Here is a 57,671-nt window from a genome sequence, read left to right as displayed (position 1 = left end):
GACGGGCTCGACGGGACCTTCGCGGCCCTCTCCGTCTGGGAGCGGGACCTCGGCCGGCTGAAGGTCCTGGTCAACGCCGGGGAGCGGGCCGCGGGCGAGGAGGAGTTCCCGGACTCGGAGACGTATCCGGTGCACCAGTTCCCCGAGATCACCGAGTTCCTGCACGAGCAGTGGGCGGGCGGCGGCGAGCCGGACGCCTGGGTGGAGACCGCCGACGCCCGGGTCCCGACCGGCCGCGTGACGGGCCTGCGCAAGCGCGGACGGGGCTGCTGCGTGGTCGCCCCGATCGTGCTGCACGGGCGGGCCTGGGGTGAGCTGTACGTCGCCCGCCCGCCCGAGGCGAAACCTTTCACCCGGGAGGACGCCGACTTCGCGACCGTCCTCGCGGCGGTCGTCGCGGCCGGCATCGCCCAGGCCGAACGCCTGGAGGAGGTCCGCAAGCTGGCCTTCACCGATCCGCTCACCGGCCTCGCCAACCGCCGGGCCGTCGACACCCGCCTGGACGAGGCCATCGAGCGGTACCGGGTCGACGGCTCCGTCGTGAGCCTCCTGGTCTGCGACCTCAACGGCCTCAAGCGCGTCAACGACACCCACGGCCACGCCGTCGGCGACCGGCTCCTCGAACGCTTCGGCTCCGTGCTCTCCCGCTGCGGTGCCCGGCTCCCCGGCGCGCTCGCGGCCCGCCTCGGCGGCGACGAGTTCTGCCTCCTCACGGTCGGCCCGACGGCGGACGAGGTGGTCGCGGTCGCCGAGGAGCTCTGCGTACGGGCGGCGGAGCTGGAGCTCGGCGAGGGCGTGGCCTGCGGGGTGGCGTCCACGGGCGACCCCATCGGGCCGCTCAGGTCGGCGCGCCGCCTCTTCCGGCTCGCGGACGCCGCCCAGTACCAGGCGAAGGCCGCACGCTCGGCGAAGCCGGTCGTGGCGGGCCGGGACGGCACGGTCATCCGCCTCGCCGACGCCCCGCCCGGCGCCCGCGACCGCCGCCGCTTCCGGGACGCGCCACCGGTGGAGCCGCCGTCGTCGGTGGAGTCGCCGTCCGTGGAGTCGCCGTCGGTCGGGCCGTCGTCGGTGGGCCCCTCACCGGTGGAGCCGCTGCCGGATCCCTTGCCCGGTCCGCTGCCCGAGTCGTCGTCGGGGCCGGTGCCGGAGGGTCCGCCTCGGGAGCCCTGACCAGCTGCCCCCACCGGACCGCCCGACCGGCGTTCAGTCGCCGAGCAGCCGCCACGCGGTGAGGGCGAGTCTGGCCCGGGTCAGGCCGGTGGGGCCGGTGACGTCGATGCCCAGGGTCTTCGAGATCTGTTCCAACCGGCGGGCGATGCTGCTGTGGTGCAGGTGGAGGAGGTCGGCGGCCCGGCGCAGGGAGCCGGTGGCGCAGTAGGTGTCCAGGGTCTCCAGCTCCTCCGGGTTGCCGGCGAGGCGGGCGACGGCTGCCACGTCGGTGTTGTCCCGCGCGATGTCCGGGGGGACGTCGGCCAGGAGGGCCAGCGCGCCCAGGTCCGGGTAGCGGACGACGGGTTCGCGAGCGGTGGTGAAGCGGAGGGCGGTGCGGGCCTGCCGCCAGGACCGGTCGGGGCTTCCCGCGTCGCCGATGCCCGCACGGACGTCCGCCGGAAGCCCGGCCGGGTCGAGGACGGTGGCCAGGATGACGCCCACGTCGGCGAGCGGCGCCGCCTTCACCGGACGGGCCGGGCAGAGCAGGGCGCCGATCCGGTCGAGCGGGAGCCGCGTACGGACGGCGACGACGTGGACCGGCACGCCGGCGGCGAACCCCAGGAGCCGTAACGCCCGGGCTCTGGCCGCCTCGTCGGTGTCGGAGCCGATGGCCAGTTCGACGAGCGCGGGGTCGGCCATGGTGGTGCGCGCCGGGCCGTGCCGCTCGACGACCCCGGCGACGGCGATGGCCAGCCGGTCGAGGAGCACGTCGTCGAGCGGGTTCGGGGGGCCGGGGCGCTCCAGCCACACCGTGCCGATCTCCTCCTCGTCGAGGGTGATCGGCGTCGTGGAGGACGCGGGCGCCGGCGGGCCGGCCGACGGCCTGCCGTCGGGCGCGAGACGGATCACCTGGCCCGTGCCGTGGAGCCGGATCCCGGCCGTGCACTCGGCGAGGCCCGCGGAGGCCCGGGCGAGCGCCGCCAGATCCACGCGCCGGCGCATCAGCGTGTCGTAGAACGCGATGATGCGGATCGCGCCGCCGACGTGCGGATCCAGTCCTGACAGTCGTACGGCCAGTGCCTCCATGCCGGAAGGATAGGCGGGGGCGGGAGGGGAAGTGCCCGCCGATCGAAGCGACTTCGGGCCGGGATGCGCGACGGACGTCGGATGACCTCCCTGGGCGGCGCCGCCCAGGATGGCCGTCATGGATCCCGAACTCGAACCCTTCCTCCCCTTCCTCCCGCTCATGGACATGAGCGACCCGGTCGCCGGGCGCGCGGACTTCGCCGGCCGCGCCGCCGCCGCGCCGGCTCCGGACACCTCGCGGATGGACGTCGAGGACCACACGGTCCCCGGCGCACCGGACGTGCCCGTACGGGTCTACCGCCCGCACCGGGCGCAGGGCGCCGTCGTCTGGCTGCACGGCGGCGGCGGGGTCTTCGGCGACCTCGACACCGAGCACCCGTGGGCCGCCAGGGTCGCCGACCTCTCCGGGGCGGTGGTCGTCTCGGTGGGGTACCGCCTGGCACCCGAGGACCCGTACCCGGCGGCCCTGGACGACGCCTGCGCCGTACTGGCCTGGGCGGCCGAGCACGCGGACGCACTCGGCACCGACCCGGCGCGGATCGCGGTCGGCGGACACAGCGCCGGAGCGAACCTCGCGGCCGCGCTGGCCCTGCGGGCGCGGGACGAGCGGGGTCCCGCGGTCCGGTTCCAGCTGCTCAACCAGCCGAGCCTCGACGACCGTCAGGAGACGTGGTCGTCGGTGCACTTCACCGACACGCCCTGGATCAACAGCGCCACGGTCGCCGCGTCGTGGCGGCACTACCTGGGCGGCCGGCCGGCCGGCCCGTACGCCGCGCCCGCCCGCGCCGACGATCTGTCCGGCCTGCCACCGGCGTACATCGCCACCGCGGAGTTCTGCCCGAACCGCGACGAGGGCATCGCCTACGCGCTGCGCCTGATGCAGGCGGGCGTGCCGGTCGAACTCCATCAGTGGCCCGGCACCTTCCACGGATCACAGGCGATCCTCTCCGCCGAGGTCTCGCAGCGGCAGATCGCCGAGCTCGGGGCGGTCCTGCGCCGCGCGCTGGCGCCCGAGTGAGCCGTGGACGACGCACTTGCCTGCTCATCGACAGCGAAAGGACGTACGTCATGAAGCTCCGAACGGTGTTGTGCTCGACCGTGGCCGCGCTGGTCGCCTGCGCGGCCACGGTCGCGGCGGTCCCCGCGCCCGGCCCCGCCTCCGGCGCCCGCCCCGCCCCCGCCTCCGGCTCCGCCCTCGACCGTGTGGCGCTGGAGTCCGCCCTGGACGGTGTCCACCGTGCCGGAGTTCCGGGGGTGTTCGCCGAGGTGCGCGACAACGGCCGTACATGGCGCGGCGCTTCGGGTGTCGCCGATGTCACGACCGGCCGCCCCGTCACGGCGGACATGCGGCAGCGCGTCGGCAGCATCACCAAGACCTTCACCGCCGCCGCCGTCATGCAGCAGGTCGAGCAGGGCCGGATCCGGCTCGACGCGCCGATCGGCGGCTATCTGCCGCGGCTGGTGCCGGGGGAGCGCGGCAAGAGGATCACGGTCCGGATGCTGCTCGACAACACCAGCGGCATCCCCGACTACCTCCGCTACGCGTTCCCGTCGCTCGCCGCGTTCCCTTCCCTGCCGGACATCTCGACCGAGAGCCTCGACGACAACCGGTTCCGGCGGTTCCGCCCGGAAGAGCTGATCGAGATGGGGCTCGCGGCGCCGCCCGCCGGTGAGCCGGGGGCCCTTCCGGGGGTGTACTCGAACACCAACTGGCTGCTGCTCGGCCAACTCCTGGAGGAGGTGACCGGCACCCCGGCGGAGGAGTACATCACCCGGAACGTCATCGAGCGCGCCGGCCTCCGGCACACCGGCTTCCCGTCCGGCACGCGCATCAAGGGACCGCACTCGCGGATGTACGAGTCGTTCTACGGCCTGATCGACCCGCCGCGCGACTACAGCGTCTACGACATGTCGTGGACGGGCACGGGGGCCGCGCTCGTCTCGACCACGGAGGATCTCCACCGCTTCTACGCCCGGCTCCTGGGCGGCGGAATCGTCAGCAGGGCGTCACTGGCGCAGATGCAGCGCACGGTCCCGGTCATCGCCCTGGACGGATCGATGATCGAGTACGGGCTCGGCCTCCACAAGGTCACCAAGGACTGCGGCACGTTCTGGGGCCACGACGGCTCGGTCTGGGGCGCCGGGACGATCTCCCTGACCCGGGCCGACGGCAAGCGCCAGATGTCCGTCGCGGTCAACCTCCAGAGGTGGAACGAGCCGGACTCCTCCGGCGTACCGCAGCCCCACCCCATCGACGGCGCACTGTCGACGCTGTACGGGGAGGCGCTGTGCGGTGGGGAGACGGCGGGGCTCGCCCCGTAGCCCCGCACCCCGACGGTGAGGGGGGCCTGCCCCTGCCGGAGGGCCCGCCTCAGGAGCCCTGAGACGCGCCTTGCCGGGCCCCCGCGCACTCCGGGCACAGGGTCTGGCCCTCGATGACGGGCCGGAACAGCATGGGCTGGGTGTGTCTGCCCGCGCACTCCTGCGCGCCTTCGAGGCGCGGGGAGAGGCGGGGCGGTCCGGCAGCCGGCGGGGTCGGACGCAGGGGTGGTACGTGGCGGAGCAGCTATCTCACCAGCCCCCCGGGCCGGTGTACGGGCGTCCCGGCGCCGGGCAGACCGCGCAGGACGTGTTCGTGGACGTCGTGTCGTAGCGGCTGGTGATCGTCGCGGTATGCCGACCACGGTGGACATCGCGGTTTTCCGGCCGGGTGTTGCAGGCCGGGGTGACAGGCCGGCGTCAGGAAGTGTGGACCTTGAGACCGTCGAGGACGAGATTGAGGCCGAAGTCGAGGGCAGGTCTGACGTCGCCGTCGTCTTCCATGGCGCCCGAGGCCATCAGGGACGCGAGGGTGGGGAATTGGCCGGGCTGGACGACCTGGGCGAGTAGGTTCCCGTAGTCGGGGCCGGACGCGACGATCTCGGTGGCGATTCGGGCCAGGTCGCGGACGGCACTGGAGATGAACATGGCCGTGGCGACCAGGTTGTCGGTGGCGAGGCCGGACCGGGCCAGGGGCCGCAGAAGAGCCTCGAACCAGGCCAGCTCATTCGGACCGGTCGGGGCCCCGGTGGTCGCCACGCGCAGCATCCAGGGGTGGGCGAGGTAGAAATCCCAGGCCGCATCGGCCCAGTTCAGGATCTCGGTACGCCACTCCTTCCCCGACTCCGCCGGGGGGTTGCCCTGCGCCCGGTCGGCCATCAGGGCCACCAGCTGCTCTTTACCGGGGACGTGCCTGTACAGGGCCATCGCCGTGTAACCGAGTTCGCCGGCGACCCGCTGCATCGACACCGCTGCCAGACCCTCGGCGTCGGCCAGCGCGATGGCGGCCTCGACGATGCCGCCGACGCTGAGAGAGGACCGTGCGCTCTCCTTTGTCTCCCAGAGGAGTCGGAAGGTAGCCGCCGCGCTCTTGTCCGCTGACACTTCTACCGCCGATTCTCCGAGGCCGATCCCGGCTGCCCAGCATAGTGGCGGGGGTTTCGGTGTCGGAGCAGAGCGATGCCGAACGCGAGGACCCAGTAGGCATAGAGGCTGGCGATGATGGCCGTGGTGCCCCAGCCGTTGGCGCTGAAGAACTGTCCGGTGTCGTTGCCGAAATACAGCGACGGGACGAACGCGAGATTGATCAGGGCGATGGCGTATGCCGACCGGGCGGCCCACCGGGACAGCAGTCCGGACCGAACGACGGCATACCCGGCGGCCACCAGGAACACCGCTATGAGGATGCGACCGATCGAGCCGTACAGCAGGTAGGAGCCCTCGGCGGTGATGGTCGGATCGACCGGCTCCTCGGCAGCGATGACCTCCCCGGCCTGGAGGGAGTGTGCAACGAAGGTGACCGCGATGTAAGCCAGTGCCGCGCCGTGGGCGAGATCCGCGACCCAGCCGCAGGCCGGGTCGGCCTGGCGGACGAGCTCGCGAACCCCGGTGACGAAGCCGAGGAGCAGTACGAGGACGACAAGGCTGAGCATGATGCGGGTCAGGACGTTGGAGTCGGGCGGTGCCCCGTCATGGACGAAATAGAGCGGCACTTCGATGACCTGCAGGACCGTGAACGCTACGCCGGTGATTCCGGTGAACCTTCGCAACGGTAGGCCGTCCAGACGTGATGCTGTATATGGCATAAGCAAGAGTGTAGGGCGTATACGTAGGTGGTTCAATCGGAATCCTCGAGGTCGACTTTCAGGCCAACCTCGCCCTCGCTGCGGCCACGTTGCCGGGTACTGACGATCTGCACCGGGTTGCTGCCGGGGGCCGGGTGCCGATCAGGGTGTACGTCCGGGCCGTGGGCGCAGGGTCGCTGTCCGGGGCCGGGCCGGACTGTGTGGCGCTCCGGCGGCGGGCACCCAGGTGGAGGCCGGCGAGCAGGGCCAGGGCGAGCCCTTCCGGGGAGTTCCCCGATCGAGCCGGTGATGACGTCGTACAGGATGTTCGTGTCGGCCGTCAGCCTTCGTGTCGTGGGCTGGCCGTGGGGCGGCAGCCGGGGCCGGACCCGCAGGTGCGGGAGCAGTGCTGGCCTGGCTGGTCCGGCGGAGGATCGACCACTGACCCGCAACTCCTTCGCGATCTCCGTGCCGCCCCGCCCGTCGGCAAGCATCGCCACTGCTTCCATCCGGACCCGCTCACGGAACGCTTGCCTCTCCGCGGTCAGCCCCCACCCTGTGGATATGGGGCAGTCGGGCTTGGCTTGGCGTCGGACGGCGGGTGGGCGGCTGGGATTCAGGCCCGGCTGGTCGCTCCTGGCGGGTGGAGAGCTGACTAACCCGCAGCTACTCCGAGTAACAGCCCCCGGGATAACCCTCAATGGGGGCACATCGCTCTTATCGGGCGGAGGAAGTGCGCCAATGTCTCGCCGTCAGCCCCCAATCGCAACCACGCACCGTCCTCCCCCAGGACTCACCGCCCACCGTCCACGGCCCACCTCCCAGCCCCCACCCACCGGGACAGACCAGCGGGGCCTGAATCCCCACTCCCCACCGGCCGCGACCCGCTGAGTCCAGCCGGGCCGCCCCATTCAACGACCGCGCACCCCGAACCCACCCCAGCGGACCCACCCTGCCCCGCCGCTAACCGAGCCCCACCCCACCGGCCTGCCACCCGCCGTCCGACCCCGGCCGATGCCCGGGCCCCCGCGTGGCCACGCCCCCGGCCGCCCTCCGAGAGGTCTTTCGCTCCTGGAGCCGCCGGGTCAAGGGTGGCCGTAGGCCATCGGCGGAGCCGACTTGCCCTTGACGCGGCGGCGGAAGGTGCGACTCTCGGAAAGAGGGCGGCCGCACCAGAAGCCCACCCGAAACGCCCACCCCCAGCGCCTCCCCGCTGCGCCCGTCGCCGCCTGCCGCCTGCCGCCGGTGCCGCGACGCAGGGCGCGCCCACGCCGTCCTCGATCAGGAAGAGGGCCGCGCGGGCGAGGGGAGCTCACCGCCACGCCCGCCGCCTGGGCCGCGTTCACCGCGTTCACCGCGTTCGCGCGGACGCACGCGATCTGAACCTCTCGGAGGTCTCCCTCTCCAGGGCTTCTTCACTGTCCGTCGAGCGGAGCAGTCCACGTCCCGATCACCGAGACCGGAGCGGGTTGGGGCCGGCCGGATTCGAACCGGCGTCCTCCCACATGCGGTGAAGGCGCGACAACCACTGCGCTACGAGCCCCATCCCGTCGGGGATCATACGAGCCACGTGCGCTCGACCGCGCGTGAATTGTCGACGGTGACGACGGACCGCCTTGGCGAGCGTGGCGGACGCGGAGGCGCACCTTTCGCGATGGGAGCGCACGGCTCGAAGCGGCATCTGACGCATCGACGGATCAAAGCCGATGGTGTCATCTAGCCTGCTTCACAGATGTGTTGGTCAACTCGCTGGCGGGGTGGGTCATGACGGCAGGGCGGATCGTGGCGTGGGCGGCCGGGGTTGTCGCGCTCGGGCTCATCGGGGTTGCCGTCCTCGTTGACCTCGACAGCGGCGACCGGATCGCGAGCGTCGTCGGGGCTGTGGTGAGCCTGGCGGTGGCCGCGTACACCTTCGTGGGCTCGCCCGCCGGTTCCGGGCGCCGTATCCGGGCCGGACGGGGCGCGACTGTCATCGACGGGGACGTGAGCGGCAGTGCCGTCGGGCGCCGCTCGAAGGTCGTCGGGCCACGCACGGCACCCCGGACGGGTCGCGGGCGTTCGCGAGGCGGCGGTGACGTCCAGGCCGGGCCGGACAGCAAGGTGGTCCTCGGGGACGTTCGCGACAGTGCGCTCGGTGACGAGAGCGAGCGTCGGTGACGCTGTGGCGGAAGCGCCGGACGGAGGAGCGAGTCGCCGTCGGCGGGAACGTCGGGTACAGCGCGGTCGGACCGTACAGCTCCGTCGTCGTCCACCAGGCGGCCCCTCCGGGCGCGGACGCCGTGGCCTGGCCGCTGGAGGTGGGCGCCGTGCCCGCGCTCGCCTCCGCGTTCCAGCCCCGGGCGGAGGTGCGGGAGCGGATCGACGCCCTGCGGGAGGAGGGGGAGACGGCTGTCCTCACGCAGGTCCTGTCCGGCGGTGGTGGGGTCGGCAAGTCGCAGCTCGCCGCTTCGTACGCGAGCCAGGCCGTCGCGGAGGGGGTGGACCTCGTCGTGTGGGCGCCGGCGGCCGAGATCCAGCAGGTCGTCACCCGGTTCGCCGAGGCGGGGGTGCGGGTTGCGGCGCCCGGGGTGACCGGGGCGGACCCCGAGGCCGACGCCCGGGCGTTCCTGGCCTGGCTGGCGACCACGTCCCGGCGCTGGCTCGTCGTCCTCGACGACATCGCCGATCCCGGTGCGGTGGAGGGGTGGTGGCCGGGGAGCCGTACGGGCAGCGGATGGGTGCTCGCCACGACACGGCTGCATGACGCGCGGCTGACCGGCGGCGGGCGGCGCCGGGTTTCGGTGGACGTGTACGGGCCGGGCGAGGCCGCCGCGTACCTGCGGGCGCGGCTCGCGGACGACGGACTCGCGGACGGGGCGGTGGGGGAGCTGGCGGCGGAGCTGGGGCACCTGCCGCTGGCCCTCGGTCACGCAGCCGCGTACATGATCAACCACGGGCTGGGGTGTGCGGCGTACCTGGAGCTGTTCCGGGGGAGCCGGTCGATCACGGAGCTGCTCCCGCCGTCCGCCGACGCCGAGGGCTACGGTCGGGCCATCGCGACGACGCTGCTGCTGTCGCTGGACGCGGCGGAGGCGGCGGGCCCCGCGGGTGCCGCACGGCGGGTGCTGGGCCTGGCCGCCCTGCTGGACCCTGCGGGGCATCCGGAGGCCTTGTGGCGTACGGAGGCGGTGCTGGCGTATCTCGGGGGGTGTGGGGCCGACGACGCCCGCGCGGCCCTGCGGGTGCTTCATCGGTACGCGCTGCTGACCTGCGACGGAGACTCGGTCCGTATCCATGCTCTGACGGCCCGGGCGGTCCGCGAGACCATTCCGGAGGAGGGGATGCGGGGGCTCGTCAGGGCTGCCGCCGACGGGTTGCTGCACCTCTGGCCGACCCCCGACCAGCCACACCGGGGTGCGGCCTCGGTTCTGCGGGCCAACACAGAGATCCTCGCCCACGCCGGCGAGCAGTGGCTCGTGCGCCCGACGATCCACGGGGTCCTCTACCGGTGCGGAGCCAGCTTGGGGGACGCGGGCATGGTGTCGTCGGCGATCGACTACTGGGCGGGCCTGCTCGCCGCGAGTGTGCGCCTTCTCCCACCGGGACACCCCGCCATCCTCGTCACGAGGGCCAACTTGGCCATGGCATACGGCAACTCCCACGAAACCGCCAAGGCTGTGGAGCTGGGGGAGCAGGTGGTCGCAGCCCACGAGCGGGAATTCGGCGCCGAGGATCTCGCGACGCTTGTGGCCAAGAGCAACCTGGCGGCCGTCTACATCAGGGTGAGGCGTACGGCCGAAGCCGTGACCCTGGGAGAGAGTGTTCTGGCGGCGCACGAGCGGATCCTCGGAATGGACCACCCCGACACCCTCGTGACGCGCGCGAACCTGGCTGCCTCGTACCTGTACTCGGGGCGCCTGGCCGAGGCTGTTGCTCTGGACGAGCAGGTGCTTGTCGATCGAGAGCGTCGACTCGGTGCTGATCACCCGGACACGCTGCTCGCCAGGGCCAACCTTGCCTATTCGTACAACAGGGCGGGGGCCCTGGCTGAGGCTACCGGGCTCCTCGCGCGGGCGGCCGCGGACGCAGAGCGCGTTCTGGGGCCGGAGCATCCGGACACGCTCACATACGGTGAGGCTCTGCGCAGCCTCCAGGCACAGCCCCGGCCCCTCTGGCGCCGCATCCTGCGCCGTTGACGCCTTCTGGCGGCAGACTGGAAGGCCACCGGTGATCACCGGCCCGACGGTCGTGACCCGGTAAGGGGTCGTCCCGTGTCGAGCCGGTGACAAAATCACCTAGTGACAGGTCGGTCTTCAATCCGTAGGGTGCTGAATATGGATATGCAGACAGTCGTCCTCGGCACGTCCGGCACGACCCCGCAGGACGTCATCGACGTCGCCCGCCACGGCGCCCGCGTCGAGCTGTCGACCGAGGCCGTGCGCGCCCTCGCCGCCGCCCGGGACGTGATCGACGCGCTCGCCGCCAAGCCCGAACCCGTCTACGGCGTCTCCACCGGCTTCGGCGCGCTCGCCACCCGGCACATCAGCCACGAGCTCCGTGCCCAGCTCCAGCGCAACATCGTCCGCTCGCACGCCGCCGGCATGGGCCCGCGCGTCGAGCGCGAGGTCGTGCGCGCGCTGATGTTCCTCCGGCTGAAGACCGTCGCCTCCGGTCACACCGGCGTCCGCCCCCAGGTCGCGCAGACCATGGCCGACGTCCTCAACGCCGGCATCACGCCCGTCGTCCACGAGTACGGCTCCCTCGGCTGCTCCGGTGACCTCGCCCCGCTCTCCCACTGCGCCCTCGCCCTGATGGGCGAAGGGGACGCGGAAGGCCCCGACGGTGAGCTGCGGCCCGCCGGCGAGCTGCTCGCCGCGCACGGCATCGCGCCCGTCGAGCTCAAGGAGAAGGAGGGCCTCGCCCTCCTCAACGGCACCGACGGCATGCTCGGCATGCTGATCATGGCCCTCGCCGACCTCGACACGCTCTACAAGTCGGCCGACATCACCGCCGCGCTCTCCCTCGAAGCCCTCCTCGGCACCGAGAAGGTCCTCGAACCCGAGCTGCACGCCATCCGCCCGCACCCCGGCCAGGCCGCCTCCGCCGCCAACATGCTGGCCGTGCTCAAGGGGTCGGGACTGACCGGGCACGCCCAGGCCGGTGAGGCGCCCCGCGTCCAGGACGCCTACTCGGTGCGCTGCGCGCCGCAGGTCGCCGGCGCCGGCCGCGACACCATGGCCCACGCCCGGCTCGTCGCCGAGCGCGAGCTCGCCGCCGCCGTCGACAACCCCGTCGTCCTCGCCGACGGCCGCGTCGCCTCCAACGGCAACTTCCACGGCGCCCCCGTCGCGTACGTCCTCGACTTCCTCGCGATCGCCGCCGCCGACCTCGGCTCGATCGCCGAGCGCCGCACCGACCGGCTCCTCGACAAGAACCGCTCGCACGGCCTGCCGCCGTTCCTCGCCGAGGACGCCGGCGTCGACTCGGGCCTGATGATCGCCCAGTACACGCAGGCCGCGCTGGTCAGCGAGATGAAGCGGCTCGCCGTCCCGGCCTCCGCCGACTCCATCCCGTCCTCCGCGATGCAGGAGGACCACGTCTCCATGGGCTGGTCCGCCGCCCGCAAGCTGCGCACGGCGATCGGCAACCTCAATCGGATCATCGCGGTCGAGATGTACGCCGCGACCCGGGGCATCGAGCTCCGCGAGGGTCTCACCCCGGCGCCCGCCTCCCGGGCCGCCATCGACGCGCTCCGCGCGGCCGGTGTCGCCGGGCCCGGCCCGGACCGGTTCCTCGCGCCCGACCTGGCCGCCGCCGACGCCTTCGTGAGCGCGGGCAAGCTCGTCGCCGCGGTGGAGCCCGTCACCGGGCCGCTGGCGTAATCGAGGGAGCAGACCAGAGCAGTGCGTAGGGCCCGCCTCGGGAATCCGGGGCGGGCCCTCCGTCGTGTCCGGACCGGGGGCTCAGGAAGCCCTGCCCCGCCGTCTCATCGCCAGCGCCACGAAACCCGCCCCGACCCCCAGGAAGCCCGTCCCGCCGAGCAGGTACGGCGTCGTGTCCAGGCGTCCCGTCTCCGCGAGGCGGGCGTCGCCCGCGGCCGGGTCGTCCTGGACGATGCCGATTCCCACCCGTACACCGCCCTGTTCGTCGGTGGCGTTGGCGGACGGTACGAACCACAGGGCGCACAGCAGCGTTCCCGCCGCGGCGGCGGTCAGAAGTGGGCGTCGGGCGGCGGACACGGAAATTTCGATCCCCCTTGCGGAAACCGCGCATCGGTCGGTGCGGCCGATGCTAATGAACACAGCGGGTCGCGGGAAAGCCGGGAGCCCGCCGCCCCCTACGCTCCGACTCATGAGTACTTCCGAGACAGCACGCTATGTACGCCTTCGTGTCGATGTGGTCCTGGAGATCGACGGTCCCGCCGAGCTGACCGAGGCCGCCGAGGGCCGGATCGACAGCGACGAGTTCATGCCCGAGGACGAGCGCGTCCAGGCCCGCGCCGCCGCCCGCGACGACAGCGCCGAGGCCCTCGCCTACCTCGTCGAGCCCTTCGACCTGATCCGCGGCGTCCCCGGGATCGAGATGGTTCAGGCCTCCTGGAGCACCGAGGAGGTCGTGTACGACCCCGATGCCCTGGAGTGGGACCTCGGAGAGGAAGATGGGGACGCGGAAGACGGGGAAGACGGGGACGACGACCGGGCTTAGGGGCGCGCACCAGCCGTAAGGCCGGAAAGCGACCTGTTCACAGGCCTCGGGACACCGTCCCGGGGCCTTTCGCATGCCCGTGGGAACCGGACGCACCACCCGTGCGTGTCGAACAGTGGTGTTCCCCACAAACCGTCCGGTTCCGGAACCGGACGGGGTGTCATGGGTATTTAGGTAAGCAGCGAAGCAAGCGTTGGCAGGACTCGGCGACGATGGAGATGCGTGTGATGACGGACGGCAAGCGCCGCAAGAGCCTGGCGGTCGCGGCCGCGGTGCTCGGCGGCGTATTGGTGCTCTCGGCGTGCAACGACGGCGACAAGGGCGGCAGCGCCGCCGGCTCCCCGACGCCACCGTCACAGTCCCAGGTCGACGAGGCCGCGGAGGCGGCCAAGACCTCCAAGGCGCAGATCGTCATCGCGCCCAAGACCGGCACGCAGAACGCGTCCATCAACAACGACGCCAAGGTCACCGTCACCGAGGGCAAGCTCACCGACGTCACCATGACGTCCGCCGAGGGCACCGCGGTCAAGGGCGAGATAGCGGCCGACGGACTGAGCTGGAAGCCGAGCGAGCAGCTGGAGCGGGCCACGGTCTACAAGATCGCGGCCACCGCCACGGACGCGGAGGGCCTGGAGGCCCACGAGAACTCGTCCTTCACGACGGTCTCGAAGGCGAACAGCTTCATCGGGAACTTCACCCCCGAGGACGGCTCGACCGTCGGCGTCGGCATGCCCGTCTCGATCAACTTCAACAAGGCGATCACCGACAAGGCGGCCGTCCAGGGCGGCATCACCGTCACCTCCAGCTCCGGCCAGGAGGTCGTCGGGCACTGGTTCAACGCCCAGCGCATCGACTTCCGCCCGGACAAGTACTGGACCGAGGGCTCGACCGTCACGCTGAAGCTGGACCTCGACGGCGTCGAGGGCGCCGACGGCGTCTTCGGCGTCCAGCAGAAGACCGTCACCTTCAAGATCGGCCGCAACCAGGTCTCCACCGTCGACGTCGCCACCAAGACGATGACGGTCACCCAGGACGGCAAGACGATCAAGACGATCCCGATCTCCGCCGGCTCCCCGGAGAACCCGACCTACAACGGTCAGATGGTGATCTCCGAGAAGTTCAAGGAGACCCGGATGAACGGCGCCACGGTCGGCTTCACCGACGACGACGGCAAGGGCGAGTACGACATCAAGGACGTGCCGCACGCCATGCGCCTGTCCACGTCGGGCACCTTCATCCACGGCAACTACTGGGGCCCGGACTCGATCTTCGGCTCGGCCAACACCAGCCACGGCTGCGTCGGCCTCAACGACGCCAAGGGCGCCGGCGACCCGAACCAGCAGGCCGCCTGGCTGTTCGACCACTCGATCGTCGGTGACGTCGTGATCGTCAAGAACTCCAAGGACAGGACGATCGCCCCCGACAACGGCCTCAACGGCTGGAACCTGAGCTGGGCCGACTGGAAGGCCGGCTCGGAGGTCTGATCCCCCCGGCACGTGTACGCGGACGAGGCCCCCTCCTGGTGGAGGGGGCCTCGTCGTTCACTCCCGTACGTCGGCGGGCTCGTCGTTCACTCCCGTACGTCGGCGGGCTCGTCGTTCACTCCCGTACGTCGGCGGGCTCGTCCACGCCCCACTGCGCGAGCAGCCGCAGCGCGTCCGCCGAGGCCGTCCCCGGCTCCGCGTGGTACGTCACGAGCACCAGGTCCGGATCGTCGCCCGCCACCTTCATCGACTCGTACGACAGGGTCATCTCGCCCACCAGCGGATGCCGCAGCCGCTTCGTGCCGTGCCCCTTGTCGGCCACCGTGTGCGCCGCCCACAACGAGCGGAACTCCTCGCTCTTCACCGACAGCTCGCCCACCAGCGCGAGCAGCAGCGGATCGTCCGGGTAGCAGCCCGCGTACAGCCGCAGCGTGCTCACGACCTCGACGGCCTTGCACTCCCAGTCCATGTACAGGTCGCGCGCGTTCGGATCGCGGAAGATCATCCGGGCCATGTTCCGCTCGTCCGGGTCCCAGGCCGTGAAGTCGCCCATCAGCGCCCGCGCCATCCGGTTCCAGGCCAGGATGTCGAGGCGGCGGCCCAGGAGGAGCGCGGGCACCCCGTCCATCGAGTCGAGGAGCTGGACGAGCCCCGGGCGGACCCGCTGCGGACGCGCGATCGCCGCCCGCTGCCGCTTCTTCACCGTCGGCTTCGCCAGATGCGTCAGATGCGCCCGCTCCGTGTCGCTCAGCCGCAGCGCCCGCGCGATCGAGTCCAGGACCTCCATCGACACGTTGCGGCCGTTGCCCTGTTCGAGACGCGTGTAGTACGCCACGGACACCCCGGCCAGCTGCGCGAGCTCCTCCCTGCGCAACCCCGGTACGCGGCGGTGGCGCCCGAACTCCGGCAGCCCCACGTCCTCCGGCTTCAGCCGGGCCCGGCGCGAGCGCAGGAATTCGCTGAGTTCGGCACTGAGATCCATGTGACCCGATTATCCCAGGTCGTACGAGCCGGCGGACGGACGTTCCTGTCCCTGCCAGTGGTAGGCACGCTGGACGTAGGCAGAACAGGTGGCTGGGTGATCCCGGCGTCCTGCCGCAGGCTGGGGCCATGACCACGAACGGCACCACCGTCCCCGCCTACGCCGCACCTGCCGCCAACGCCCCGCTGGAGCGCACCACCGTGCCGCGCCGCCCCGTCGGCGAGCACGACGTCCTCATCGAGATCAAGTACGCCGGCATCTGCCACTCCGACATCCACCAGGCGCGCGACGGCTGGGGCGAGGGCATCTTCCCGATGGTCCCCGGCCACGAGATCGCCGGCATCGTCGCGGAGGTCGGCTCCGGGGTCACGAAGCACCAGGTCGGCGACCGGGTCGGCGTCGGCTGCTTCGTCGACTCCTGCCGCGAGTGCGACTACTGCGAGCAGGGCCTTGAGCAGTACTGCACGCAGGGCGGGACCGGCACGTACAACGCCCTCGACAAGAACGGCGAGCCGACCTACGGCGGCTACTCCACCCACATCGTCGTCGACGAGAACTACACGCTCCGCATCCCCGAGGGCCTCGGCCTCGACGAGGCCGCGCCGCTGCTCTGCGCGGGCATCACCCTCTACTCGCCGCTCGCCCACTGGCAGGCCGGCCCCGGCAAGAAGGTCGCGATCGTCGGCCTCGGCGGCCTCGGCCACATGGGCGTCAAGATCGCCCACGCGCTCGGCGCCGAGGTGACCGTGCTCAGCCAGTCGCTGAAGAAGCGGGAGGACGGCCTCAAGCTGGGCGCCGACCACTACTACGCGACGAGCGACCCGGAGACCTTCACGAAGCTCGCCGGCACCTTCGACCTGATCGTCTCCACCGTCTCCGCGCCGCTGGACTTCGGCGCCTACCTGAGCCTGGTGAAGACGGACGGCGCCCTGGTCAACGTCGGCGCGCCCGAGGAGCCCGTCGCGCTCAACCTCTTCTCCCTCATCGGCGGCCGCAAGACCCTCGCCGGTTCGATGATCGGCGGCATCGCCGAGACGCAGGAGATGCTCGACTTCTGCGCCGCGCACGGTCTCGGCGCCGAGATCGAGGTGATCGGCGCGGAGCGGATCAACGAGGCGTACGAGCGGATCCTCGCGAGCGACGTCCGCTACCGCTTCGTCATCGACACGTCGACGATCTGACCCCGTGGCGTAGAGCTGTAGAGGCGTAGAGGCGTACGAGAGGGCCGGGGCGTGCCGCCGCCCCGGCCCCTTCGTCGTACCCGTGTCCCGTGTCAGCCGACGCGGATCTCCCGTACCGTCAGCCACGTCTCCAGGCCGGTCTGTGCCTCGGTGGTCCGCAGCCTGACGTACCGCGCCCGCGTCCCGGCCGGGGCCGTGAGCACGGTGTCGGGGCCGCCCGACAGCTCGCCGAGCGGCTGCCAGGTCGTGCCGTCGAGGGAGTGTTCCACCACGCCGCGGCGCGGGTAGCCCTGCGGCCGGTCGGGTGCGCCGAGCGCCAGCGTGACCGTGCCGATCTCCCGCTCGGCCCGCAGGTCGAGGCCGACCCAGGCGCCGGGCTTCGGGTCCCAGAGGCCGCGGAAGTGCGTCGCGTCCTCGCCGTCGGCGGCGCGCGGGATCAGGTTCTCCTGGTCCGGTTCGAGGTTGGTGATGCCCTTCGGGCGGGGGGTGACGCCGAGGAAGACGTCGTGTTCGGCGATCGCGTCGAGGACGAAGGCGTCGAGGACACCGTCCGCGACGATCACCGGGATCTTCAGTCCATAGAGGTGGGTGTACGTGAAGGACCGGGCGTGCGCGACCTGGCCGGGGAGGAGTGCGCGGAGCCGCGCGGCCTCACCGGTGTCGCCGTCGCGGACGGCGCCGGTCAGCGCGAGCGCGGTGCGGGCCGCCGTGCCCCAGGCCTCGGCGGAGTTCAGCCAGGGGCCGGTCTGCTCGACGAAGCGGCGGTCGGGCAGGTCGGCGCGGAGGACGGCCGGGGCGCTCTCGAAGACGGCGAGCTTCCCGTCCAGTACGGCCGCGGCGGCGGTGCGGTCGGCGGGCGCCGCGTTCCGGAAGCGGGCGATGGCGGCGGCGAGTTCGGGGGACTGGCGGCCGGTCATCCGGGAGAAGAAGCTGCCGTCGGCGAAGGTCCGCAGCGCCTGCCGCACGCGCCGGTCGCCGCCCGCCCGCTCCGCGAGCGCGGCGGTCCAGGCGGCGGCCGGGTCGTAGGCGCGGTCGTTCCAGAGGTACTCGGCGACCGTGAACAGGCCGATCTTGGAGGCGTCGGCCTGCGGCATCGGGTTCGCGGTGTAGCCGGCGAGGTCCTGGGGGAGGCCCTTCTCGCGGCCCTCCAGCGGGCCGAGCATCAGCCGGCCGGGGACGTAGTCGTTGACCGGGAAGTTGTCCCAGAGCAGGACGTCGTGGCCGAGGAGCCGCTTGGCCTCGGCCGCCTGGGCGCGCGTGATGGCCGGGGCGATGCCCGCGGTGCCGGTCCACTGGACGAGCACGCCGGGCGCCAGCTTCGTCTCGAGCGCCTTCTTGTACGGGGTCGCTTCGAGGTCGTAGTACTCCGTCGGCACCGTCTGGAGCGGGGCGGCGTCCGGATGGGCGGCGCGGAGGCCGTCGTTCACCCGGTTCAGGAACAGGGCCTGGGCCTCGCCGGCGGCGCCGCCGCCCGTGCCGAAGCGTTCCTTGTCGGCGTCGCAGTTCCAGGTGGTGTAGCTGATGTCGTCGAGCGGCACGGAGAACGACCGGACGCCGATGTCCCACACGCTCTCCAGCTTGGCGATCAGCGCCTGGGCCTCCTCGGGCGCGCTGTAGCAGACGGAGAGCCCGGGGGAGACGGCGTAGGTGAGGTCGACGTGCCGCGCGCGGGCCCGGTCGGACAGCTCCCGGATCCGGGTCACCTCGGCGGCCGGGTACGGCTCGCGCCACTTGGCCCGGAGGTACGGGTCGTCCTTAGGCGAGTAGATGTAGGTGTCGAGCTTGTGCTCGCCGTAGTAGTCGAGCTGGTCGAGGCGCGTGGCATGGGTCCACGGGGTGTCGTAGAAGCCCTCGACGACACCGCGCGCCGGGGCGGCCGGCCAGTCCCGTACGGTCACGCCCCGGAGGCGGGCCCCGGACGGGGCGGTGCGCGGCAGGAGTTGGCGCAGGGACTGGGCGGCGTAGTACGTGCCCCGGGCGTCCACGCCGGAGAGCGCGATGTGCTCCGTGCCGTCGGCGGTGCGGCCCGCGGCGAGGACGTGGCCGTCGGCGGGCAGGCCTGCCGGGCCGGGGACGCCGAGGGCGGACAGGGCCCCGGCCGTGGCGGGGTTCTCCCGCGGTCCGCCGATGTGGACGGTCAGTTGGCCGCGGACGGGGGCGGGCGCGCGCTGGAGGGTGCGGGCGCCCGCGTCGCGCAGGGCCTTCTCGACGACCTGGAGGGCGGCCGGGTCGGTCCGCGGGTCGGTCACCAGCGTCACGGTGGAGGTGACGGTGACGGCGTCGGCCCGGTGGGCGAACTGCTGCGGGGTGGGCGTGACGGCGGTTCCCGAGGAGGGCGCCGGGGCCGGGGCCGGTCCCGGATCCGCCGGTTCCGCGCCCGCCGGGTGGGCCGTGGGCAGTCCGAGGGCCAGGGCCAGCGCGGCGGCGGTGACGATCCGGGGCAGGGTGCGGCCGGGTTCGCCGGTGGTGCGGGTGTCGGGCATGTGGGGCGCTCTCCACGGGTCGCGCGCGGCCGGGCCGCGGGGGTCGGTCAGGAGCACAGGGACCTCATCAGCCACACGGTGGGGCGTCAACGCCCCTAGGTAGGGGGGTGGTCGTGTGGTCCCGCGGTTTCCGCTTCGCGCACGTCAATAGGGGGTGGGGCAGGGGGATTCACGGGTCTGTTCAGGGGGCAGGATCACTGGCGGTGTCCGGAGCGGGGCGGTTTCAATGTGATCCGGTTCGACCGTCCGCCGGCCGGTCCGCTTCCGGTCCGTCATATGTAGTCAGCAGCCGCTGCAACCCCAGGGAGCGTTGTGTCCCGTCGTCTGTTCACCTCGGAGTCCGTCACCGAGGGTCACCCGGACAAGATCGCTGACCAGATCAGCGACACCATCCTCGACGCACTGCTGCGGGAGGACCCCACCTCGCGCGTCGCCGTCGAGACGCTGATCACCACCGGCCTGGTGCACGTCGCCGGTGAGGTGACCACCAAGGCGTGGGCGGACATCCCCGCCCTGGTCCGGAGCAGGATCCTGGAGATCGGTTACGACTCCTCGAAGAAGGGCTTCGACGGCGCCTCGTGCGGCGTGTCGGTGTCCATCGGGTCGCAGTCGCCGGACATCGCGCAGGGTGTGGACACCGCGTACGAGAAGCGGGTCGAGGGTGCCTCCCGGAGGGACGAGGAGGACGAGCTGGACAAGCAGGGTGCCGGCGACCAGGGCCTGATGTTCGGCTACGCCTCGGACGAGACGCCCGAGCTGATGCCGCTGCCGATCCACCTCGCGCACCGCCTGTCGCGCCGGCTGACCGAGGTCCGCAAGAACGGCACCGTGCCGTACCTGCGTCCCGACGGCAAGACCCAGGTCACCATCGAGTACGACGGCGACCGGGCGGTCCGCCTCGACACGGTCGTGGTGTCCTCGCAGCACGCCTCCGACATCGACCTGGAGGGGCTGCTCGCCCCCGACGTACGGAAGTTCGTCGTGGAGCACGTGCTCGCGCAGCTCGTCGAGGACGGCATCAAGCTCGACACCGACGGCTACCGCCTCCTGGTGAACCCGACCGGGCGTTTCGAGATCGGCGGCCCGATGGGCGACGCCGGCCTCACCGGCCGCAAGATCATCATCGACACGTACGGTGGCATGGCCCGGCACGGCGGCGGCGCCTTCTCCGGCAAGGACCCGTCGAAGGTCGACCGCTCCGCCGCGTACGCGATGCGCTGGGTCGCGAAGAACGTCGTCGCCGCGGGCCTGGCCTCGCGCTGCGAGGTCCAGGTCGCGTACGCGATCGGCAAGGCCGAGCCCGTCGGCCTCTTCGTCGAGACCTTCGGCACGAACACGGTCGACACCGAGAAGATCGAGAACGCCATCGGCGAGGTCTTCGACCTGCGCCCGGCCGCGATCATCCGCGACCTCGACCTGCTCCGCCCGATCTACTCCCAGACCGCCGCCTACGGCCACTTCGGCCGCGAGCTGCCGGACTTCACCTGGGAGCGCACGGACCGCGTGGACGCCCTGAAGAAGGCCGCAGGGGTCTGACATGCGCATAGCCGTCACCGGGTCGATCGCCACCGACCACCTCATGACCTTCCCGGGCCGCTTCGCCGAGCAGATCCTGCCGGACCAGCTCGCCCACGTGTCCCTGTCCTTCCTCGTCGATACCCTCGACATCCGGCACGGAGGCGTCGCGGCCAACATCGCGTACGGCCTCGGCCTGCTCGGCCGCCGCCCCGTCCTCGTCGGCGCCGTCGGCAAGGACTTCGACGCGTACGGTCAGCTGCTCCGCGAAGCGGGCGTCGACACCGACGCCGTACGGGTGTCGGACCGGCACCACACCGCCCGCTTCATGTGCACCACCGACGAGGACGGCAACCAGCTCGCCTCGTTCTACGCGGGCGCGATGGCCGAGGCGCGCGACATCGACCTCGGCGAGACGGCCCGGCGGCCCGGCGGGCTCGACCTCGTCCTCGTCGGCGCGGACGACCCCGAGGCGATGGTGCGCCACACCCGGGTCTGCCGCGAGTTGGGCCTGCGCCGCGCCGCGGACCCCTCGCAGCAGCTCGCCCGGCTGGAGGGCGACAGCGTCCGGGAGCTCGTCGACGGAGCCGAGCTGCTGTTCACGAACGCGTACGAGCGGGCGCTGCTGCTCAGCAAGACCGGCTGGACCGAGGCGGAGGTGCTCGCCCGGGTCGGGACCTGGATCACCACGCTCGGCCCCAAGGGGTGCCGCATCGACACGGCCGACGGGCCGGGGATCGAGAGCGCGGCCGTGCCCGCGACGGACGCCGCGGACCCCACCGGCGGCGGCGACGCCTTCCGTGCGGGCTTCCTGGCGGCCCTGGCCTCCGGCCTGGAGATCGTCGACGCCGCCCGGGCGGGTGCCGCCATGGCCACCTTCGCCCTGGAGTCGGTCGGCCCGCAGACGTATGAGGTCACGCGGGTGGGACTCCACGAGCGACTCGTCGCCACGTACGGCCCCGAGGCCGCGGTGATCGCCCCCGCCCTCTTCAGCGGGGCCCTGTGACGGAGCCGACGGAGGCGGGCCGGACGACGGAGTCCGGCCCGCCCGTCGCCCATGCCGGGTCCGGCCCGCCCGTCGCGTACGCCGGATCCGGCCCGCCCGTCGCGTACGCCGGGGCCGGGACCGCAAGGGAGTCCAACGCCCGCTTCAAGCGCCTGATCGCCGACGGCACGACGGGCCTCTCTGTCGCCTTCGACCTGCCGACCCGGATGGGCTGCGACTCGGACACGCCGCTCGCCTCGGGCGAGGTCGGCAGGGCGGGCGTCGCGATCGACTCGATCGACGACATGCGGGTGCTGTTCGCGGGGATCCCGCTGGACACCGTGACGACGTCGATGGCGATCAACGCCCCGGCCGCGCTGCTGCTCCTGCTCTACCGACTCGTCGCGGAGGAGCAGGGGATCCCCGCGACCGCGCTGACCGGCACGATCCGCAACGACGTGCCGGAGGAGCACGACGCGCGGGGGAGGTACGTCTTCCCGCCGAAGCCCTCGCTGCGCCTGATGGCCGACATGTTCCGGTACTGCCGGGCCGAGCTGCCGCGGTGGACCACCGTCTCGGTCGAGGGACCGGAGCCGTACGAGCCGCTGCGGGCCGCTCCGGGCATCGAGGAGCGCCAGGCCGAACGCCTGGCGAAGCTACGGGCCTGGCGCTGCGGGGACCGCGTCCGGCGGACGCTCGCGGCCGTGACGGCGGCGGCGGGCGGCGACGACGACCTGATGCCGCCGATGAAGGAGGCCCTGGCCGCGGGGGCCACCGTCGGGGAGGTCTGCGACGCGCTCCGCGAGGCGTGGGGTTCGTCCACGCCGGTCGACGCGCAGAGCGACTGGCAGAGCGACAGGCGGAGCGACACGTCGCTCGACTCGCCGATCGGCACCCCGCTCCGCACCACCGTGTGATCCCGGCGTCCCGGGAGGCCCGACGGCCTCCCGGGACGCCTCACGCGGTGACGGACTTGTCCTGCGCCAGGCTCACCGGGAGATCGGCCCGGCGGGTCACGTTCAGCTTGCGGTAGACGCGCGTCAGATGCTGCTCGACCGTGCTCGCGGTGACACAGAGCCGGCGCGCTATCTGGCGGTTCGTCAATCCCCGTGCGGCGAGGGCCGCGACCCTGCGCTCGGCCTCCGACAGCAGGCCGACGTCCGGGCCGCCCGGCAGTTCGAGGTCGGGGCTCACGGCCTTCGCCCGGCGACCGCCGCGGCCCGGCACGATCTCCTCGGCCAGCGGATACGCACCGCAGGCCCACGCCATGTCACCGGCGAGGCGCGCGGTCATCCGGGCCCGGTAGTTGTCGCCCTGGGCCTGCTGGTGACGGCTCATCCCGGCCAGCGCACGGGCGTGTTCCAGCCGGTCGCCGCTGTCGTGCAGCATGTCGACCGCCTCCGCGTGCAGCCGCTCCGCCTGCTGGCCGTCCGCGGCCGCCGCGAGGACCCGCAGGGTGAGGCCCCGCGTGCGGGAGCGCCCGGGCCGCACCAGGGCGAGCTGGGCCTCGGCCAGCGCCCTGGCCTTCTGGCGGTTGCCGAGCCGCAGGTACACCTCGGCGGCCGAGGTCCGCCAGGGCACGATCGAGGGCTGGTCCAGGTTCCAGCTGCCCAGGATCTCCCCGCACAGCATGAACTCGCCGAGCGCCGCGTGCAGCCGCCCCGTCGCCAGCCAGTAACGGCCCCGGGCGTGCATGTACTCCATGCCGTGCCGCGAGTCGAACATCGCGTCCGGCACCGGCTGCCGCAGGACCCGTTCCGCCTGCTCGTACTCGCCGGCCTCCGTGCACGCGAGGAGCAGCGCGGAGAGGGGCACGCCCACGGCGAGCCCCCAGCTCTCCGGCGCCGCGTGGGAGAGCGCCAGCTCGGCCCGCTCCCGCGCCGTCGGGAGGTCCCCGCAGCGGATCGCGATCATCGCCCGGGTCGCGGCGAAGACCGCCTCCCAGCCCTGCGACCGCCGCTCCGAGGCCTCGGCGAGCAGCGCGTCCGACCAGAACAGCGCCCGGTCGAGCCGGTCGGCGTGGACGAGGACCAGGAGGGCCGTCTCCAGGGCCTCGTACGTCTCCTCCGAAAGACGGCAGCCCTGCAGTATCTGCTCGGCCTGCGCGACGGACGCGTTCTCCGGGCCCCGCTGGAAGACGCCCGCCTGGGCCTGGAGCGCGGTCGTCCGGGGCGCGAGCCGCACCGGCACGGGCCCCCGCTCCGGCTCGGGCGACGGCGGCAGGGACTCCAGGAGCGGAGGGCACAGCGCCGCCAGCCACATCCGGGTGAGCGACAGTTCCAGGGCGTCGGCGTCCGTGGCGGGCCGCAGCCGGGACAGCGCGTCGGCGGCCTCGGGCAGCCGCCCGTACCAGACGAGACAGCGGATCAGCGCCATGACCGGGTGGCTGGGGGGCAGTTCGCCGCCCAGGAGCCGGTCGAAGAGCGCGAGGGCCCGGGTCGTCATGTGCGGGTTCATCCGCCAGGAGGCCGCGACCAGGTGCGGGGCGAGGCGGGCCAGCTGGGTGTTGTCGGTGCTGGAGCGCACGGCGAACTCGAGGATCCGGAAGGCGTCGTCGAGGCGGTCGTCGAACAGGGCCTGCTGCGCGCCCCGTTCGAGCAGGGGCAGCGCCCAGGGGGCGTCGGGGGCGCCGCCGACGAGCAGATGACGGGCGACGGTGTCCTCGTCGGCGCCGTCGCGGTGCAGCTGCTCCGCGGCGCGCCGGTGCAGCTCGGTGCGGTCCGCGGCCGGCAGGTCCTGGAGGGCGGCCTCGCGTATCGCGGGATGCCGCAGGGTGCCGTCCTCGTCGAGGAGGCCGATGGCGGCGAGCTCCTGGAGGTGGCGCTCGACGGCGGTGGCCGTCGCACCGGTGAGCCGCTCCACGAGCAGCGGGTCGGACTGTTCGAGGACGGCGAGCCAGCGGGCGGTGTCCAGGGTGCCGTCGGCGCTGCGGTGCAGGCAGTCGAGGACGGCCTGGGCGAACGAGTCGCCGTACACGGGATCGTCGTCGCCGGCGGTGCCGAGGGTGGTGCGGGCCGCCTGCCGGTCCTGGGTCAGCGCCCGGAGGAGCAGCGGGTTCCCGCCGGTCGTCGCGTGGTAGGCGGGAGCGCGCCGTTCGGCGGCCTCGGGGCCGTAGTGGTGGGCGAGGAACCGGCGTACCCCGCTGGGGGGAAGGCCGGAGAGCCACATGTTGCGGCAGTGCGGCTGGCGGAGCAGCTCCGCGCGGAACACCCGGTAGCCGGCGCGCTGCGACGCGCGTTCGGTCATGACGAAGCCGATGCCGCCCTGCTCGTGGTGGGCGGCGCAGTGGAGAAGGAACCTCAGGGACGCGGTGTCGGCGTGGGTCAGGTCGTCGACGGCGACGAGGAACGGGGTGCGGCGGGCGACGGAGCGCAGCCAGTCGTGCAGCTGGTGCGTCTCGTCGACGCGGAGTGGGGCGTCGGCCGGGGACGTGCGGTTCCCGGCCCGCCGCGAGGCGGCGTCCACCAGGTCGCGGACGGCGGACGTGTCGGCGCCGTGTTGTTCGGCGCTGCGGAGTAACTGGCAGAGCACGCCCAGTGGGACGCCGCGGTCGCCCGGCAGCGCACGGACCGACCACACGGGCGTGCCCCGTTCGGCCGCCAGACGCCGGAGCGACCGCAGCAGCTCAGTCTTCCCGCTGCCGGCCGGTCCGGAGACGAGTAACAGTGTCCCGTCACCGGCGGCGGATGCGTCAAGAACGGCCCTGAGATGGGCTATCTCCCCGTCGCGTTCCACCAGATTCATCGCGGAAGTCCCCCTCGTCCGGGCGCCGAACCCTTCGGCCGTCCGACGATCACTCTAACCAGCTCTTGTTACGGCGAAAGGGGACCGATCCGGGCGACCGTACGTGACGGGCCGGCCACGCGGGCGCACCGGATTCAGCCGGTGCGCCCGCCCGCTTCCCGGCTTCGCCGCCAGCGGATCGGCAGGGCTTTGAGGCCGCGGATCATCGGGTTCGGGTACCAGACCAGTTCGCCGGGGGAGACGTCCAGGGCCAGGTCGGGGCAGCGTTCGAGCAGGGCGCGGACCGCGATCCGGGCCTCCATCCGGGCCAGTGGGGCGCCTAGGCAGAAGTGGATGCCGTGGCCGAAGGCGAGATGGCCGCGGGTGTCCCGGCGGATGTCGAAGCGGTGCGGGTCGGGGAAGCGCTCGGGAGTGCGGTGGGCGTCGGCCAGGACGACGAGGACCGTGTCGCCGGCCGGGATGACCGTGCCGTCCAGGTCGACGGGCTCGACCGGGAAGCGGTAGGTAGCGGACTCCACCGGGCCCTCGTAGCGCAGCATCTCCTCCACCGCGCCGTCCAAGAGCGTCATGTCGGCGCGCAGGGCGGCCAGCTGGTCCGGGTGCGAGAGGAGCGCGTACATGCCGTTGGAGATCAGGTTGACCGTGGTCTCGTGGCCCGCGACCAGCAGGATGTGGGCCATGCCGAGGAGCTCCTCGGGGGTCAGCCGGGAGCCGTCCTCGTCGCTGGTCCGCACGAGCGCGGCGAGCAGGTCCTCGCCGGGCCGCCCGCGCTTGGATTCGATGAGCCGGGAGAGGTAGCGGCTCATCTCGGTCATGGCGGTCTGGGCCTCGGCGGGGTCGTCCGGGAAGACGAAGGCGTCGGTCCAGCCGCGGAAGGCGGCGCGCTCCGGCTCGGGCACGCCGAGGAGTTCGGAGATCACGGTGACCGGCAGCGGCCAGGCCAGGGCCTCCATCAGATCGGCGCGTCCGTCGGGCGCCGCCAGCATGGCGTCCATGAGGCCGTCGACGATCTCCTCGACGCGGGGGCGGAGCAACTCGACGCGGCGCATGGTGAACTCACGGGCCACCAGCTTGCGCAGCCGGGTGTGCCGCGGCGGGTCGGACTCCAGCATGTTGTGGTTGAGCTGGGCCTCGGCCTCGGTCAGCGGAGTCGTGGAGTGTCGCCAGTCCTTGCTGAACCGCGGGTCGGCGAGGACCGCCCGCGCCCGGTCGTAGCCGACGACCAGCCACACCTCGTCCCCGTCCGGGGTGCGCACCCGGTGGGCCGGGCCCTCGGCGCGCAGTCTCGCGTACGTCGGGTAGGGGTCGGCCGCGAAGTCCTGCCCGAGGGCGGCCAGGTCGAGTACCGGGGGCGAGACGGTCGTTCCCTCGTGGGGGCGGCGCACTGAGAACTCCTGACTGGGAACCGGAAGCGGAACGGAAACGGGAAGAGGAACGGGACTTCTCGCACGTGCTCTTCCGCGGAGCGCGCCCCGGCCCTCCCGGCGGCTCCGCTGATTCCCGGATCTTGACAAGCATCACCACATTCGGGCCGCCGATGGAATACCTCGGGAGCGGATGTGATCCGAAGCACATCCGAAGAGCACAGTGTGCTCTTGTCGGTCCGTTGCGCGCGGATTAGAGTCCCCCCGAAATCGACCACCACAATCGACCATCGCGTCGTACGTCACGGTGGAGCGCGGCGACCTCGTTCGGGATTCCCGGATCGGCGAATCATTTCGTGACGGTGGCCCGGAGGGAACATCCGTGAAAAGCGCCTTATCCGACCTCGCATTCTTCGGCGGCCCCGCCGCTTTCGACCAGCCGCTCCTCGTGGGGCGGCCCAACCGCATCGACCGCGCCAAGCTCTACGAGCGGCTCGACCGGGCCCTCGACGGCCAGTGGCTGTCCAACGGCGGCCCGCTCGTCCGCGAGTTCGAGCAGCGCGTCGCCGGCCTCGCCGGGGTCCGGCACGCCGTGGCCACCTGCAACGCCACGGCGGGACTCCAGCTCCTCGCGCACGCCGCCGGCCTGACCGGCGAAGTGATCATGCCGTCGATGACGTTCGCCGCCACCCCGCACGCGATGCGCTGGATCGGCCTCACCCCGGTCTTCGCCGACATCGACCCGGACACCGGCAACCTCGACCCCGAGCAGGTCGCCGCCGCGGTCACCCCCCGCACCTCGGCCGTCCTCGGCGTCCACCTCTGGGGCCGCCCCTGCGCCGCCGACCAGCTGCGGAAGGTCGCCGACGAGCACGGCCTGAGGCTGTTCTTCGACGCCGCGCACGCCCTCGGCTGCGCGGTCGACGGCCGGCCCGCCGGCAGCCTCGGCGACGCCGAGGTCTTCAGCTTCCACGCCACCAAGGCCGTCAACGCCTTCGAGGGCGGCGCCGTCGTCACCGACGACGCCGACCTCGCCGCCCGGATCCGCGCCCTCCACAACTTCGGCTTCGACCTGCCCGGCGGCAGCCCGGCCGGCGGGACCAACGCCAAGATGAGCGAGGCCGCCGCCGCGATGGGACTCACCTCGCTGGACGCGTTCCCCGAGGTCGTCGCCCGCAACCGCGGCAACCACGCCGCCTACCGCGCGCAGCTGGCGGACGTCCCCGGCGTCCTGGTCGCCGACCACGACCGGCACGGCGTCAACAACCACCAGTACGTGATCGTCGAGATCGACGAGGACACCACCGGCATCCACCGCGACCTCGTCATGGACGTCCTGCGGGCCGAGGGGATCCACACCCGCGCCTACTTCTCCCCGGGCTGCCACCAGCTGGAGCCGTACCGCGGCCGGCCGCACGCCCCGCTGCCGCACACCGAACGCCTCGCCGAACGCGTCCTCTCCCTGCCGACCGGCACCGCCGTCGGCGACGACGACATCCGCCGCGTCGGCGACGTCCTGCGGTTCTGCGCGGCCCGGGGCCACGAACTGACCGCGCGCCACCGCGACACGACCCCCCTGACCTCCACGCCCACGATTGGACGCTCCTGATGACCGCCCCTGCCCCCGCCGCCACCGCCCCGGCCGAACGCTGCGCGCACCCCGGAGCCGATCCCGGGGCCGCGGCCCACGCCGTCGGCCAGGCCCTCGTCGCCGGCGGCCTCGTACCGTCCGACGAGGCCGGGACCACCGCCGAGCAGCTGGTCCGGCTCGCCGTGCGCTACGGCAACAGCCCCTTCACCCCGCTGGAGGAGGCCCGCCAGGACCTGGGCGTCGACCGGGACGCCTTCCGGCGCCTCCTCGCCCTGTTCGGGCAGGTCCCGGAGCTCCGCGTCGCCGTCGAGACCGGCCCCGCGGGGGCGTACTGGAAGAACACCCTGCTGCCCCTCGAACAGCGCGGCGTCTTCGACGCGGCCCTCGCCAGGAAGCCCGTCTTCCCGTACAGCGTCGGCCTCTACCCCGGCCCGACCTGCATGTTCCGCTGCCACTTCTGCGTCCGCGTGACCGGCGCCCGCTACGACCCGTCGGCCCTCGACGCCGGCAACGCCATGTTCCGGTCGGTCATCGACGAGATACCCACGGGCAACCCCTTCGCCCTGTACTTCTCCGGCGGCCTGGAGCCGCTCACCAACCCCGGCCTCGGCACCCTGGCCACCCACGCCACCGAGCACGGCATGCGGCCCACCGTCTACACGAACTCCTTCGCGCTCACCGAGCGCACCCTGGAGCGCCAGCCCGGCCTGTGGGGCCTGCACGCCATCCGCACCTCGCTCTACGGCCTCGACGACGAGGAGTACGAGCAGACCACCGGCAAGAAGGCCGCCTTCCGCCGCGTCCGCGAGAACCTCCGCCGCTTCCAGCAGCTGCGCGCCGAACGCGAGTCGCCGATCAACCTCGGCTTCGCCTACATCGTGCTCCCGGGCCGCGCCCGGCGCCTGCTCGACCTGGTCGACTTCATCGCCGACCTCAACGAGGCCGGCCAGGGCAGGACGATCGACTTCGTCAACATCCGCGAGGACTACAGCGGCCGTGACGACGGCAAGCTGCCCCAGGAGGAGCGGGACGAGCTCCAGGAGGCCCTCGCCGCCTTCGAGGAGCGGGTCAACGAACGCACCCCCGGCCTCCACATCGACTACGGCTACGCCCTGAACAGCCTGCGGGCGGGGGCCGACGCCGAACTGCTGCGGATCAAGCCCGCCACCATGCGGCCCACCGCGCACCCGCAGGTGTCGGTGCAGGTCGACCTCCTCGGCGACGTGTACCTGTACCGCGAGGCCGGCTTCCCCGACCTGGACGGCGCGACCCGGTACATCGCGGGCCGCGTGGACCCCGACACCTCCCTCACCGAGGTGGTCCGCGACTTCGTCGAGCGCGGCGGCCAGGTGGCGCCCCACGACGGCGACGAGTACTTCATGGACGGCTTCGACCAGGTCGTCACCGCCCGCCTGAACCAGCTGGAGCGGGACACCGCGGACGGCTGGGAGGACGCCCGCGGCTTCCTGCGCTGACCCGCCCCCGCACGCTCTCCCCTTCCGAGGGCCCGGCCGTCCGGCCGGGCCCTCGGTGTTTTCCCACCCCCCCAAAGGCGCGGCGGTACTCCCCCTGCACATCCCCTAGCGCCCCCCTATCTCCGCCACGCCAACCGTTAATACCGGCCTTCTCCTGCTAGCTTCCGGGAATGAAGGGAATAGTCCTGGCCGGCGGGAGCGGAACTCGACTGCATCCGGCGACCTCGGTGATTTCGAAACAGATTCTTCCGGTCTACAACAAACCGATGATCTACTATCCGCTGTCGGTTCTCATGCTCGGCGGTATTCGCGAGATACAAATCATCTCCACCCCCCAGCACATCGAACTCTTCGAGTCGCTGCTCGGAAACGGCAGCCACCTCGGAATCGCACTCGACTATGCGGTCCAGAAAGAGCCCGCGGGAATCGCGGACGCGCTGCTCGTCGGCGCCGGCCACATCGGCGACGACACCTGCGCCCTGATCCTGGGCGACAACATCTTCCACGGGCCCGGCCTGTACACGCTCCTGCGGGACAGCATCGCGCGGCTCGACGGCTGCGTGCTCTTCGGCTACCCGGTCAAGGACCCCGAGCGGTACGGCGTCGCCGAGGTGGACGCCGAGGGCCGGCTGACCGGCCTCGTCGAGAAGCCGGTCAAGCCACGGTCCAACCTCGCCGTCACCGGCCTCTACCTCTACGACAACGACGTCGTGGACATCGCCAAGAACATCCGGCCCTCGGCGCGCGGCGAGCTGGAGATCACCGACGTCAACCGCGTCTACCTGGAGCGCGGCCGGGCCGAACTCGTCGACCTGGGCCGCGGCTTCGCCTGGCTGGACACCGGCACCCACGACTCGCTCCTCCGGGCCGCGCAGTACGTCCAGGTCCTGGAGGAGCGGCAGGGCGTCTGGATCGCCGGCCTCGAGGAGATCGCCTTCCGGATGGGCTTCATCGACGCCGAGGCCTGTCACCGCCTGGGAGAACGCCTCTCCCGCACCGAGTACGGCACGTACCTGATGGAGATCGCCGGCCGCGAGGGAGCCCCGTGAGGGCCACGACGCCTCGCGACCGCCGCGTACGCGCCACCGACAGCGCCACCGACAGCGCCACCGACAGCGCGCCCGGCCGTGTGACCGACAGCGCGACCCACCACGCCACCGAAAGGAAACAGCAGTGCGGCTTCTGGTGACCGGAGGTGCGGGCTTCATCGGCTCGCACTTCGTGCGGCAGCTCCTCGCCGGGGCGTACCCCGACGTGCCCGCCGACGAGGTGATCGTCCTCGACAGCCTCACCTACGCGGGCAACATCGCCAACCTGGCCCTCGTCGCCGGCGACCCGCGGCTGCGCTTCGTCCACGGCGACATCCGCGACGCCGAGCTCCTCGCCCGGGAGCTCGACGGCGTCGACGCCGTCGTCCACTTCGCGGCCGAGAGCCACGTGGACCGCTCCATCGCGGGCGCGTCCGTGTTCACCGAGACCAACGTGCAGGGCACGCAGACCCTCCTCCAGTGCGCCCTCGACGCCGGCGTGGACCGGGTCGTGCACGTCTCCACCGACGAGGTGTACGGGTCGATCGACTCCGGTTCCTGGACCGAGAGCAGCCCGCTGGAGCCCAACTCCCCCTACGCCGCCTCGAAGGCCGGCTCCGACCTCGTCGCCCGCGCCTACCACCGGACGTACGGCCTCGACGTGCGGATCACCCGCTGCTGCAACAACTACGGGCCGTACCAGCACCCCGAGAAGCTGATCCCGCTCTTCGTGACGAACCTCCTCGACGGCGGGACGCTGCCCCTGTACGGCGACGGCGCCAACGTCCGCGAGTGGGTCCACACCGACGACCACTGCCGGGGCATCGCGCTCGTCCTCGCGGGCGGCCGGGCCGGCGAGGTCTACCACATCGGCGGCGGCCTGGAGCTGACCAACCGCGAACTCACCGGCATGCTCCTGGAGTCGCTCGGCGCCGACTGGTCGTCCGTCCGGAAGGTCGCCGACCGCATGGGCCACGACCTGCGCTACTCCCTCGACGGCGGGAAGATCGAGCGCGAGCTCGGCTACCGGCCGCAGGTCGCCTTCGCGGACGGCCTCGCACGCACCGTGCGCTGGTACCGGGAGAACCGCGACTGGTGGGAGCCGCTCAAGGCACCCGCGCCGGAGCTCACCGCGGGGGTGGCCTCGTGACCCCCCGCGTCCCCTTCCTCGACCTCAAGGCCGCCTACGAGGAGCTGCGCGCCGAGACCGACGCCGCCATCGCCCGCGTCCTCGACTCCGGGCGCTACCTCCTCGGGCCCGAACTCGAAGGCTTCGAGGCCGAGTTCGCCGCATACTGCGAGACCGGCCATGCCGTCGGCGTGAACAGCGGCATGGACGCCCTCCAGCTGGCGCTCCGCGGCCTCGGCATCGGACCCGGCGACGAGGTGATCGTCCCCTCGCACACGTACATCGCCAGCTGGCTCGCGGTGTCCGCCACCGGCGCGACCCCCGTGCCCGTGGAGCCCCACGAGGACCACCCCACCCTGGACCCGCTGCTCGTCGAGAAGGCGATCACCCCCCGCACCCGGGCGCTCCTCCCCGTCCACCTCTACGGGCACCCGGCCGACCTGGACGCCCTCCGCGACCTGGCGGCCCGGCACGGCCTGCACATCGTGGAGGACGCCGCGCAGGCGCACGGCGCCCGCTACCGGGGCCGGCGGATCGGCGCCGGGTCGTCGGTGGCCGCGTTCAGCTTCTACCCGGGCAAGAACCTCGGCTGCTTCGGCGACGGCGGCGCCGTCGTCACCGGCGACCCCGAGCTCGCCGAACGGCTGCGGATGCTCCGCAACTACGGCTCCCGGCAGAAGTACAGCCACGAGATGAAGGGCACCAACTCCCGCCTGGACGAGATGCAGGCGGCCGTCCTGCGGATCCGCCTCGCCCACCTGGACGGCTGGAACGGCCGCAGGTCGGCGCTGGCCGCGGAGTACCTGTCCGGGCTCGGCGGGCTCCCCGGCATCGCCCTGCCGGTGACCGCACCCGACACCGACCCGGTCTGGCACCTCTTCACCGTGCGCACGGACCGCCGCGACGACCTGCGGGACCACCTGGACGCCCGCGGCATCGACACGCTCACGCACTACCCGGTGCCGGTGCACCTCTCTCCCGCCTACGCGGGCGACGCCCCGGCGGAGGGCTCGCTGCCGCGCGCCGAGAGCTTCGCGCGGCAGGTCCTCAGCCTGCCGATCGGCCCGCACCTGCAGCGCGAGCAGGCGCTGCGGGTGATCGACGCCGTACGCGAGTGGGCCCTCCGCTAGGAAGGCCCGAGAAAAGGCGGTGCCCGCCACCCTTCCGGGTGGCGGGCACCGCCGTCTTCGTGTGCGTCACGTCACCAGACGTTGACCGTGGTGCTTCCGCGCAGGTCCGCGGAGGACGAACCGGTCTGCAGGAGCCGGTTGCCCGTTCCCGTCTTCCAACAGTCCGCTGCGGCGTCCCAGAACTGCAGCTGACGGCGGTCGACGTTCACCGTCACCGTCTTCGACTCGCCCGCGGCGAGCGCGACCTTCGTGTAGCCCACGAGCTTCTTCTTCGCCTGCGGGGCGGTCACGTTCGGGCTGGCACCGAGGTACGCCTGGACGACCTCCTGGCCCGCGCGCTGCCCGCTGTTGCGGACCGTGACCGTGACCTTCAGACCGCCCGTGGACGTCCGCACGACGGTCGGGGCGCTCTGCGTGAACGAGGTGTACGACAGGCCGTGCCCGAACGGGAACAGCGGCTTGACGTTCTCCTTGTCGAACCAGCGGTACCCGACGTGGATGCCCTCGGTGTACTGCTGCTGGTTGTCGACGCCCGGGTAGCGGTTCGGGTCGCCGGCGACAGCGTGCTGGTTCTCGGCGGCCGGGAAGCTCTGGGTGAGCTTGCCGCTCGGGTTGACGTCACCGTAGAGCAGCGCGGCGGTGGCCTCTGCGCCCGCCTGGCCCGGGTACCACATGTCCAGGACCGCGCGGGTCTTGGACAGCCACGGCATCAGCACCGACGAACCGGTGTTGAGGACCACGATCGTGTTCGGGTTGGCGTCGGCGACCGCCGAGATCAGCTTGTCCTGCGTGCCCGGCAGCGACAGGTTCGGACGGTCGACGCCCTCGGTGCCGTCGTCGTAGGCGAAGACGACGGCCGTACGGGCCTTCTTCGCCGCCTCCACGGCCTTCGCGATCGTCGCGTCGGCCGCCTGCGGCGTCACCCAGCCCAGCTCCAGGGAGAGCGGGGTGGCGCTCATCGCGAAGCCCGAGACGGTGAGCTTGTGCGTGCCCTTGGTGAGCTTGAGGAGCGGGCTGCTCACCTTGCCGTAGACCTGGCCGGCCTCGATGGTGTGGCTGCCGAGCTGCACCGTGGCGTATCCGCCGGTGGCACGGACCGCGATGCGGTACTCGCCGTCGGCGGGCACGGTCAGCGTGCCGTCGTACAGAGCTCCGGCCTGACCCGGCTGGAGCTGGACGCCGTGGTTGAACGCCGGGCTGAGGTTCCCCGCCGGGATCTGCGACCCGAAGATCTCCTCACCCGTCTCGTACGACACCGTCGCACCCGCGCCGGCGCGGGCCTTGATGGTGTCGAGCGGGGCGGCCGCCGAGTCCGGGACGACGTGGGCGCTGCCCAGGCCGGTGACCTTGGGGTCGACGGCCGTGGGGCCGATGACCGCGATGCTCTTGCCGGCGTCACCGGCGAGCGGCAGGGCCTGGCCCTCGTTGCGCAGGAGCACCGCGCCGTTCTCGGCGACCTTGCGGGACACCGCCTGGGCACCCGCCTTGTCACGCTCGGGCCGCGGCGCCGGGGTGGCCGACAGCAGACCGAACTTGTCCATCTGGCCGACGATGCGCTCCGCCGACGTGGTCACGGCCGACTCGGGGATCGTGCCGTTCAGGACGGCCTGCTTCAGCGCGTCACCGAAGAACTTGGCCGGCGGCGAGGGCTCGCCCGGCGGGATGTCGCCGGGAAGCTCGACGCCCATCTCCTGGTCGAGGCCCTTGGTGATGGCGTCGGTGCCCGGGGTGGCGAGCCAGTCGGACATCACCCAGCCCTGGAAGCCCCACTGCGTGCGCAGCACGTTGTTGAGGAGCTCGTCGTTGCCACAGGACGGCTTCCCGTTGAGGCCGTTGTAGGCACACATGAAGGAGGCCGCGCCGGCCTTGGAGGACGCCTCGAACGCCGGGAACTCGATCTCGCGGAGCGTCTGCTCGTCGACCGTGGCGTTCACGCTGAAGCGGTTGTTCTCCTGGTTGTTGGCCGCGAAGTGCTTGGCCGTGGTCATCAGACCCGCACCCTGGATGCCCTTGATCTGGGCGACCGCGGTGCGCGAGGAGACCAGGGGGTCCTCGCTGAAGGTCTCGTAGTTCCGGCCGCCGTGCGGCACCCGGATGTTGTTCATCATCGGTCCCAGGACCATGTCCTGGTTCAGCGCGCGTCCGTCGCGGCCCATGACCTTGCCGTAGCTGTCGGCCATGGTGTCGTCGAAGGTGCTGGCCAGGGCGACCGGCGCGGGCAGCGCGGTGGCGGTCCTGCCCACCAGCCGGATGCCGTTCGGGCCGTCGGCGGCACGCAGCTCCGGGATGCCGAGACGCGGCACGCCGGGGAGGTAGCCGACGTTCTGCCGGTCGGGGTCCAGCGCCCAGTGGACGAAGCTGATCTTCTCGTCGAGCGTCATCTGGGCGACGAGCTCCGCCGCCCGGCTCGTGTACTGGACGTTGGCGGTGTCGGCGGCGCCGGGAGCGGCCGCCGCCACGGTGGTGCCCGCAAGGAGGGTGCCGACGACGGCCAGGGTGAAGGCCCTGGGGGTCGTACGGCCGCGGCGGACGCGCGGTATTCGGGTCTTACCTGTCACGGTTCGTTTCTCTCTCTGTGCTTGGTGCGCCCGGGACGTTGCCCCGGGGGGTCTGTGTGTGTGGGCGGAGTACTAGGCGGGGACGCCGACGAAGAGGCCGCGGCCCGAAGGCCCGCCCTCCAGGTACTCGACGCGCAGCCCCGCGGCCGTGAAGGCGGCCTCGTACTCCGCCTGGTGGAAGAGGGTGATGAGGTGGACGTCGGAGAAGTGCCGTACGCCCTTGCCCGGGTCGGCCACCGTGAAGTGCACCTCCATGCGCGTCGCGTTCCCCTCGCGCACCGAGTGCGAGACGCGGGCCACGGTGCGCCCGTCCCGGCGGACGACGTCGGCGCTGACCCAGCCGTCGGCGAAGGTCTCCGGGAACCACCACGGCTCCACCACGACGACGCCGCCGGGCTCCAGGTGCTGCGCGAACGAGTCGACGGCGGCGTCGAGTTCACCGGTCGTACGGAGATAGCCGACGGAGCTGAACATGCTGACCACGGCGGAGAACCTGCGGCCGAGCCGGAAGTCCCGCATGTCGCCCTGGTGGAGCGTCGCGTCGGGCAGCCGCGTGCGGGCGTGGGTGAGCATGTCCTCGGACAGCTCCAGGCCCGCGGTGTCGGCGAACTCCTTGGTGAAGTGCTCCAGATGGGTGCCCGTGCCGCAGGCCACGTCCAGGAGCGAGGACGCCTCGGGGGCACGGGAGCGCACCAGGTCGGCGATGTCGGAGGCCTCGGCGGCGTAGTCCTTGCCGCGGCCGAGGTAGAAGAGGTCGTAGACGTCGGCGTGGTCGACTTCGTACACGGAACTCCTGCTTTCGGGCTGAGGGTTGGGGGCTTTCCGGGTCCCCCGGGGTCCACCGTCCACCGCGGTCCACCGGGGTCTTCCGGGGGTTTCCGACGGGGGTCAGGGACGGTCGGAGGCCGGCGGGCGGCGGTGCTGTGCGGCGAGCCGCTCCAGCTCGGGGACGACCCCGGCCGGGGTGGGGTCGCCGAAGGTCTCGTCGCGCAGCCGGTGCGCGGCGGCGGTGACCGAGGGGTCGTCGAGGATGCGGACGACGGCGTCCCGGACGGCCTGCGGGGTGAGGTCGGCCGGCGGCAGGAAGAACCCGGCCCCCTGGTCCGCGACGGCCCGCGCCTTCACCGGCGCGTCCCACAGCTCGGCGAGCATCACCTGCGGCACCGCGTTGATCACGGCGGTCGCGTACGTGCCGGCCCCGCCGTGGTGGATGATCGCCGAGCAACTCGGCAGCAGCGCGTGCATCGGCACGAAGTCCGTGAACCGGGTGTGCTTCGGGTAGCTGCGCACCTCGGCGCGCTGGCTCGCGTCGAGCGTCGCGATCAGCTCGATGTCGAGGTCGGCGAGCGCCTCCAGGATGTCGCCCTGCGAGACGCCGTCGCCGCCGAGGACCTCCCGCGCGGAGACGCCGAGGGTGAGACAGACCCGGGGCCGCGCGGGCGGCTCGCTCAGCCAGTCGGGCACGACCGACGTGCCGTTGTACGGGACGTAGCGCATGCCGACGGTGGGCAGGCCGGTGTCGAGACGCAGGCTGGGCGGGGTCGGGTCGACCGTGAACTGGCCGGTGACCAGCTCCTCCTCGAAGGAGGCGCCGTACCGGTCGAGCGTCCACGTCAGCCACTCGGCCGTGGGGTCCTCGCGGTGCTCCGGCGGCTGCCGGTCCCGCAGCGCGACGAACTTGCGGCGGGCGCTGCCCATCACGTCGGGCCCCCACAGGACCCGGGCGTGCGCGGCGCCGGTGACCTGCGCGGCGACGGCGCCCGCGTAGGTCGTCGGCTCCCACAGCACCAGGTCCGGCTGCCAGGAACGGGCGAAGTCGACCAGGTCGTCGACCATCGAGTCGTTGTTGGCGAGCAGATAGAAGTACGGGGCGAGGATCGCCTCGATGCCGAGGGCGTGGTCCCAGTCCAGCGGCTCGGGACGGGCCTCGTCGAAGGCGATCGCCGGGTGGTTGGGGCGCGGCTCGCCCGCCATCCGCACCCGGTACTCGTGGATGAGGTGGTCGGTGCCGACGGGCACCGCGGCGAGCCCGGACCCGGTGATGGTGTCCGTGAGCGCGGGCTGGCTGGCGACCCGCACCTCGTGCCCGGCGGCGAGCAGCGCCCAGGCCAGGGGCACCAGGCCGTAGTAGTGCGTGTGGTGTGCGAACGAGGTCAGCAGGACGCGCATGGCGTCGTTGTCCTTCCTGCCGGTGGAGGGGCGGGGGCGGGGCGGGGCGGCGGCCCGGGAGGGCCGCGTCCCGGTGTCTCAGGCGCTCACCGGGACGCTCAGCAGCCCGCGGCCGACGGGCGCCCGGCGGGGGCGGAGCACGGGCCCGGCCTGTCGCAGCCCGGGGAAACGCCCGGCCAGGGTCCGCAGCGCGACCTCCGCCTGGAGCCGGACCGAGGCCGCCACCGGGCCGTACGGGCCGGCGGGGTGCAGCGCGAGGTGCGCGGCGGCGTCGGGGCGCGCGAGGTCGAAGCGCTCCGGGTCCGTGAAGACCTCCGGGTCCCGGCCGGCGGCGGCGGTGAGGACGACGACATGCGCGCCGGCCGGAAGACGCCGGCCCGCCAGCTCCGTCTCCGCGCGGACCACCCGGGCGTCCAGCTGCACCGGCGGGTCGTAGCGGAGGGTCTCCTCCACCGCGGCCGCGGCGAGCCCGGGCCGGTCGCACAGCTCCCGCCACTGCTCGGGGTGGGCGAGGAGGGCGAGCACGGCGTTGCCGGTGAGCTGGACGGCGGCGGTGACACCGAGCGCCGACAGCAGGCCACCGCCGGAGGAGTCGGCGAGCAGCGCCGCGAGCGCGGCCAGCGCGTCGTCGGCCGCCCGTACCGTCCGCAGGGACTGCGGGGCCAGCAGACTGTCGGACAGCGGCCGGAGCCGCTCCACCAGGTCGGCGAACTCCCCGCGCCGGTCCTCGGGAACACCGAGCACGGCAGCGGCCGCGGCCGTCACCGCCGGGCGGACGTAACCGCCCACCAGCTCGAACGCGTACGACGCCGACGCGTCCGGGGCGAGACCCTCCAGGGTCTCCCGGTGGATCCGCTCGACCACGGCACGGTGCCCGGCCTCCGCCGCGTCGCGCGCCGACGGCAGCGCCCGCTCGCGCTCCAGCGGGCAGCCCTCCCCGTACGAGAGGACCTGCTGCGGCACGGGCGCGCCGTCGGCGCCGGACACACCGAAGTCCGCCGAGGAGAGGACGCGGGCCGCCAGGGCGTGATCGCCGGTGACCCAGCTGCCCGTCGGGCTGAAGGAGAGCGGGCCGCGGGCGCGCAGCCGCTCGTACGCGGGATACGGGTCGTCCGACTGGCCGCGCAGCACGGTGGCGTACGGGTCGCCGTTCGCGGCGTGGATCCAGTGGATGCCGCGGGTCTCCAGGAGGTGGGTGCCGAGTTCACGGTCGGCCACCGCGCGGACGACGCGGCCCAGCGGGGGCTGCGTGAGGGCCCCCGTCAGGTCGTCGGTCACCGTGGGTTCTGCCATCTCTTCGCGGCTCCTTCGATAAGACGGGTCGGAGGCTGCACGACGCGGGGATCGGGTGCGCAGCGGGTGACGAGCAGGTGGTCGGAGATGTCGTTGCAGATCTCGTGCCACTGGTCGTTGAGGTAGAAGTGGCCGCCGGAGTAGGCCCGCAGGCAGAACGGACCGCTGGTGTGCCGGCGCCACTCGGCCACCTCGTTCAGCGGCGCCTTCGGGTCGCGGTCGCCGGCCAGCGCCATCACCGGGCAGGTGAGCTTGGCGGAGGGCCGGTGCTCGTACGTCTCCGCGGCCTTGTAGTCGCTGCGCAGCGCGGGCAGCACCAGCCGCAGCAGTTCGTCGTCCTGGAGGAACCGGTCGTCGGTGCCGTTGAGCCGCCGGATCTCGGCCAGGAACGCCCGGTCGTCCAGCTGGTGGACGAGCTTGTCCGACGCCAGGGACGGGGCGCGCCGGCCGGAGACGTACAGGCCCTCGGGCCGTACTCCGTGCCGCTGTTCGAGGATGCGGGCCGTCTCGTAGGCGACGGAGGCACCGAGACTGTGCCCGAAGAAGGCCAGCCGGCCTTCCCGCCACCAGCGTTCGGTGGCCGCGACCACGTGCTCGGCGAGCTCCTCGACGCTCTCCAGGCACGGTTCGTCGCGCCGGTCCTGGCGTCCGGGGTACTGCACCGACAAGGCCTCGACGGAGGGGTGGAGCTCCTCGGAGAAACGGAAGAAGTAGCTGGCGGAGCCGCCGGCGTGGGGCAGGCAGACCAGCCGCACCGTGCTGTTCGGCGACGGGTGGAAGCGCCGGATCCACAGTCCGCTGTCCACGTTCAGGGGTCTGTCGTTCACTGGTTCGCTCCCTGCGCGGTGTCCCGAGCCGCGTCGGTGCTCCGGTCCGCTGCGGTGTTCCGCTCGATGCCGTCGAGCCAGGCGAGCACGGCGTCGGCGACGGCCGGAGCGTGGTCCCGCATCATCGTGAAGTGGTCGCCGGGCACGTCCGCGACGGTGTGCGGAAGGTCCCAGTGGGCGCGCCAGTCGCCGCGCTCGTCCTGCCAGTCGCCCAGCCGTTCGGACGCCCGGACGAGGAGCACGGGCGCGCTGCTGCGGCCAGGCCGCGGTCCGGCGAGGAACCGGGCGTACCGGCCCATGGCGAGCAGCCGCGCATCGGACATCGGCTCGAGCTCGCCCGCGAACAGGCCCTCGCCGAGCTGCCTGCTCCACACCTCGATGGGCTCCTGATGGCCCGGCGGATAGGGGTCGACCAGGACGATTCCGGCAGGCGGCGCGCCGTGGGCCCGCTCCAGGCGGAAGGCCAGCTCGTGGGCGAGCAGGGCGCCGCCGGAGTGCCCGAGCAGGACGACCGGGGCGTCCCCGGCGGCCCGGAGGACCGCCAGGGCCTGGGCGTCGAGCGCGGCGTCGAGGTCGGCCGGGAGGAGGGCGGTGCCTGTGCCCGTGCCGGCGCCGTAGCCGGGCAGGGGCACGGCGAGGAAGTCCCGCTCCTCCTGGAAGGCGGCGCTGAGCCGCAGGAACTCGTGCGGGCCGCCGTTCGCCGCGGTGCCGGTGCAGCCGACGAGGACGGCACGGCCTTCCGCCCGGTCCGTCGGTCCGCCGGCGAGCAGCACCGGGTCGAGCCGCTCCGAGCAGTCCTTGGGCGAGGCGAACTGCGGTCGGAACGCGGAGGCTTCGGCGAGGACGTCGAGGAACTCGCCGTACCGGTCGTCCTCCACGGCCTGCCGGAACAGGGCGCGGAACATTCCGCCGTCGGTGCCGGCCTCGGAGTGGGCCACGGCCGGAGCGGTGACCTTCTCCTCCTCCGTCCGGTCGTGGTCGGACGGTTCGGCCACGGCCCAGTTCCGCTCGGCCAGCTCGTCGCTGATGCGCTCGGCGAGCGCGACGGGCGTGGGGTGCTCGAACACGACGGTGGGGGGCAGGTGGAGACCGGTCAGCCGGTTGACGCGGTTGCGGAACTCGACGGCGGTCAGCGAGTCGAAGCCGATCTCCCGCAGCGGGCGGTCGACGGGGACCTCTTCGGGCGAGTCGCACCGGAGCACGGAGGCCGCCTGCCGCATCACCATCGCGAGTACGGCGCCGCGCCGGCCCTCCTCGTCGAGGTCGTCCGCGCCCGGGCCCCACGCGAGCCCCGTCTCGGCCACGGCCCCGGGCTCGGGAGCGCTGTGAGCGGGCACTTCGCCGGGACCCGCGGGGCTGATCCAGTACGAGCGGTGCTGGAAGGCGTACGTAGGGAGGTCGGAGACCGCGGTGCCGAGGGCGCCGCCGGCGGGGAGGAGGGAGTGCCAGTCGACGGGCAGGCCGTTGGCCCAGGCCTCGGCGAGGGAGGTGACGAGGCGGTGCTGTCCACCGTCCTCGCGGCGCAGGGTCGCCAGACCGGTGACGGTCCCGGGGAGGGCCATGGTGAGGACGGGGTGGGCGCTGACCTCGACGAAGTGGGTGAAGCCCTCGTCGGTGGCGAGGGTTTCGACGGCGGGGGCGAAGCCGACGCGGTGGCGGAGGTTGCGGTACCAGTAGGCGGCGTCGAGGGCGGGCTCGGTGATCCAGCCGCCTTCGAGCGTGGAGAAGAACGGAATCCGGGGAGCCTGGGGAGTCAACCCGGCGAGGACCTCGGCGAGTTCGCTCTCGATGGTCTCGACGTGGGCGCTGTGGGAGGCGTAGTCGACGGGGATGATCCGCGTGCGGACCCCGTCGGCCTCACATGCCCGGGCGAGTTCCTCGATCCGGGCGGGGTCGCCCGACACCACGGTGGCGCCGGGCCCGTTGACGGCGGCGATCGACAGTCCGTCGAGGTTCTCGATCCGCTGTCGGGTGGCGGTCTCGCCGAGGGCGAGGGAGATCATGCCGCCCTTGCCCGCGAGGTGCCTGGCGATGGACTGGCTGCGCAGGGTCACGACCCGTGCGGCGTCGTCGAGGGTGAGTGCCCCGGCGACGTACGCGGCGGCGATCTCGCCCTGCGAGTGGCCGATGACGGCCTGGGGGGTGATGCCGTGGTGCTGCCAGACCTGCGCGAGGGAGACCATGACGGCGAAGGTCACGGGCTGGACGACGTCGACGCGGTCGAGCGTGGGCGCGCCGGACGCCTGCCGGACGACGGCTTCGAGGGACCAGTCCACGTAGCGGGAGAGCGCGGTCTCGCACTCGGCCATGGCGGCGGCGAACTCAGGTGATGTGTCGAGGAGTTCGGCGCCCATTCCGGCCCACTGCGAGCCCTGGCCGGGGAACACGAACGCCACCCGGCCCGGGTCGCCCGCCGTGCCCCGCACCAGCCCTTCCGGCATCCGCAGGGCGTCCCACAGGGACTCGCGGCTGCCGCCGACCGCGACCGCGCGGTGCTCCATGGCCGTGCGGCCGCCGACCAGGGCGCGGGCCGCCGCGGCCGGATCCAGATCCGTACGGGCTTCCGCGTACGCGGCGAGCCGCCCGATCTGCGCGTCCAGCGCGGCCGGGGTCTTCGCGGACACCAGCCACGGCACCACGCCACCGGCGGGCGACGGCTCGACGTCCTCCGCCTTCTCGACGGCCGGAGCCTCTTCGAGGACGACGTGCGCGTTCGTCCCGCCCACACCGAACGCGGAGACGCCCGCCCGCCGGGGCCGGCCCGGCTGCTCCGGCCAGTCCATGGCCTCGGTGAGCAGCTCGACCGAGCCGGCCGTCCAGTCGACCTGGTCCGTCGGCTCGTCCACGTGCAGGGTCTTCGGCAGCACCCCGTGGCGCAGCGCCTGCACCATCTTGATGACGCCGGCGACACCGGAAGCGGCCTGCGTGTGCCCGATGTTCGACTTCACCGTGCCCAGTCGCAGCGGCTGCCCCGGGGCACGCCCCTGCCCGTACGTGGCGAGCAGCGCCTGCGCCTCGATCGGGTCGCCGAGGCGGGTCCCCGTGCCGTGGCCCTCCACGACGTCCACGTCGGCCGACGTGAGCCGCGCGTCGGCCAGCGCCTGCCGGATCAGCCGCTGCTGGGACGGGCCGTGCGGCGCCGTGAGGCCGTTGCTCGCACCGTCCTGGTTGATGGCGCTGCCGCGCACGACGGCCAGGACCCGGTGTCCCTTGCGCCGCGCGTCGGAGAGCCGTTCGAGGAGGAGCACGGCGACGCCCTCGCCCCAGGCGAGGCCGTCCGCCGCCGAGGCGAACCCCTTGGTCCGGCCGTCCGCGGCCATCGCCTGCTGACGGCTGAACTCGATGAACGCCCCCGGCGTCGCGAGGACGGCCACGCCGCCGACGAGGGCGGTCGAGCAGTCGCCGTTCCGCAGGGCCTTCAGGGCGAGGTGCAGGGCCACGAGCGACGAGGAGCACGCCGTGTCCACGGTCACGGCGGGTCCCTCCAGGCCGAGGGAGTACGCGATGCGCCCGGAGGCGACGGCGGAGGAGTTGCCGGTGACGACGTATCCGCCGGTTCCTTCGGGAGCAACGCGGATGTCCGGCGCGTAGTCCTGGTAACCACAGCCCACGTACACGCCGACGTCGGTGCCGCGGACCGACGCGGGGTCGATGCCGGCCCGCTCGAAGACCTCCCAGGAGGCTTCGAGGAGCTGCCGCTGCTGCGGGTCCATGGCGAGGGCCTCGCGCGGCGAGATCCCGAAGAACCCGGCGTCGAAGCCGGCGGCGTCGTCGAGGAACGCGGCGTTGCGGACGTACGTCGTGCCCTTCCGCCCGGGCTCCGGGTCGTAGAGGGAGTCGATGTCCCAGCCGCGCTCCTCCGGCACGTCGGAGACGAGGTCCTTGCCCGCGGCGACGGCGTCCCAGAGGTCCTCGGGAGACCGGATACCGCCCGCGAAACGGCAGCTCATGCCGACGATGGCCATGGGCTCCTGCCGACGGTCAGCAAGGCGGCGGCTCTCTTCACGGAGTTCTTGGTTCTCCTTGAGAGAGGCGCGCAGAGCGTCCACCAACTGCTCGTTGGAACTCGTCATCTGGGTGTGGTCTTCCGCTCGTGGATGGGGTTGTGGGCGTGTGGGGGGCGCAGGTGTGGGTGGGGGCGACCGGCGTCAGGTGGTGCGGGGGCCGAGGGCCAGGCGGATCAGGGCCTCGGCGTCGAGGTCGTCGATCGCCACCGCCGGCTCCTGCTCCGTGTCGGGGCCCGCGGCGGCGGTGTCCGGGCCGCCCGGTACCGGCTCGGGCTCGATGCCGGTGAGGCGCAGGACGGTGTCGAGGACCCCCGCGTCCCGCAGCCGGTCGAGGGGCAGTTCGGCCAGGGCCCGCCGCACCCGCCCCTCCCAGTCCGTCGGGGCCGGCTCGGCCGGTGCGAGGTACGTCCCGTGGAGGTGCGCGGCGAGCGCGGCGGGCGTCGGGTGGTCGAAGACCGCGGTCGCGGGGAGCCTGCCGCCGACCACCGCGGAGAGCTGGTTACGGAGCTGCACGGCCGTCAGCGAGTCGAAGCCGAGCTCGGTGAACGCGCGGCCGGGAGCGACCCGGTCGGGGGAGGAGTGGCCCAGTACGGCCGCCGCGTGCGTACGGACGAGGGTGAGCAGCGCGGCCCGGCGCTCGGGCTCGGGGAGCGCGGCGATCGCCGCCAGCGCCGACGACTGCCCGGAGCGCGCCGACGCGGCGTCGCCGGGAGCCGGGGCGCCCACGGGGGCGACGGGCGCGGCCAGCGCCTGCCGGGCCTCCGGGACGCCGTCGATCAGGAGGCTGGGCCGGGAGACCGTGAACGCCGGCGCGAACCTCTCCCAGTCCACGTCGGCCACGGCGACGAAGGTCTCGTCGTGGCACAGGGCCTTGGCCAGCTCGTCCAGGGCGCGGTCGGGGCTCATCGGACGGATGCCGCGCCGCTGCCAGTACGCGTCGTCGGCGCCCCGGCCCATGCCGTCGCCCGCCCAGAGTCCCCAGGCGACCGAGGTCGCGGTCTCGCCGCGGGCACGGCGCCGGGCGGCGAGGGCGTCGAGGTGGGCGTTGGCCGCCGCGTACACACCCTGACCGCCGCTGCCCCAGACCCCGGCATTGGAGGAGTACAGGACGAAGGCGTCCAGCGGAGTGCCGCGGAGCAGGTCGTCGAGCACCTCCGCGCCGCTGGTCTTCGCGCCCAGGATGCGGGCGATGTCCTCGGGGCCGGTGGCGTCCAGCGGGTCGCCGCCCGGCGCGCCGGCGGTGTGGAGGACGGCGGTGAGGGGGGTGTCGGCGGGGATGTCGGCGAGGAGGGTGCGCATGGCGTCGGGGTCGGCGACGTCGCAGGCGGCGAGGGTGACGCGGGCGCCGAGTTCGCGGAGTTCGTCGGCGAGTTCGGTGGCTCCGGCAGCCTGCGCGCCGCTACGGCTGACGAGGAGGAGGTGTTCGGCGCCGTGGTGGGCCATCCAGCGGGCGGCGTGGCCGCCGAGGGCTCCGGTGCCGCCGGTGATGAGGACGGTGCCGTGGGGCTGCCAGTCGCGGGTGGGCCGGCGTCCGTGGAGAGGAGCGCGGGCGAGACGGCGGGCGTGGAGCCCGGTGGCGCGGATGGCGATCTGGTCCTCGCCGGTGCTGCCGGTGAGGGCGGTGGCGAGGTGGGCGAGGGCGGGCGCGTCGGGCTGGGCGGGGAGGTCGACGAGACCGGCCCAGCGTTCGGGGTGTTCGAGGGCGACGACGCGGCCGAGGCCCCAGAGCATGGCCTGGTCGGGGTCGGCGGGGGTGTCGTGGCGCCCGAGGGAGACCGCACCGCGGGTGACGCACCACAGAGGCGCCTCGACTCCGGCGTCGCCCAGCGCCTGCACCCAGGCGACGAGGGGCGTGAGCCCGTCGAGGAGCGAGACCACGCCGGTGAATCCGTCCCCGGCCGTCAGCCCGGCGAGCCGGGCGGCGAGGGCCTCGCGGTCGTCGTCCGACCCGAACGACAGCACCTCTACGTCCGCCCCGGCGGCCTTCAGCGCGCCCAGGAGCTCGGCGTCGGGCCGGCCCTCGGCGGCGACGAGCCACCGGCCGGACAGGTCCGCCTGGCCCGCGGTCGTCAGCGGCTTCCACTCGACGCGGTAGCGCCAGTCGTCGGCGGCACTGGTGGGAGCGGAGTGCTGGAGCCAGAAGCGCTCGGTCTGGAAGGCGTAGGTGGGGAGGTGGTCGGGGTGGCGGCCGGTCGTGGTGGGGAGGAGGGAAGCCCACTCGACGGGGAGGCCGTTGGCCCACGCTTCGGCGAGGGAGGTGACGAGGCGGTCCCGGCCGCCCTGCTCGCGGCGGAGGGTGCCGAGGCCGGTGACGGTGTCGGGGAGGGTCATGGTGAGGACGGGGTGGGCGCTGACCTCGACGAAGTGGGTGAAGCCTTCGTCGGTGGCGAGGGTTTCGACGGCGGGGGCGAAGCCGACGCGGTGGCGGAGGTTGCGGTACCAGTAGGCGGCGTCGAGGGCGGGTTCGGTGATCCAGCCGCCTTCGAGGGTGGAGTAGAACGGCACGCGGGGAGCCTGGGGAGTCAGACCCGCGAGGACCTCGGCGAGCTCCTTCTCGATGATCTCGACGTGCGCGCTGTGGGAGGCGTAGTCGACGGGGATGATCCGCGCGCGGATCCCGTCGGCCTCGCAGACGCGGGCGAGCTCCTCGATCTGGGCCGGGTCACCGGAGACGACGGTGGCGGTCGGTCCGTTGACCGCTGCCACCGACAACCCGTCGAACGTGACGAGCCGTTCGAGGACTGCGGTCTCGCCGAGGGCGAGGGAGAGCATGCCGCCCTTGCCCGCGAGGTGTGCGGCGATGGACTTGCTGCGCAGGGTGACGACGCGGGCGGCGTCGTCGAGGGTGAGGGCTCCGGCGACGTACGCGGCGGCGATCTCGCCCTGGGAGTGGCCGATGACGGCCTGCGGCGTCACGCCGTGGTGCTGCCAGACCTTGGCCAGGGAGACCATGACGGCGAAGGTGACGGGCTGGACGACGTCGACCCGCTCCAGGGTGGGCGCGCCGGGCGCCTGCCGGACGACGGCTTCGAGGGACCAGTCGACGTACGGGGCGAGCGCGGCCTCGCACTCGGCCATCGCTGTGGCGAACTCAGGTGATGTGTCGAGGAGTTCGGCGCCCATTCCGGCCCACTGGGTGCCTTGGCCGGGGAAGACGAACGCCACGCGGCCGAGGTCGGTGGCCGTGCCGCGTATCAGCCCTTCCGGCATCTGCAGGGAGTCCCGCAGGGCCTTCGGGCTGTCGCCGATCGCGACCGCGCGGTGGTCCATGGCCGTGCGGCCGTCGATCAGCGTGCGGGCGACCGCAGCAGGGTCCAGGTCCGTACGGCTGTCCGCGTACGCGGCGAGCCGCCCGATCTGCGCGTCCAGCGCGGCCGGGGTCTTCGCCGAGACCGGCCACGGGAGCACACCCGCCGACGGCTGGACGGCCTGAGTCTCCTCGGCGGCCGGAGCCTCCTCCAGTACGACGTGCGCGTTCGTGCCGCTGATGCCGAAGGACGAGACCGCTGCTCGGCGCAGGCCGCCGTCGTTCTTCTCCGGCCAGTCCATGGCCTCGGTGAGGAGTTCGACCGTGCCCGCCGACCAGTCGATCTGGTCCGACGGCTCGTCCACGTGCAGCGTCTTCGGCAGCAGCCCGTGGCGCATCGCCTGCACCATCTTGATCACACCGGCGACACCGGCGGCCGCCTGCGTGTGCCCGATGTTCGACTTCAACGCGCCCAGCCTCAAAGGCTGTTCGTCGCCGCGTTCCCGGCCGTACGTGGCGATGAGGGCCTGGGCCTCGATCGGGTCGCCGAGTCGTGTGCCCGTGCCGTGGGCCTCGACGACGTCCACGTCACCCGGTGTGAGCCGGGCGTCCGCCAGCGCGCGCCGGATCACGCGCTGCTGCGAGGGCCCGTTCGGAGCCGTAAGACCGTTGCTCGCGCCGTCCTGGTTGACCGCGCTGCCGCGCACGACCGCCAACACCCGGTGGCCGTTGCGGCGCGCGTCCGACAGGCGCTCCACCAGCAGGACGCCGGCGCCCTCCGCCGGGCCGAACCCGTCCGCCGAGGTGGCGAAGGCCTTCGAGCGGCCGTCCGAGGCCAGGCCGCGCTGTCGGCTGAACTGTACGAAGAGGTCCGCGTTGGGCATGACCGTGACGCCGCCGGCGAGGGCCATGTCGCACTCGCCCTTGCGCAGGGCCTGCACGGCGAGGTGCAGGGCGACCAGCGACGACGAGCAGGCCGTGTCCACGGTCAGGGCGGGGCCGTCCGTACCGAGGACGTACGCGATACGGCCGGACAGGAAGCCCAGCGCCGCGCCGCTGACCAGGTGGCCTTCCAGCTCGGGCGACTGGACGGCCGTCGTCTGTCCCGAGGTGTAGCCGGTGTGCCAGCCGCCGACGAAGACGCCGAGGCCGCTGCCTTTCAGGGTCGTCGGGTCGATGCCCGCGTGCTCGATCGCCTCCCACGCGGTGGTGAGGGACAGGCGCTGCTGCGGGTCCATGGCGAGGGCCTCGCGCGGCGAGATCCCGAAGAAGTCGGCGTCGAACTCGCCCGCGTCGTGCAGGAATCCGCCGGACCGGCAGTACGTCCTGCCGGACGCGTCCGGGTCCGGGTCGTACAGGCCCTCGACGTCCCAGCCGCGGTCCTGCGGGAACTCCGAGATCGCGTCCTCGCCACCCGCCACCAGCCGCCAGAGGTCCTCCGGCGAGGCGACACCGCCCGGCAGACGGCAGGCCATGCCCACGATCGCCACCGGCTCGTGCGTGCGTCCCTCGATCTCGCGCAGACGCCTGGTGTTCTGCTGCAGCTCGGCGGTGACGCGCTTGAGATAGTCGCGGAGCTTGTCTTCGTTGTTCGCCATGGCTCCCGTTCTCGCCTGTCCGTTCCGTGTGTGAGGGCTGGTGGTGCTGGTGGTGCCGGTGGTGCCGGTGGTGTCAGTGGTGTGGGTCAGGCCAGGTCAGGAGTCGGAGTCGCCCAGCTCCCTGTCGATGAAGGAGAAGAGGTCGTCGTCGGACGCCTCGTCCAGGTCGGGGGCGTCGCCGTCGCCGTCGTCCCCCAGTGCCGCGGCAAGCGCCCTGAGCCGGGCGGCGAGTTCCGGGCGGCCGCCGGCGGCGGGCGCGAGGGAGGCGAGTACCCCTTCCAGCCGGTCGAGTTCGGCGAGGGCCGCCGTCGTCTGCCGGTCCGTCGCGGGCGTGCTCCCCTCGGATCCGCTGCCGGTTCCGTCCGTCCAGGACCCGCCCGCGACCGCGGCGAGTTCGTCGAGCAGGTGCCCGGCCAGTTCCCCGGGGGTGGGGTGGTCGAAGACGAGGGTGGCCGGGAGCCGCAGTCCGGTGGCGGCGTTGAGGCGGTTGCGGAGTTCGACGGCGGTGAGCGAGTCGAAGCCGGTGTCGCGGAACGCGCGCTCGGTGTCGACCCGGCCCGGGGTGCCGTGTCCCAGGACGGTCGCCACGTGCGTACGGACGAGGTCCCGCAGGTGCGCGGCCCGGTCGTCCGGCGTCATCGCGGCGAGCCGCCCGCCGAGGTCCGTGTCCCCCTCGGCGGGGCGGCCGGCGGCGGTCCTGCGCCGGGCGGCCGGCGTGGCGCCGGGCCGCGACCCGCGGGTGAGCCCGCTGAGCAGCGGCGCCAGCATGCCGTCCCTCTCCTGGGCGCGGAGCGCGGCGACGTCCAGGGCGATCGGGACGAGCGCCGGGTCGTCGCGGCGCATCGCCGCGTCCAGGAGGGACAGGGTCAGCTCGCTGTCCATGGGTGTCGCCCCGGAACGGGCGAGCCGCGAGCGGTCGGTGTCGCTGAGTCCGCCGGTCATGCCGCTGTTCTCGGCCCAGAGTCCCCAGCCGAGGGAGAGGGCGGGGAGTCCGGCCGCCCGGCGGCGTGAGGCGAGGGCGTCGAGGGTGGCGTTGGCGGCCGCGTACGCGCCCTGCCCCGCGCCACCGAAGACGGCGGCGGCTGAGGAGAACATGACGAACGCGGCGAGGTCGTACGCGGACGTCGAGGTCAGTTCGTCGAGGAGGAACGCGGCGTCGACCTTCGGACGAAGCACATGCTCCACGTCCTGCGTCGTCATCGACGGAAGCGTTCCGTCGGACAGGACTCCCGCGGTGTGGACGACCGCGGTCAACGGGTGCTCGGCCGGAATCCCGGCCAGTACGCCGGTCAGGGCTTCCCGGTCCGCGACATCGCACGCCACCACCGACACCACGGCCCCGAGACCCTCCAGCTCGGTGACCAACTCCGTCGCCCCGGGGGCGTCCGGGCCGCGACGGCTGACGAGCAGCAGACGCCGCACACCCCACTCGCTCACCACATGGCGCGCCACGATGCCGCCCAGCGCGCCGGTGCCGCCGGTCAGCAGGACCGTTCCGTCCGGGTCGAGGCCCGACGGCATCGTGAGGACGACCTTGCCCGTGTGACGGGCCTGGCTGACGTGCCGGAAGGCGTCGCGGGCGCGGCGGACGTCCCAGGTGGTGACGGGCAGGTGCCGGAGCACCCCGCGCTCGAAGAGGGCGAGGACCTCGGCGAGCATCTCGCCGATCCGCTCCGGCCCGGCCTCGCCGAGGTCGAAGGCGCGGTAGCCGACACCGGGATGGTCGGCGGCGACCTTCTCCGGGTCGCGTACGTCGGTCTTGCCCATCTCCACGAAACGGCCGCCCGGTCCGAGCAGGCTCAGCGAGGCGTCGACGAACTCACGGGCGAGCGAGTTCAGGACGACGTCCATGCCGGCTCCGCCGGACGTCGTGCGGAACGCGTCCTCGAAGTCGAGGGTGCGGGAGGAGGCGATGTGCGCGTCGTCCAGGCCGAGGCGGCGCAGGGCCTCCCACTTCCCGGGGCTCGCCGTGCCGTGGACCTCCACGCCCCAGTGCCGGGCGAGCTGCACGGCGGCCATGCCCACGCCGCCGGCGGCGGAGTGGACGAGCAGGCGCTCGCCGGGCTTGACGTCCGCCAGGTCGCGCAGGGCGTAGACGGCCGTCAGGAACACCACCGGTACGGAGGCGGCCTGGGCGTACGTCCACCCCTCGGGCATCCGCGCGACGGTCCGCGCGTCGGCGACGACGACCGGGGCGTACGCGCCGGACAGCAGGCCCATGACACGGTCGCCGGGCGCGAGGTGCGTGACGCCGGGGCCGGTCGCGGTGACCACGCCGGCGCCCTCGGTGCCCATCAGCGCCGGATCGGGGTACATGCCGAGGGCGATCAGGACGTCGCGGAAGTTGAGACCGGTGGCCCGTACGGCGATGCGGACCTGGCCCGGGCCGAGCGGCTCCGGGGCGAGCGCATCGGCGTCGCCGGGCGCCGCCGTGAGGCTCTCCAGGCTGCCGTCCGCACCGGGCTCCAGGCGCCAGAGGGCCGGAGCGGCGGGAAGCGGCAGAGCGGCGAGACCGGCGGCCGCGGCGGGCGCGGAGGCCCGTGCCAGACGGGGTACGAGGAGCGCGCCGTCCCGCACGGCGAGCTGCGGCTCGTCCGAGCCGAGGGCGGTCGCGAGGACGTCGCCGAGCGCGACCGGATCTCCGAGGTCGCCGTCGACGTCGAGCAGCACGAACCGGCCGGGGCTCTCCGTCTGCGCGGACCGGCCCAGGCCCCATACGGCGGCCTGTCCCGTCGACCGCACGCCGTCGCCGGAGCGGGCGGCGACCGCGTCGCGGGTCACGAGCACCAGACGCGCGTCGGTGAACCGGTCGTCGGCGAGCCAGGCCTGCATCAGCGCGAGCGATCCGTGCAGGGCCTCGCGGACGTGCTCCAGCCCACCGGGGCCGGGAGCGGGGCAGGCCACGAGGACGGTCGTGGGGGCCGGGGTCTCGCCCCGGTCCACCGCCTGCGCCAGGTCGGCGAGGTTCGGGAAGGAAAGGCCGTCGCTGCCACCGGCGCGCAGCGCCGCGACCAGGCCGTCGGCATCGCCGCCGCCGCCCAGCACGACCGTGCCGGGCAGGAGCGCCTGCGCGACGCCGTTCGCGTCGCCGTCCCACGCGGTCCACTCCAGGACGTGCAGCGCGTCCGGCGTCGGGTCGCTGATCGCCGCCAGCTGCGCCGGGTCGACGGGAAGCACCGTGAGGGAGTCCGCGGCGAACACCGGCTGCCCGGTGGCGTCGGCCGCGCTCACGGACACCGTGTCCGGGCCGACCGGGGCAAGCCGCACCCGGAGGGCGGTGGCGCCGACCGCGTACAGGGAGAGCCCGCTCCAGGCGAACGGCAGACGCGTGCCCTCGCCGAACGCCCCGCCCGCGCCGGCCGCCTGCACGGCGGCGTCGAGCAGCGCCGGATGGAGACCGAACCGCGCGCCCTCGGCGCCGGCGACCTCGGCCGGCAGGGCCACGTCGGCGAACACCTCGTCGCCGCGCCGCCACACGCCGCGGACTCCCCGGAAGAGGGGGCCGTAGCCGTAACCGCTCGCCGCGAAGCGCTCGTACAGACCGTCCACGTCCACCGGTTCGGCGCCCGACGGCGGCCAGGCCTCCGGGTCGGCGACGGGGACGGTCCGCTGCGAACGGGCCGCCAGCACACCGGTCGCGTGGCGCGTCCACTCCGCCTCGCCCGGCGCGTCCTCGGGGTGCGCGTAGAGGCCGAAGGTACGGCGGCCGGATTCGTCGCTCGCGCCGACGGACACCTGCACGCGGACCGCGCCGCGACGGGGCAGGACGAGCGGGGCGTCGAGGGTGAGCTCCTCGACCAGATCGCAGCCGACCTGATCCCCGGCCCGGAACGCCAGCTCCACGAACGCCGTTCCCGGCAGCAGCACGGTGCCGGACACCGCGTGGTCGGCCAGCCAGGGATGCGTACGGAGGGACAGGCTCCCCGTGAGCAGGCAGCCGTCGGAGTCCGCGAGCGGGACGGCCGCGCCGAGCAGCGGGTGCTCGGCCGCCCCGAGACCGGCGGAGGTGATGTCACCGGTGGCGGAGAGGTCCGGCTGCGGCCAGTAGCGCTCGGTCTGGAAGGCGTACGTGGGGACGTCGGGGTGCCGGCCGGTCGAGGCGGGGAGGAGAGAACTCCAGTCGACGGGGAGGCCGTTGGCCCACGCCTCGGCGAGGGAGGTGACCAGACGCTCCTGCCCTCCTTGCTCGCGGCGGAGGGTGCCGAGGCCGGTGACGGTGTCGGGGAGGGCCATGGTGAGGACGGGGTGGGCGCTGACTTCGACGAAGTGGGTGAAGCCTTCGTCGGTGGCGAGGGTTTCGACGGCGGGGGCGAAGCCGACGCGGTGGCGGAGGTTGCGGTACCAGTAGGCGGCGTCGAGGGCGGGTTCGGTGATCCAGGCGCCTTCGAGGGTGGAGTAGAACGGCACGCGGGGAGCCTGGGGAGTCAGACCCGCGAGGACCTCGGCGAGCTCTTTCTCGATGATCTCGACGTGTGCGCTGTGGGAGGCGTAGTCGACGGGGATGATCCGCGCACGGACCCCGTCGGCCTCGCAGGCGCGGGCAAGCTCTTCGATCTGGGTCGGGTCACCCGACACCACCGTGGCGGCGGGCCCGTTCACGGCGGCGACCGACAGCCCGTCGTGTCCGGCCAGTCGCTCCAGGACGACGGCCTCGCTCAGCGCGAGGGAGAGCATGCCGCCCTTGCCCGCGAGGTGTGCGGCGATGGACTTGCTGCGCAGGGTGACAACGCGGGCGGCATCGTCGAGGCTCAGGGCTCCGGCGACGTATGCGGCGGCGATCTCGCCCTGGGAGTGGCCGATGACGGCCTGGGGTGTCACGCCGTGGTGCTGCCAGACCTTGGCCAGGGAGACCATGACGGCGAAGGTGACGGGCTGGACGACGTCGACCCGCTCCAGGGTGGGCGCGCCGGGCGCCTGCCGGACGACGGCTTCGAGGGACCAGTCGACGTACGGGGCGAGCGCGGTCTCGCACTCGGCCATGGCGGCAGCGAACTCCTCCGACGCATCAAGGAGTTCGGCACCCATTCCGGCCCACTGAGTGCCCTGGCCGGGGAACACGAACGCCACCCGACCCACACCCGACGTCACACCCCGGATCAGCCCCTCGGGCGCGCCCAGCGCACCCGCCAAGGCCTCGCGTCCGGCTCCGATCGCGACCGCGCGGTGCTCGAACTCAGCACGCCCACCGGCCAGTACGCGTGCGACCGCACCCGCATCCAGATCCGTACGGCTGTCCGCGTACGAGGCAAGGCGCCCGATCTGCGCGTCCAGCGCGGCCGGGGTCTTCGCCGAGACCGGCCACGGCACCACACCCGCCGACGGCTCGACGGCCTGAGTCTCCTCGGCGGCCGGAGCCTCCTCCAGCACCACGTGCGCGTTCGTCCCGCTGATGCCGAAGGAAGAGACCGCCGCCCGCCGCAGGCCGCCGTCGTTCTTCTCCGGCCAGTCCATGGCCTCGGTGAGGAGTTCGACCGTGCCCGCCGACCAGTCGATCTGGTCCGAGGGCCTGTCCACGTGCAGCGTCTTCGGCAGGACGCCGTGGCGCATCGCCTGGACCATCTTGATGATGCCGGAGACACCGGCGGCTGCTTGGGTGTGTCCGATGTTGGACTTCAACGACCCGAGCCGCAGCGGCTGTTCGCCGTCCCGGCCCTGCCCGTACGTGGCGATCAGGGCCTGCGCCTCGATCGGGTCGCCGAGCCGCGTGCCCGTGCCGTGGGCCTCGACGACGTCCACGTCACCGGTCGTGAGGCGGGCGTCCGCCAGCGCGCGCCGGATCACGCGCTGCTGCGAGGGCCCGTTGGGAGCAGTGAGACCGTTGCTCGCGCCGTCCTGGTTGACCGCGCTGCCGCGCACGACCGCAAGCACGCGGTGGCCGTTGCGGCGCGCGTCCGAGAGGCGCTCGACGAGGAGCATGCCGACGCCCTCCGACGGTCCGAACCCGTCCGCCGACGCGGCGAACGCCTTCGACCGGCCGTCCTCCGCGAGCCCGCGCTGTCGGCTGAACTCCACGAACGTCGTGGGCGTCGACATCACCGTCACGCCACCCGCGAGCGCCAGCCCGCACTCGCCCTTGCGCAGGGCCTGCACGGCGAGGTGCAGGGCGACCAGCGACGACGAGCACGCCGTGTCGACCGTGACCGCCGGGCCCTCCAGGCCGAGCGTGTACGACACGCGGCCCGACATGATGCTGGCGGCGTTGCCCGTACCGACGTAGCCCTCCAGGTCCTCGGCGGTGTTGCGGAGCAGCGGCTCGTAGTGGGGGCCGTTGGTGCCCGCGAAGACGCCGACCTGCTGTCCCTGAAGGGAGGTCGGGTCGATCCCGGCGTCCTCGACGGCCTCCCAGGAGGTTTCGAGGAGGAGCCGCTGCTGCGGGTCCATGGCCAGGGCCTCGCGGGGCGAGATCCCGAAGAAGTCGGCGTCGAACTCGCCCGCGTCGTCGAGGAATCCGCCGGCGCGGCAGTACGTCCGCCCGGACGCGTCCGGGTCCGGGTCGTACAGACCTTCCACGTCCCAGCCGCGGTCCTGCGGGAACCCGGAGATCGCGTCCCCGCCGCCCGCCACCAGCTGCCACAGGTCCTCCGGCGAGGCGACACCGCCCGGCAGGCGGCAGGCCATGCCCACGATCGCGATCGGCTCGTCGACGGCGCCGCTGTCCACGGGCGCCGGCTCGGCGCCACCGGCCTGCTCACCGAGGATCTCCGTGAGGAGGAACTCCGCGAGTGTCCGGGGGGTCGGGTAGTCGAAGACGAGGGTGGCCGGGAGGGCCAGGCCGGTGGCGTTCTTGAGGCGGTTGCGGAGCTCGACGGCCGTGAGCGAGTCGAAGCCGAGGTCACGGAAGGCCCGCCCGGTGTCGACGGACTCCGGGGAGGGGTGGTTGAGGACCACGGCGAGGTGCTCGCGCACCAACTCCTGGACGCGCCGCTGCTGTTCGGCGCCGGTGAGGCCGCCGAGCTCGCGGCTCAGCTGACTGTCGTCGGTGGTCGTCGTCTGCTGCTCGTCGAGTGCGCGGCGCGCCTCGGGCAGGTCGGCGAGGAGAGTGCTCGGCCGGGCCGTGGTGAAACCGGGCGCGAAGCTCGACCAGTCGACGTCGGCGATCGTCACGGCGGTGTCGCCGTGGCCGAGCGCGGTGTCCAGGGCGGTGAGCGCCGTCGCGGGGGCGAGGGGCCGCAGGCCGAGGCGGCGCAGCCGCTCGCCGGTCGTCCCCTCGGTGACGCGGCTGCCCTCCCAGGGGCTCCAGGCCACGGACGTCACGGTGGGGCCGTCGGCCCGGTGCCGGCCGGCGAGGGCGTCGAGGAACGCGGTACCGGCCGCGTACGCGCCCTGACCGGCTCCGCCCCAGATCGCGGCGACGGAGGAGAAGAGGACGAGGGTGGGCGTACGGTCCCCGGGCGCCGCGGCTGCCACGACATCCCGCAGCAGGTCGTCCAGGTGCAGCGCGGCGGTGGCCTTCGCGGTCACGACGCGGGCGAGGGCGTCCGGGTCGGTCGCGGCCAGCGGGTCGGAGACGACCGTGGGCGGCAGGTGGAGCACGGCGCTGAGCGGGTACTCCTCGGGGACGGCGGCCAGCAGTCGGGCCGTCGCGTCCGCGTCCGTGAGGTCGCAGGCCACGACGGTGGCCGCCGCGCCCAGGTCCGCGAGTTCGGCGACGAGCCCGGCGAGGTCCGCGTCGGCGGTGTCGGCGGGGCCGGTGTGGAGGAGGAGGTGTCCCGCTCCGTCACGGGCCAGCCGGCGCGCGGCCTCGGCGGCCGCCGACTCCTCGGCGCCCGTGACCAGCACGGTGCCGTCGGCCTGCCACCACGGCGAGGTCGTGCCGTGGGCGGCGAGGGGGGCGCGGACCAGACGGCGGGCGAGCAGCCCGGAGGCGCGTACGGCGACCTGGTCCTCGCCCGTACCGCCGGCGAGGACCGTCACCATCCGGTCCAGGGCCGCCCGGTCGGCGTCCGAGGGCAGGTCGACCAGGCCGCCCCACCGCTCGGGGTGCTCCAGGGCGGCGACCCGGCCCATGCCCCACACCATGGCCTGGGCGGGGGAGGTGACGTGGTCGGCCCGGCCGACGGACACCGCACCGCGCGTGACGCACCACAGCGGGGCGCCGACGCCGGCGTCCTCCAGCGCCTGCAGCAGAGTGAGGGTGGCGCCGGTGCCCCGGGTGAAGGGGGCGGGGTGGCCGGGGTGCGCGCGCTCGTCCCACGCCAGCAGCGAGAGGACGCCGTCGACGGCTCCACCGGCCGCCGCCAGGACCTCGTCCAGCGCCTCCGCGAACCGCTGCCGGTCGGCCAGTGCGGACACGTCCAGCCGTACGGGGTCGGCGCCGGCGCCGGACAGCGCGGCGAGCACCGGGGCCGCCTCGGCGGAGCGGTCCTCGGGGGCGACGACGAGCCAGCGCCCGGACAGCGCGGTCGGCTCACCGGTCGTGAGGCGCTTCCAGTCGATGCGGTAGCGCCAGGAGTCCTGCACGGAGCCCTGGACGGCGGGGGAGTCGTGGAGCCAGTAGTGACGGCGCTGGAAGGCGTACGTCGGCAGGTCGGGGTGGGAGGCGGCGGAGGGAAGGAAGGCCTCCCAGCCGACGGGGAGGCCGTTGGCCCACGCCTCGGCGAGGGACGCGACCAGGCGGTCCCGGCCGCCCTGGTCGCGGCGGAGGGTGCCGAGGCCGGTGACGGTGTCGGGGAGGGCCATGGTGAGGACGGGGTGGGCGCTGACCTCGACGAAGTGGGTGAAGCCTTCGTCCGTGGCGAGCGTCTCGACGGCGGGGGCGAATCCGACGCGGTGGCGGAGGTTGCGGTACCAGTACGAGCCGTCCAGAGCGGGCTCGGTGATCCAGGCGCCTTCGAGCGTGGAGAAGAACGGCACCTG

General features: G+C 73.2%; 34 protein-coding genes, 1 tRNA gene and 1 pseudogene (1 of these 36 running past the window's edge). 19 read left to right on the top strand and 17 right to left on the bottom strand.

Going from position 1 to position 57,671, the window contains the following annotated elements; all coding sequences use genetic code 11:
* Nucleotides 1-1,170: the 3' portion of a diguanylate cyclase domain-containing protein gene (locus tag ACIBG6_RS37540; protein WP_399227257.1), read on the top strand. Its footprint begins 105 nt before the window's first position; the window shows 1,170 of its 1,275 coding nt (coding positions 106-1,275); the start codon falls outside the window, past its left edge; the stop codon is at nt 1,168-1,170.
* Between the two features lie 33 nt (nt 1,171-1,203).
* Here ACIBG6_RS37540 and ACIBG6_RS37535 read toward each other — a convergent pair whose 3' ends face one another.
* Nucleotides 1,204-2,238: a PucR family transcriptional regulator gene (locus tag ACIBG6_RS37535; RefSeq protein WP_399227256.1), complete on the bottom strand. Its 1,035-nt coding sequence runs from the start codon at nt 2,236-2,238 to the stop codon at nt 1,204-1,206.
* A gap of 118 nt (nt 2,239-2,356) precedes the next feature.
* Between ACIBG6_RS37535 and ACIBG6_RS37530 the strand changes: the two genes are divergently transcribed.
* Nucleotides 2,357-3,256 (top strand): alpha/beta hydrolase, encoded by a 900-nt coding sequence (locus ACIBG6_RS37530; RefSeq protein WP_399227255.1) that lies wholly within the window; start codon nt 2,357-2,359, stop codon nt 3,254-3,256.
* A 50-nt stretch (nt 3,257-3,306) separates the two neighbouring features.
* Entirely contained in the window at nt 3,307-4,560 is a 1,254-nt protein-coding gene (locus tag ACIBG6_RS37525) for a serine hydrolase domain-containing protein (RefSeq protein WP_399227254.1), read from the top strand.
* A gap of 417 nt (nt 4,561-4,977) precedes the next feature.
* Here the strand turns inward: ACIBG6_RS37525 and ACIBG6_RS37520 are convergent, their stop codons facing one another.
* The 3 genes from ACIBG6_RS37520 to ACIBG6_RS37510 all read right to left on the bottom strand — a co-directional run bounded on the left by ACIBG6_RS37520 (nt 4,978) and on the right by ACIBG6_RS37510 (nt 7,885).
* Nucleotides 4,978-5,661: a TetR/AcrR family transcriptional regulator gene (locus ACIBG6_RS37520; RefSeq protein ID WP_399227253.1), complete on the bottom strand. Its 684-nt coding sequence runs from the start codon at nt 5,659-5,661 to the stop codon at nt 4,978-4,980.
* 2 nt (nt 5,662-5,663) lie between these two features.
* On the bottom strand, nt 5,664-6,362 hold the full coding sequence (locus ACIBG6_RS37515) for a hypothetical protein (RefSeq protein ID WP_399227252.1): 699 nt from the start codon (nt 6,360-6,362) through the stop codon (nt 5,664-5,666).
* Nucleotides 6,363-7,811: 1,449 nt separating this feature from the next.
* A tRNA-Ala gene (locus tag ACIBG6_RS37510) sits at nt 7,812-7,885 on the bottom strand.
* 220 nt (nt 7,886-8,105) lie between these two features.
* On the opposite strand from ACIBG6_RS37510, the gene ACIBG6_RS37505 reads away from it, so the two are divergent.
* The 3 genes from ACIBG6_RS37505 (at nt 8,106) to hutH (ending at nt 12,202) form a co-directional block, all read left to right on the top strand.
* Nucleotides 8,106-8,498 carry a hypothetical protein gene (locus ACIBG6_RS37505; RefSeq protein WP_399227251.1) on the top strand — a complete coding sequence of 131 codons (393 nt, stop codon included), beginning with the start codon at nt 8,106-8,108 and terminating at the stop codon, nt 8,496-8,498.
* Nucleotides 8,495-10,516, top strand: coding sequence for a tetratricopeptide repeat protein (locus tag ACIBG6_RS37500; RefSeq protein WP_399227250.1), 2,022 nt, complete (start codon nt 8,495-8,497; stop codon nt 10,514-10,516). Before ACIBG6_RS37505 ends, ACIBG6_RS37500 begins: the two co-directional genes overlap by 4 nt.
* A 144-nt stretch (nt 10,517-10,660) precedes the next feature.
* Entirely contained in the window at nt 10,661-12,202 is a 1,542-nt protein-coding gene (gene hutH / locus ACIBG6_RS37495; protein ID WP_399227297.1) for a histidine ammonia-lyase, read from the top strand.
* Between the two features lie 81 nt (nt 12,203-12,283).
* Here hutH and ACIBG6_RS37490 read toward each other — a convergent pair whose 3' ends face one another.
* Nucleotides 12,284-12,559, bottom strand: a complete 276-nt coding sequence (locus ACIBG6_RS37490; RefSeq protein WP_399227249.1) for a hypothetical protein — start codon at nt 12,557-12,559, stop codon at nt 12,284-12,286.
* Nucleotides 12,560-12,671: 112 nt separating this feature from the next.
* On the opposite strand from ACIBG6_RS37490, the gene ACIBG6_RS37485 reads away from it, so the two are divergent.
* On the top strand, nt 12,672-13,025 hold the full coding sequence (locus ACIBG6_RS37485; RefSeq protein ID WP_399227248.1) for a hypothetical protein: 354 nt from the start codon (nt 12,672-12,674) through the stop codon (nt 13,023-13,025).
* Nucleotides 13,026-13,237: 212 nt separating this feature from the next.
* The gene (locus ACIBG6_RS37480; RefSeq protein WP_399227247.1) at nt 13,238-14,509 is read left to right on the top strand and encodes an Ig-like domain-containing protein; all 1,272 of its coding nucleotides are present in this window, start codon (nt 13,238-13,240) and stop codon (nt 14,507-14,509) included.
* A 115-nt stretch (nt 14,510-14,624) separates the two neighbouring features.
* Here the strand turns inward: ACIBG6_RS37480 and ACIBG6_RS37475 are convergent, their stop codons facing one another.
* Complete coding sequence (locus ACIBG6_RS37475; protein ID WP_399227246.1) at nt 14,625-15,491, bottom strand: helix-turn-helix domain-containing protein; 867 nt, start codon at nt 15,489-15,491, stop codon at nt 14,625-14,627.
* Nucleotides 15,492-15,619: 128 nt separating this feature from the next.
* On the opposite strand from ACIBG6_RS37475, the gene ACIBG6_RS37470 reads away from it, so the two are divergent.
* Entirely contained in the window at nt 15,620-16,672 is a 1,053-nt protein-coding gene (locus ACIBG6_RS37470) for an NAD(P)-dependent alcohol dehydrogenase (RefSeq protein ID WP_399227245.1), read from the top strand.
* A gap of 92 nt (nt 16,673-16,764) precedes the next feature.
* Here ACIBG6_RS37470 and ACIBG6_RS37465 read toward each other — a convergent pair whose 3' ends face one another.
* Nucleotides 16,765-19,155, bottom strand: coding sequence for a beta-N-acetylglucosaminidase domain-containing protein (locus ACIBG6_RS37465; protein ID WP_399227244.1), 2,391 nt, complete (start codon nt 19,153-19,155; stop codon nt 16,765-16,767).
* A gap of 312 nt (nt 19,156-19,467) precedes the next feature.
* Between ACIBG6_RS37465 and metK the strand changes: the two genes are divergently transcribed.
* The 4 genes and pseudogenes from metK (at nt 19,468) to ACIBG6_RS37445 (ending at nt 22,572) form a co-directional block, all read left to right on the top strand.
* Complete coding sequence (metK, locus tag ACIBG6_RS37460; RefSeq protein ID WP_399227243.1) at nt 19,468-20,691, top strand: methionine adenosyltransferase; 1,224 nt, start codon at nt 19,468-19,470, stop codon at nt 20,689-20,691.
* 1 nt (nt 20,692) lies between these two features.
* Nucleotides 20,693-21,676 carry a carbohydrate kinase family protein gene (locus tag ACIBG6_RS37455; protein ID WP_399227296.1) on the top strand — a complete coding sequence of 328 codons (984 nt, stop codon included), beginning with the start codon at nt 20,693-20,695 and terminating at the stop codon, nt 21,674-21,676.
* Nucleotides 21,673-22,237: pseudogene (locus ACIBG6_RS37450) on the top strand (methylmalonyl-CoA mutase family protein); the annotation flags it as partial. The gene ACIBG6_RS37455 and the pseudogene ACIBG6_RS37450, both read left to right, overlap by 4 nt.
* Nucleotides 22,210-22,572, top strand: a complete 363-nt coding sequence (locus ACIBG6_RS37445) for a methylmalonyl-CoA mutase family protein (RefSeq protein WP_399227295.1) — start codon at nt 22,210-22,212, stop codon at nt 22,570-22,572. The pseudogene ACIBG6_RS37450 and the gene ACIBG6_RS37445, both read left to right, overlap by 28 nt.
* Nucleotides 22,573-22,612: 40 nt before the next feature.
* Here ACIBG6_RS37445 and ACIBG6_RS37440 read toward each other — a convergent pair whose 3' ends face one another.
* Both ACIBG6_RS37440 and ACIBG6_RS37435 read right to left on the bottom strand, forming a co-directional pair.
* Nucleotides 22,613-25,399, bottom strand: coding sequence for an ATP-binding protein (locus ACIBG6_RS37440; RefSeq protein ID WP_399227242.1), 2,787 nt, complete (start codon nt 25,397-25,399; stop codon nt 22,613-22,615).
* Nucleotides 25,400-25,533: 134 nt separating this feature from the next.
* A complete protein-coding gene (locus tag ACIBG6_RS37435; protein ID WP_399227241.1) occupies nt 25,534-26,784 on the bottom strand; it encodes a cytochrome P450 in 1,251 nt (416 codons plus the stop codon).
* 361 nt (nt 26,785-27,145) lie between these two features.
* On the opposite strand from ACIBG6_RS37435, the gene ACIBG6_RS37430 reads away from it, so the two are divergent.
* The 6 genes from ACIBG6_RS37430 to ACIBG6_RS37405 all read left to right on the top strand — a co-directional run bounded on the left by ACIBG6_RS37430 (nt 27,146) and on the right by ACIBG6_RS37405 (nt 33,116).
* Nucleotides 27,146-28,372, top strand: coding sequence for a dTDP-4-dehydro-6-deoxyglucose aminotransferase (locus tag ACIBG6_RS37430; RefSeq protein WP_399227240.1), 1,227 nt, complete (start codon nt 27,146-27,148; stop codon nt 28,370-28,372).
* Nucleotides 28,372-29,829: a dTDP-4-amino-4,6-dideoxy-D-glucose ammonia-lyase gene (gene desII / locus ACIBG6_RS37425; protein ID WP_399227239.1), complete on the top strand. Its 1,458-nt coding sequence runs from the start codon at nt 28,372-28,374 to the stop codon at nt 29,827-29,829. The genes ACIBG6_RS37430 and desII overlap by 1 nt, the downstream gene beginning before the upstream one ends.
* Nucleotides 29,830-29,999: 170 nt before the next feature.
* The gene (gene rfbA, locus ACIBG6_RS37420; protein ID WP_399227238.1) at nt 30,000-30,878 is read left to right on the top strand and encodes a glucose-1-phosphate thymidylyltransferase RfbA; all 879 of its coding nucleotides are present in this window, start codon (nt 30,000-30,002) and stop codon (nt 30,876-30,878) included.
* Nucleotides 30,875-31,018, top strand: a complete 144-nt coding sequence (locus ACIBG6_RS37415; protein WP_399227237.1) for a hypothetical protein — start codon at nt 30,875-30,877, stop codon at nt 31,016-31,018. The genes rfbA and ACIBG6_RS37415 overlap by 4 nt, the downstream gene beginning before the upstream one ends.
* Entirely contained in the window at nt 31,003-32,007 is a 1,005-nt protein-coding gene (rfbB, locus tag ACIBG6_RS37410; RefSeq protein ID WP_399227236.1) for a dTDP-glucose 4,6-dehydratase, read from the top strand. Before ACIBG6_RS37415 ends, rfbB begins: the two co-directional genes overlap by 16 nt.
* Complete coding sequence (locus tag ACIBG6_RS37405) at nt 32,004-33,116, top strand: DegT/DnrJ/EryC1/StrS family aminotransferase (RefSeq protein ID WP_399227235.1); 1,113 nt, start codon at nt 32,004-32,006, stop codon at nt 33,114-33,116. The genes rfbB and ACIBG6_RS37405 overlap by 4 nt, the downstream gene beginning before the upstream one ends.
* Nucleotides 33,117-33,187: 71 nt before the next feature.
* Here the strand turns inward: ACIBG6_RS37405 and ACIBG6_RS37400 are convergent, their stop codons facing one another.
* The 8 genes from ACIBG6_RS37400 to ACIBG6_RS37365 all read right to left on the bottom strand — a co-directional run.
* The gene (locus ACIBG6_RS37400) at nt 33,188-35,674 is read right to left on the bottom strand and encodes a beta-glucosidase (protein ID WP_399227234.1); all 2,487 of its coding nucleotides are present in this window, start codon (nt 35,672-35,674) and stop codon (nt 33,188-33,190) included.
* Nucleotides 35,675-35,746: 72 nt separating this feature from the next.
* Nucleotides 35,747-36,460 carry a class I SAM-dependent DNA methyltransferase gene (locus ACIBG6_RS37395; RefSeq protein WP_399227233.1) on the bottom strand — a complete coding sequence of 238 codons (714 nt, stop codon included), beginning with the start codon at nt 36,458-36,460 and terminating at the stop codon, nt 35,747-35,749.
* Nucleotides 36,461-36,562: 102 nt separating this feature from the next.
* A complete protein-coding gene (locus ACIBG6_RS37390) occupies nt 36,563-37,843 on the bottom strand; it encodes an activator-dependent family glycosyltransferase (protein ID WP_399227232.1) in 1,281 nt (426 codons plus the stop codon).
* Between the two features lie 78 nt (nt 37,844-37,921).
* Nucleotides 37,922-39,136: a P450-derived glycosyltransferase activator gene (locus ACIBG6_RS37385; protein ID WP_399227231.1), complete on the bottom strand. Its 1,215-nt coding sequence runs from the start codon at nt 39,134-39,136 to the stop codon at nt 37,922-37,924.
* Nucleotides 39,118-39,963, bottom strand: a complete 846-nt coding sequence (locus ACIBG6_RS37380) for a thioesterase II family protein (protein ID WP_399227230.1) — start codon at nt 39,961-39,963, stop codon at nt 39,118-39,120. The genes ACIBG6_RS37385 and ACIBG6_RS37380 overlap by 19 nt, the downstream gene beginning before the upstream one ends.
* On the bottom strand, nt 39,960-44,036 hold the full coding sequence (locus ACIBG6_RS37375) for a type I polyketide synthase (protein WP_399227229.1): 4,077 nt from the start codon (nt 44,034-44,036) through the stop codon (nt 39,960-39,962). Before ACIBG6_RS37375 ends, ACIBG6_RS37380 begins: the two co-directional genes overlap by 4 nt.
* A gap of 75 nt (nt 44,037-44,111) precedes the next feature.
* Nucleotides 44,112-48,815 carry a type I polyketide synthase gene (locus tag ACIBG6_RS37370; protein ID WP_399227228.1) on the bottom strand — a complete coding sequence of 1,568 codons (4,704 nt, stop codon included), beginning with the start codon at nt 48,813-48,815 and terminating at the stop codon, nt 44,112-44,114.
* A gap of 96 nt (nt 48,816-48,911) precedes the next feature.
* A partial coding sequence (locus ACIBG6_RS37365; protein ID WP_399227227.1) for an SDR family NAD(P)-dependent oxidoreductase occupies nt 48,912-57,671 on the bottom strand: 8,760 nt, incomplete at its 5' end.

Source organism: Streptomyces sp. NPDC050842 (assembly GCF_044456565.1).
In the GTDB taxonomy this organism is placed as follows: Bacteria; Actinomycetota; Actinomycetes; order Streptomycetales; family Streptomycetaceae; genus Streptomyces.
The sequence above is the reverse complement of the archived record's forward strand: the minus strand, read 5'-3'. Positions and strand labels throughout refer to the sequence as shown.

What these genes read in the sequence shown, in the direction of transcription:
- ACIBG6_RS37465 (WP_399227244.1), bottom strand. Translation starts at nt 19,155, where the DNA reads ATGCCCGACACCCGCACCACCGGCGAACCCGGCCGCACCCTGCCCCGG.
- ACIBG6_RS37480 (WP_399227247.1), top strand. Translation starts at nt 13,238, where the DNA reads ATGGAGATGCGTGTGATGACGGACGGCAAGCGCCGCAAGAGCCTGGCG.
- ACIBG6_RS37475 (WP_399227246.1), bottom strand. Translation starts at nt 15,491, where the DNA reads ATGGATCTCAGTGCCGAACTCAGCGAATTCCTGCGCTCGCGCCGGGCC.
- rfbA (WP_399227238.1), top strand. Translation starts at nt 30,000, where the DNA reads ATGAAGGGAATAGTCCTGGCCGGCGGGAGCGGAACTCGACTGCATCCG.
- ACIBG6_RS37390 (WP_399227232.1), bottom strand. Translation starts at nt 37,843, where the DNA reads ATGCGCGTCCTGCTGACCTCGTTCGCACACCACACGCACTACTACGGC.
- ACIBG6_RS37535 (WP_399227256.1), bottom strand. Translation starts at nt 2,238, where the DNA reads ATGGAGGCACTGGCCGTACGACTGTCAGGACTGGATCCGCACGTCGGC.
- desII (WP_399227239.1), top strand. Translation starts at nt 28,372, where the DNA reads ATGACCGCCCCTGCCCCCGCCGCCACCGCCCCGGCCGAACGCTGCGCG.
- ACIBG6_RS37530 (WP_399227255.1), top strand. Translation starts at nt 2,357, where the DNA reads ATGGATCCCGAACTCGAACCCTTCCTCCCCTTCCTCCCGCTCATGGAC.
- ACIBG6_RS37385 (WP_399227231.1), bottom strand. Translation starts at nt 39,136, where the DNA reads ATGGCAGAACCCACGGTGACCGACGACCTGACGGGGGCCCTCACGCAG.
- ACIBG6_RS37375 (WP_399227229.1), bottom strand. Translation starts at nt 44,036, where the DNA reads ATGACGAGTTCCAACGAGCAGTTGGTGGACGCTCTGCGCGCCTCTCTC.
- hutH (WP_399227297.1), top strand. Translation starts at nt 10,661, where the DNA reads ATGCAGACAGTCGTCCTCGGCACGTCCGGCACGACCCCGCAGGACGTC.
- ACIBG6_RS37525 (WP_399227254.1), top strand. Translation starts at nt 3,307, where the DNA reads ATGAAGCTCCGAACGGTGTTGTGCTCGACCGTGGCCGCGCTGGTCGCC.
- ACIBG6_RS37455 (WP_399227296.1), top strand. Translation starts at nt 20,693, where the DNA reads ATGCGCATAGCCGTCACCGGGTCGATCGCCACCGACCACCTCATGACC.
- ACIBG6_RS37470 (WP_399227245.1), top strand. Translation starts at nt 15,620, where the DNA reads ATGACCACGAACGGCACCACCGTCCCCGCCTACGCCGCACCTGCCGCC.
- ACIBG6_RS37505 (WP_399227251.1), top strand. Translation starts at nt 8,106, where the DNA reads ATGACGGCAGGGCGGATCGTGGCGTGGGCGGCCGGGGTTGTCGCGCTC.
- ACIBG6_RS37370 (WP_399227228.1), bottom strand. Translation starts at nt 48,815, where the DNA reads ATGGCGAACAACGAAGACAAGCTCCGCGACTATCTCAAGCGCGTCACC.
- ACIBG6_RS37485 (WP_399227248.1), top strand. Translation starts at nt 12,672, where the DNA reads ATGAGTACTTCCGAGACAGCACGCTATGTACGCCTTCGTGTCGATGTG.
- ACIBG6_RS37515 (WP_399227252.1), bottom strand. Translation starts at nt 6,362, where the DNA reads ATGCCATATACAGCATCACGTCTGGACGGCCTACCGTTGCGAAGGTTC.
- ACIBG6_RS37440 (WP_399227242.1), bottom strand. Translation starts at nt 25,399, where the DNA reads ATGAATCTGGTGGAACGCGACGGGGAGATAGCCCATCTCAGGGCCGTT.